Annotated in this window: 39 protein-coding genes and 1 pseudogene; 9 read left to right on the forward strand and 31 right to left on the reverse strand. The window is 61.1% G+C overall.

The window, feature by feature from the left end:
• Nucleotides 1-359: 359 nt before the first annotated feature.
• On the reverse strand, nt 360-1,994 hold the full coding sequence (locus FJ319_04400; GenBank protein MBM3933531.1) for a thiamine pyrophosphate-binding protein: 1,635 nt from the start codon (nt 1,992-1,994) through the stop codon (nt 360-362).
• Nucleotides 1,995-2,110: 116 nt separating this feature from the next.
• Between FJ319_04400 and FJ319_04405 the strand changes: the two genes are divergently transcribed.
• Nucleotides 2,111-2,956: a sugar phosphate isomerase/epimerase gene (locus FJ319_04405; GenBank protein MBM3933532.1), complete on the forward strand. Its 846-nt coding sequence runs from the start codon at nt 2,111-2,113 to the stop codon at nt 2,954-2,956.
• A gap of 4 nt (nt 2,957-2,960) precedes the next feature.
• On the opposite strand, the gene FJ319_04410 is transcribed toward FJ319_04405, so the two are convergent.
• The 4 genes from FJ319_04410 to FJ319_04425 form a co-directional block, all read right to left on the reverse strand.
• The gene (locus FJ319_04410) at nt 2,961-4,484 is read right to left on the reverse strand and encodes a hypothetical protein (protein MBM3933533.1); all 1,524 of its coding nucleotides are present in this window, start codon (nt 4,482-4,484) and stop codon (nt 2,961-2,963) included.
• Between the two features lie 3 nt (nt 4,485-4,487).
• On the reverse strand, nt 4,488-4,856 hold the full coding sequence (locus FJ319_04415; protein MBM3933534.1) for a DUF1801 domain-containing protein: 369 nt from the start codon (nt 4,854-4,856) through the stop codon (nt 4,488-4,490).
• A 553-nt stretch (nt 4,857-5,409) separates the two neighbouring features.
• A complete protein-coding gene (locus FJ319_04420) occupies nt 5,410-6,363 on the reverse strand; it encodes a hypothetical protein (protein ID MBM3933535.1) in 954 nt (317 codons plus the stop codon).
• A 121-nt stretch (nt 6,364-6,484) separates the two neighbouring features.
• Entirely contained in the window at nt 6,485-7,246 is a 762-nt protein-coding gene (locus FJ319_04425; GenBank protein MBM3933536.1) for a hypothetical protein, read from the reverse strand.
• 199 nt (nt 7,247-7,445) lie between these two features.
• On the opposite strand from FJ319_04425, the gene FJ319_04430 reads away from it, so the two are divergent.
• Both FJ319_04430 and FJ319_04435 read left to right on the forward strand, forming a co-directional pair.
• Nucleotides 7,446-7,787, forward strand: coding sequence for an FHA domain-containing protein (locus FJ319_04430; protein ID MBM3933537.1), 342 nt, complete (start codon nt 7,446-7,448; stop codon nt 7,785-7,787).
• A gap of 3 nt (nt 7,788-7,790) precedes the next feature.
• Nucleotides 7,791-11,495 carry an SMC family ATPase gene (locus FJ319_04435; GenBank protein ID MBM3933538.1) on the forward strand — a complete coding sequence of 1,235 codons (3,705 nt, stop codon included), beginning with the start codon at nt 7,791-7,793 and terminating at the stop codon, nt 11,493-11,495.
• Nucleotides 11,496-11,744: 249 nt separating this feature from the next.
• Here FJ319_04435 and FJ319_04440 read toward each other — a convergent pair whose 3' ends face one another.
• From FJ319_04440 to FJ319_04460, 5 genes are all read right to left on the reverse strand, one after another.
• Nucleotides 11,745-12,131 carry a hypothetical protein gene (locus tag FJ319_04440; GenBank protein ID MBM3933539.1) on the reverse strand — a complete coding sequence of 129 codons (387 nt, stop codon included), beginning with the start codon at nt 12,129-12,131 and terminating at the stop codon, nt 11,745-11,747.
• A gap of 38 nt (nt 12,132-12,169) precedes the next feature.
• Entirely contained in the window at nt 12,170-12,997 is an 828-nt protein-coding gene (locus FJ319_04445) for an RHS repeat-associated core domain-containing protein (GenBank protein MBM3933540.1), read from the reverse strand.
• The gene (locus FJ319_04450; GenBank protein MBM3933541.1) at nt 12,849-17,327 is read right to left on the reverse strand and encodes a DNRLRE domain-containing protein; all 4,479 of its coding nucleotides are present in this window, start codon (nt 17,325-17,327) and stop codon (nt 12,849-12,851) included. The genes FJ319_04445 and FJ319_04450 overlap by 149 nt, the downstream gene beginning before the upstream one ends.
• Nucleotides 17,328-17,468: 141 nt before the next feature.
• Nucleotides 17,469-18,035, reverse strand: a complete 567-nt coding sequence (locus FJ319_04455) for a helix-turn-helix transcriptional regulator (protein MBM3933542.1) — start codon at nt 18,033-18,035, stop codon at nt 17,469-17,471.
• A 96-nt stretch (nt 18,036-18,131) separates the two neighbouring features.
• Complete coding sequence (locus tag FJ319_04460; GenBank protein ID MBM3933543.1) at nt 18,132-18,341, reverse strand: hypothetical protein; 210 nt, start codon at nt 18,339-18,341, stop codon at nt 18,132-18,134.
• A gap of 224 nt (nt 18,342-18,565) precedes the next feature.
• Here FJ319_04460 and FJ319_04465 point away from each other — a divergent pair, with 224 nt between their 5' ends.
• A complete protein-coding gene (locus FJ319_04465) occupies nt 18,566-19,477 on the forward strand; it encodes an acetamidase (protein ID MBM3933544.1) in 912 nt (303 codons plus the stop codon).
• Nucleotides 19,478-19,623: 146 nt separating this feature from the next.
• Here the strand turns inward: FJ319_04465 and FJ319_04470 are convergent, their stop codons facing one another.
• The 3 genes from FJ319_04470 to FJ319_04480 form a co-directional block, all read right to left on the reverse strand.
• Complete coding sequence (locus FJ319_04470) at nt 19,624-20,913, reverse strand: aldo/keto reductase (GenBank protein ID MBM3933545.1); 1,290 nt, start codon at nt 20,911-20,913, stop codon at nt 19,624-19,626.
• A 19-nt stretch (nt 20,914-20,932) separates the two neighbouring features.
• Nucleotides 20,933-21,889 carry an aldo/keto reductase gene (locus FJ319_04475; protein MBM3933546.1) on the reverse strand — a complete coding sequence of 319 codons (957 nt, stop codon included), beginning with the start codon at nt 21,887-21,889 and terminating at the stop codon, nt 20,933-20,935.
• Between the two features lie 384 nt (nt 21,890-22,273).
• On the reverse strand, nt 22,274-24,049 hold the full coding sequence (locus FJ319_04480) for an ABC transporter ATP-binding protein (protein ID MBM3933547.1): 1,776 nt from the start codon (nt 24,047-24,049) through the stop codon (nt 22,274-22,276).
• Nucleotides 24,050-24,365: 316 nt separating this feature from the next.
• Between FJ319_04480 and FJ319_04485 the strand changes: the two genes are divergently transcribed.
• Entirely contained in the window at nt 24,366-24,851 is a 486-nt protein-coding gene (locus FJ319_04485) for a universal stress protein (GenBank protein ID MBM3933548.1), read from the forward strand.
• 81 nt (nt 24,852-24,932) lie between these two features.
• Nucleotides 24,933-25,250 (forward strand): hypothetical protein, encoded by a 318-nt coding sequence (locus FJ319_04490; protein ID MBM3933549.1) that lies wholly within the window; start codon nt 24,933-24,935, stop codon nt 25,248-25,250.
• A 367-nt stretch (nt 25,251-25,617) separates the two neighbouring features.
• On the opposite strand, the gene FJ319_04495 is transcribed toward FJ319_04490, so the two are convergent.
• Together FJ319_04495 and FJ319_04500 are read right to left on the reverse strand one after the other, a co-directional pair.
• Nucleotides 25,618-26,745, reverse strand: a complete 1,128-nt coding sequence (locus FJ319_04495) for a Gfo/Idh/MocA family oxidoreductase (protein MBM3933550.1) — start codon at nt 26,743-26,745, stop codon at nt 25,618-25,620.
• A 142-nt stretch (nt 26,746-26,887) separates the two neighbouring features.
• A complete protein-coding gene (locus tag FJ319_04500) occupies nt 26,888-27,283 on the reverse strand; it encodes a hypothetical protein (GenBank protein ID MBM3933551.1) in 396 nt (131 codons plus the stop codon).
• Here FJ319_04500 and FJ319_04505 point away from each other — a divergent pair.
• Nucleotides 27,224-28,270, forward strand: a complete 1,047-nt coding sequence (locus FJ319_04505; protein MBM3933552.1) for a DUF2332 domain-containing protein — start codon at nt 27,224-27,226, stop codon at nt 28,268-28,270. The genes FJ319_04500 and FJ319_04505 overlap by 60 nt on opposite strands.
• Here FJ319_04505 and FJ319_04510 read toward each other — a convergent pair whose 3' ends face one another.
• The 5 genes from FJ319_04510 to FJ319_04530 form a co-directional block, all read right to left on the reverse strand.
• On the reverse strand, nt 28,271-28,669 hold the full coding sequence (locus FJ319_04510; GenBank protein ID MBM3933553.1) for a hypothetical protein: 399 nt from the start codon (nt 28,667-28,669) through the stop codon (nt 28,271-28,273). It abuts the gene before it with no gap.
• A gap of 326 nt (nt 28,670-28,995) precedes the next feature.
• Nucleotides 28,996-30,054: a hypothetical protein gene (locus FJ319_04515; GenBank protein MBM3933554.1), complete on the reverse strand. Its 1,059-nt coding sequence runs from the start codon at nt 30,052-30,054 to the stop codon at nt 28,996-28,998.
• A gap of 297 nt (nt 30,055-30,351) precedes the next feature.
• Nucleotides 30,352-31,485, reverse strand: coding sequence for a DUF1501 domain-containing protein (locus tag FJ319_04520; GenBank protein MBM3933555.1), 1,134 nt, complete (start codon nt 31,483-31,485; stop codon nt 30,352-30,354).
• 19 nt (nt 31,486-31,504) lie between these two features.
• Nucleotides 31,505-32,914, reverse strand: a complete 1,410-nt coding sequence (locus FJ319_04525; protein MBM3933556.1) for a DUF1800 domain-containing protein — start codon at nt 32,912-32,914, stop codon at nt 31,505-31,507.
• 7 nt (nt 32,915-32,921) lie between these two features.
• Nucleotides 32,922-33,833 (reverse strand): sugar phosphate isomerase/epimerase, encoded by a 912-nt coding sequence (locus tag FJ319_04530; protein ID MBM3933557.1) that lies wholly within the window; start codon nt 33,831-33,833, stop codon nt 32,922-32,924.
• A 159-nt stretch (nt 33,834-33,992) separates the two neighbouring features.
• Here FJ319_04530 and FJ319_04535 point away from each other — a divergent pair, with 159 nt between their 5' ends.
• Nucleotides 33,993-34,907: a dihydrodipicolinate synthase family protein gene (locus FJ319_04535; GenBank protein ID MBM3933558.1), complete on the forward strand. Its 915-nt coding sequence runs from the start codon at nt 33,993-33,995 to the stop codon at nt 34,905-34,907.
• Nucleotides 34,908-35,172: 265 nt separating this feature from the next.
• Here FJ319_04535 and FJ319_04540 read toward each other — a convergent pair whose 3' ends face one another.
• From FJ319_04540 to ftsY, 11 genes and pseudogenes are all read right to left on the reverse strand, one after another.
• The gene (locus tag FJ319_04540; protein ID MBM3933559.1) at nt 35,173-35,805 is read right to left on the reverse strand and encodes an SGNH/GDSL hydrolase family protein; all 633 of its coding nucleotides are present in this window, start codon (nt 35,803-35,805) and stop codon (nt 35,173-35,175) included.
• 86 nt (nt 35,806-35,891) lie between these two features.
• Entirely contained in the window at nt 35,892-37,451 is a 1,560-nt protein-coding gene (locus tag FJ319_04545) for a hypothetical protein (protein ID MBM3933560.1), read from the reverse strand.
• Complete coding sequence (locus FJ319_04550; GenBank protein MBM3933561.1) at nt 37,444-38,310, reverse strand: hypothetical protein; 867 nt, start codon at nt 38,308-38,310, stop codon at nt 37,444-37,446. The genes FJ319_04545 and FJ319_04550 overlap by 8 nt, the downstream gene beginning before the upstream one ends.
• Before the next feature lie 199 nt (nt 38,311-38,509).
• On the reverse strand, nt 38,510-39,547 hold the full coding sequence (gene queA, locus FJ319_04555; protein MBM3933562.1) for a tRNA preQ1(34) S-adenosylmethionine ribosyltransferase-isomerase QueA: 1,038 nt from the start codon (nt 39,545-39,547) through the stop codon (nt 38,510-38,512).
• Nucleotides 39,548-39,561: 14 nt separating this feature from the next.
• A complete protein-coding gene (gene folD, locus FJ319_04560; GenBank protein MBM3933563.1) occupies nt 39,562-40,458 on the reverse strand; it encodes a bifunctional methylenetetrahydrofolate dehydrogenase/methenyltetrahydrofolate cyclohydrolase FolD in 897 nt (298 codons plus the stop codon).
• Nucleotides 40,459-40,595: 137 nt separating this feature from the next.
• Nucleotides 40,596-41,462: an HNH endonuclease gene (locus FJ319_04565; GenBank protein MBM3933564.1), complete on the reverse strand. Its 867-nt coding sequence runs from the start codon at nt 41,460-41,462 to the stop codon at nt 40,596-40,598.
• A gap of 130 nt (nt 41,463-41,592) precedes the next feature.
• Nucleotides 41,593-42,671: pseudogene (locus tag FJ319_04570) on the reverse strand (site-specific DNA-methyltransferase).
• Nucleotides 42,672-42,784: 113 nt separating this feature from the next.
• Nucleotides 42,785-45,076: a TIGR03663 family protein gene (locus FJ319_04575; protein MBM3933565.1), complete on the reverse strand. Its 2,292-nt coding sequence runs from the start codon at nt 45,074-45,076 to the stop codon at nt 42,785-42,787.
• Nucleotides 45,077-45,108: 32 nt separating this feature from the next.
• A complete protein-coding gene (locus FJ319_04580) occupies nt 45,109-45,531 on the reverse strand; it encodes a cupin domain-containing protein (protein MBM3933566.1) in 423 nt (140 codons plus the stop codon).
• Between the two features lie 7 nt (nt 45,532-45,538).
• Nucleotides 45,539-48,013: a hypothetical protein gene (locus FJ319_04585; protein MBM3933567.1), complete on the reverse strand. Its 2,475-nt coding sequence runs from the start codon at nt 48,011-48,013 to the stop codon at nt 45,539-45,541.
• 24 nt (nt 48,014-48,037) lie between these two features.
• On the reverse strand, nt 48,038-49,066 hold the full coding sequence (gene ftsY, locus FJ319_04590) for a signal recognition particle-docking protein FtsY (GenBank protein MBM3933568.1): 1,029 nt from the start codon (nt 49,064-49,066) through the stop codon (nt 48,038-48,040).
• A gap of 622 nt (nt 49,067-49,688) precedes the next feature.
• Between ftsY and FJ319_04595 the strand changes: the two genes are divergently transcribed.
• A partial coding sequence (locus FJ319_04595; GenBank protein MBM3933569.1) for a LysR family transcriptional regulator occupies nt 49,689-50,090 on the forward strand: 402 nt, incomplete at its 3' end.

The following is a 50,090-nucleotide window of genomic DNA, read 5'->3' on the forward strand; positions in this document are numbered from 1 at the left end:
TGCCTGACGGCGGATGCCGGGGCTAAAAATTCGCCCGAACATGACATCAATTTGAAGAGGCTCGTCCAAAATCCTCTCCTCCCGAGGTAACGCAAAGGTCTCCTAAGGGAGAGGAGGGAAGCAGCCCTTCCGACCCGTCCCCGGCTTTGTCTCCCCCTTGATGGGGGAGATGTCGCGGCTTTGCGCGACAGAGAGGGTGATTGGGAGGGGTGGCAGGGCGGATTCCCTCTGCTCCCTCTGAGGGAGAAGGTGGCCGAAGGCCGTATGAGGGTGGGCCGTTCCATCCGGGCAACGACCTCTAAGACGCAATCGCCTGAGGCGCCATTGCCCCCTTCATCCTTCATACTTCGCCCTCTCCCCTACCCGTGCGACGGCGCGGCCGGGGCGGCGTCGCGGCGGATGTCTACGTTGAGGAGCGACGGGAGCCCGGAGTCGAAGGCGCGCTCCAGCGCGGGGCGCAGATCGGCGAAGGTTGAGACGCGCTCGCCGTGGCAGCCCATGGCGGTGGCGATCTTGTCGTAGCGCGTGGGCAGCAGCTCGCACTCGTAGAGTCGGCCCTTGCCATAAGAGCGCAGCTGTATCTGGTACTCCGCGCCCCACGCGGCGTCGTTGCCCACGATCGCGACGAACGGCAGGCCGTAGCGCAGAGCAGTGTCCATCTCCAGCGCGTGGAAGCCCGCCGTGCCATCGCCCAGGAAAATGACGATGCGCGACTTCGGGTGCGCCACCCTCGCCGCGATGGCCAGGGGAATCGCGCTGCCGATGGATCCGGCGATGCCGTTGATGACGCGGACCGGGGCGGTCATGCACGCCTGTGCCCACTGCCCGAACTCACCGCCGTCGGAGATGAACACGTCCTGCTCTCCGGTCAGGAACTCCTGCACGGCGTAGCAAAGCTCCGCGGCGTACAGAGGGCCGGTCGGCGGGGAGGCCAGCGCCTTCCACTCGGGCGGCCGGTGGGCCAATGCAGCCTTCGTGTGCTCGGTCCAGGAGCCGTAGTCCCACTCGCGCTCCTTCGCCAGCTTGAGGAGCAGCTCCGTGGACTTTAGCGGGTCGGCGGCGTAGGCCTGCGCGACGCGTGACGCATCCGCAAACTGCCGCTTCGTCTGTTTGATCGACTCCTCTTCGGCGTCGAGCTGGATGAAGCTCGCGTCCGCCGCGAAGGCGGGAGGCTGGCCGAAGCGCATCGTGTAATCGACTTTCTTGCCGACTACGAAGACCGTATCCGCCTTCTGCAGCACGCCGGCCAGGCCGCCCAGGCTGGGGTCGTTCACGCCGCGCGGGCTCTCCATGAACGCGACCGGGATGCGCGTCCTGTGTGACAGCGACTTGACCTCATCGCGCGCCCTGCCGCGCATCATCGCCGGGCCGGCGATCATTATGGGCCGCCGGGCCGTTTCCAGCGCGTCGAGAATTGACGCGGCCTCGCGTTCCTTTAGCGGGCCGGGCGACTGCATGAGGTTGTACGGCAGCGGCCCCGGCTCCTTGATCCCTTCGACAGGCTTCTCAAGGAAGTCGAAAGGCAGCGAGATGTGCACGGGGCCGGGCCGACCGGCGGATGCGATGGCGAAGGCGCGCGTCATGTCTTCGGCGAGGCCGGGGCCGGACTGCGCCGTCCACGACGCCTTGCAAACGTGCGAGGCGATCTCCGCCTGCGCCATCTCCTGGAACGCGCCCTTGCCGAGCTGCGCGAGCGACGCGTGGCCGGTCAGGATGATGCAGGGCGACTCCGCCATCATGGCGCCGTACATGGCTGAGACGGCGTTGGCCATGCCGGGGCCGGCCGTGACCATCGCCACGCCGGGCTGGCCGGTGAGCCTGCCCCACCCATCGGCCATGTGCATGGCGGCGGCCTCGTGCCGGACGTGGACGATGCTGACGCCGGCGTCGATGCAGGCATCGAACAGCGACATGATCTGGTTGCCGGAGAGCGCGAAGATGCGCTCCACGCCCAACGATTTGAGTGTCTTGATGACGACATCCGCGCCGCGCATGACGGGCCTCCGTGTGAGCAGGTTGACAGGGGAGAGGATACACCCGTAACCCTGCGGATGCTAGTCGAAATGGTATAATCTTCGAGCGTCCGGAACGACGCACAATGAGGGGCTAAATGGACATCACCAGCTACGCTACTGTGGGGTTTTATGACCGCGGACTGGAGACCGCGCTGGACGCCATTGCGGCGGCGGGGTTCCGGCAAGTGGAGGTCCTCAGCAACCCGCCGCATATGTCCACGCCGCCGGAGGGCAATGACCTCAGCGAGTTCCTGTCGCGACTTCGTGCGCGCGGGCTGAGCGCCCGAAGCATGCACGCGCCCACCATCAAGACGGTGCTGGCCGCGCCGAACGAGGAGTGGCGCGCGCGGGAGGTGGCGCTGCTGGCGCGGTACCTCCGGCTGGCCGGCGAGCTGGGCGCGAAGGAAATCGTAATCCACCCGAACCCAAACCCGAAGTTCGTCCCCTACCCTGATGACCCTGCTCTGCATGCCGTGATGGTGGCGTGCGCGATGAAGTCGCTTGACGAGCTTGTGCCGGTGGCGGAGAAGGCCGGGGTGTGCATGGCGCTGGAGAATATCCACTACCCCTGCAGGTACCCGTACCGGACCGTGTCGGAGATACGGGAGCTTGTGCAGGACTACCCAGCAAAGCATGTGGGCATCGCGCTCGACACCGGTCACTCTGCGCTGGAGCCGCACAACGTCGCCGATGACGTCCGCATTGCGGGCGACAGGCTGCGGGCTACGCATATCCACGACGTGAAGGGACACGGATACGAGGACGACCACCGCGCGCCCGGGCTGGGTATCCTGGACTGGGCGCCCATCGTCGCCGCCCTGCGGGAGATCAGCTACGCCGGGGCATGGACGTTCGAGGTGATCGAGCCCGTTGCCAGCGAGACTCCTGAGGAGATGGCGCGGGTGACGCGGGAGTGGGCGCGATCGCACGGGCTGTGCTAGACGCTTACTCGAACCAGAATGAGTACAGATCGGCGTCCTCCCGCCAGAAGTGGAGGCGTATGGTTGTCGAGGGGAACGAGGCGGGCGAGTCGGCGCCTTCCCATGTCATAACGTGGTCCAGGCTATCGCCGGCGAAGGCCCGCGACTGCTCGAAGCGGAATCCGGCCGGCCACTCCCCGTCGCGGACGCCGTCCCCTTCGCGGAGGGCGACGCGGATGGCACCGCCGGGCCTGGTGCGCGCGTTGATGTGGAGCCTGCCGCCGGGGCACGCGAGCGGCTTCGTAAGCATGTAGCCGCCCAGGTCGCCGGTGCTCACGGACACGAACCGGTCGCGCTTCAGCGTCGCAAGGCACAGCGTGGGCGGCATATCGCTGCTCGACTTCGCCTGGCCCGGCTTGTGAAGGTACGGGCGGCCGTTGTAGTAGATATAGACTTCGTCGCCCACCTCTGTGATGTGCTGGACGGCCTGCACCATACCCCAGTCGTAGGCGCCCTTCAACGGCTGCGAGTTCGGGATGAAGGTGGGCCGCTCGGGGTGACGCTCCCAGCTCACGCCGTCGCGGCTCCAGGCAAGCTCCACGTCCATCTTGAAGTCCTTGCCGTTGCCGAGGAACTTCTCGTGCTCCACGTGCGACCACAGGTTCCAGAGGAAGCCGAAATAGATGCCGTTGTAGCGTGAGACCGGCATACCGTACAACGCCGGCGCGCTGGCCTCATCCCACCGTACGACGTTGATCGGCTGGGTCCACGAGATAAGGTCTGCGCTCTCGGAGTACGCGATGCGCCTGATCTCCCCCGCGTTCACAGTGGAGCGCCGATAGTGCATGAATACGTCGCGCTCTGGGTTGTATAGGATGTTGTTAAGGGTGTCCGACCGGCCGTAGAACACGGGGTTTTCAGCAGCATCGGTCCAGCGCACGCCATCCTGGCTGTAGGCAATCCGCTGGGTCATGGCGTGCATGTTCTCAGGGTCAGGGAGCGCGCTCTTAACGAGCGACGGCTGGTACAGCATGGCGTACCTGCCACGGTGGCGCATCCGCTCGGGCAGGGCTATCACAGACCCCATCGCATGCTCGAAGCAGACGTTGTTGTCCTTGCTTCCGAAGTGGTCGAAAAGGCCCAGGGACGGCGCGCGCCACTCAACGCCGTTGTCGGACTCGTAATACAGTCCAAGGTGCGCGCCTGGCACGTCATCGTTGCCGGCCTTCTTGATCACTTCTTCATCGACTCCCCGTACCCAGGCGCGGAACAGGCCGCTGTGCGCGTCACGGATCACTGTCCCGTGGTACAGCGGCGACTTCTCGCCGATGCGGATAACGGGATTGGCAGGGTGCTTTACCGGCTGATGAACCGTGCGCCGCGCGCCATTGAGGTCGTCCACGACGCGCCAGTCCATCAGGAGCTGGCGGGCGTGTCCCACATCTACCGGTGAACCCGGGATGATTCTGTAGGAGTGGCGGAATGTCTGGGAGCCCTTGCGGATTGCGGACTCTGTCATCGCGTAACTGAATGTCGGATGCGTGGGCATGGCCTACGTCGCCCCCTTTGCGCCGGCATCGTCGAGCTCCATGGCCTGGTGGATCCAATCGAGAAAGAGCCGGATCTCGATCTCATCCAGGTCGCTCACCTTCACATGGCGCATGTTCTTGCCCGTGCCTTCGATGCGGCCCGAGGAGTCTTCGATGGCGGCGCCGTTCATGAAGCCGAGGGTGGCGTAGCTGTGCGTGGCGGCAAGGTAGAAAACGTTGCCCTTGTTGACGTAGACGGGCTGGCCCCACTTTACCGTCTCTTTGATCTGAGGGTAGGCGTCCAGCAAAAGGTTGCGCAGCGCCTCGGCAATGATGCGCGGGCCGGGGTCCTGCTCGGCCATCCAGCTGTCGACGTTCCTGCTTCGCGGCATGGCGGCGCCTCCGGTACGGGTGACGTGGTGCGGTTAGGAGCGGAGCGAACGGAGGGCCGGACCCCGCCGACCTCTCTCCCCCTGCCCCCTCTCTCCGATTTCAGAGAGAGGGGGTAAATACCTGGGGCTCCGCCCCAGACCCCGGTGCGGGGCAAAGCCCCGCACCCAAGCAAGAGGCTTCGCCAAGTACCCCTCTGAGGCCTTCGCCCTCTGACTCCCATCGGGCCTACGGCCCGAATGGACCTGCCGAGCCTTCGGCTCGGCCTCAATACCCTTTCCCTCCCAGGGAAGGGGCAGGGGTTAGGTGGCTGTTTGTCCCGCCTCTCCCCGATGGAGAGGCGTTTGGGTGCTTTGACCCAAAGGGTGAGGGCTAAGGCTGTTCGGCCCCCTTCTTACCTCTCCCTTGACGAGAGAGGTCGTCCCGATGCCCCATCGGGACGGGTGAGGGTGCTGGCTGCTCCGGCTGTTACCGTACCCCGTACTTCGCTCTGGATCCCGATGAGCCATCGAATCGGGGCTGTCCCCGTACCCCGGCTGAGGGTTGGGTGGGCGCTTACCTCACCCGCACGAGCTTTTGCAGGGAGCGCAGGATGGTCGGCGGGGTCATCAGGCGGCCGATTTCCGAGTAGGCTACCTCTGCAACATATATATCCCCGTGCGAGTCGCAGGCGATGCCGTGCGGGGCGTAGAACCGGCCGGCATCCTCACCGTACGAGTACTCGCCGCAGCGGGCGAGCACCTTGCCCTTGCGGTCCATCACCGTCACGCGCGGGCCCAGGTTGGTGCCCGTAATGTTCGACTTTATGCCGGCGAAGTACTCGCCAACATAGACGACGTCTTCATTGCCGTTGTCCACGCAGACAGCGGCGCACTTGGACATGTTCACCCACTGCTGCTGGAACTTGCCCTTGGAATCGAAGACCTGCACGCGGTGGTTCTCGCGGTCGCCGATGTAGATATAGCCATCGCGGTCGATCGAGATGTTGTGGACGATGTTGAAGCATCCAGGGTCCGTTCCGGACTCGCCCCACGAGGTGACGTACCGGCCATCCGGGGTGTACTGGTGCACCTTGGCGTTGCCGTAGCCGTCGGAAACGTACAGGTTGCCGTTGCGGGGGTCCACGGCGGCGTGGGTGGGCAGACAGAAGGGCTTGCCGCTCATCGCAGGCGCGGGCTTGCCTGGCTCCCCGAGAGTGAAGAGCAGCTTGCCGTCCAGTGTGAACTTGCGCACGGTATGGTCGCCGTTGTCGATGCAGAAGATCGTATCGTCCGGGCCCATCGCCACGCCATGCGGCACCGTGAAGATGCCCTCGCCCCAGGACTTGATGAACTTGCCGTTCCTGTCGTACTTGATGATCGGGTGCCCGCCGCGGTTGAAGACGTAGACGTTGTCGTAGGCGTCCACGGCGACGGCCGTCGCCTCCTTGTAGGTCCAACCCTCGGGCAGATCGCCCCAGTCCTTGCCTGTGATTTCGTACCTGTATTTACCGCTACCGATTATGGCCATTTGTTACCCCTTGGTTAATTGAAATCAGGATTGGACACCCCCCACACCCCGGTCACCCTCTCTGTCAGCCGGAGCCCTGACATCTCCCCCTGAGGGGGAGAATAGACAGGTGGCTTCGCACCTATTTCCACCTTTCCGGGTTCCAGACCTCGAGCATGACCGTCACACCCATGTCCAGGTACTTCTGGCGGTGCTCAGGCTGGTCGTTGCGGTGGCAGACCTTCGTGTCCGAGCCGCGGAGCACCTCCACGGCGTGCTTGACGCAGTCATCTACCGACTTGAACGGGTGCTTCGGATGGCCCTCAATGTCCAGCGTCAGGTCCATGGGGCCGAATGAGATGCAGTCCACGCCGGGCTTGGCGAACTGGCGGGCGTTGGCTACGGCGCTGACGGACTCCACCTGTATCCATAGCACGCCGGTCTCCTCCCAGAACTTGCGGTACTCAACGTGGTCCTTGCGCTTTGCGAGGCCCAGGCGATACCTGCCGCCCCAGCTCCTGACTCCGCGCTGCCTGTAGTAGAAGTTCGCCACAGCTTCGTTGACGGTCTCGTCGGTTTCCACCTGGGGCACCTCAATGCCGGTGGGGCCGAGGTCCAGCAGGTTGCCGACCAGATATGTATGCTTCGTATGTTTGATACGGAAGTGGACGTGCACGCCGAGCTCCGCGCCCATCTCGCAAAAGGCCACCAGATTCTCCTCTGTGAAAGGCGAGTGCTGGCTGTCCACGTGGACGTAAGAGTAGCCGCCCTTCTCCACCACCCTTGCAAGATCGTCCTTTTTCGCGTTCATCGGTGCGGACGTGCCGATCAACACCTCGCCGGCGCGGATGCGCTTCTTGAGGGTGAGGGCGCTCGCTTTCGTGGGTTCCCTGTAGTAGTTCACTGGCGGTTCCTTTCCGTCGGGAGTCTTCGCGGGGATGGCCGGAGTCGCCCACGCTGTCCGACATTATACTGCACGTCGGCTTGCATGGTGCTGGCCCTGTTGACCAGTAAAGGGACTGAAAATATAATCCGTTTTCGACCTGTGGTGTTTTCGTGACGATCTCGCGCACAGGCATGTGCGTTTCGTAGCTGGTGCTCACATGGTTGATCAGGCCCGGGCAGAGCTCTGGGTACAGGGCCGCCCTCAAAATGGGTCCAGAATTGTGCTCTCCAAAGGCGTGACGTGGATCGGCCGCGCCACCACGAACAATATCGTCGTGGAGGACTCCGGCGTGTCCCGCCAGCATGCCGGAATCCGGGAAGACCGGGCGGGCTACTGGATCAAGGACATGGGGAGCACGAACGGCACTTACATCAATGGCCTTCGGGTCCGAGGCGAAGGCCAGCGCCTGCAGGACAACGACCGCATAGAGCTGGGCAGCAACGGCTCGGTTGCCTGGGTTTTCAAGCTGCCGGCGCAAGGCGACTCCAGGAGTGCGTAGACCATGAGTCGCTCCGCCTCGAGAAGCGTCGACAGGCCGTCCAGGCCACCCCGCCGCACCAGAGAGACCCGGCGCTCCGGGGACTCAGAACCCCACTCCGTCAAGCATCGCGACCCCGAAAAGGCACACAACGAACCGCAGCCCGACATGAAGCTATCGCGTGGCTTCGGCAGGGAAGCGTTTCTTGACCACGCAGCTGCCATGGGCGACCATTCTGAACGCGGTACCACGGCCGACAATCTTCAGCGCGCGTACGGGAATCGCTACGTCAACCGGCTTGCCGACCATATCCGGGGCAAGCAAACCGCGCAGAATGCCTCCAGGCCCGCGGCCGCGCCGGCCACGTCAACGATTACCCCGACCCCCGCGCAGGTAACCCAGCCACAGCCTGCTCGTCGTGGTCAGCGATTTCTACGGCGCCCGCTGGAAACGCCCCGGCGCGGAATGGGAAGAGAGCCGCAACCCCATCGACAAGGCCCTGGCCTGGGTGACAACCCTCGCGTAGCCGCCGAAAACTTGTGCGGTGTTGACTGGTGGCAGGATAATTGTTCTAGCCTTTCCCACTCGCCAGGAGCCCTCTTGATCCCTCTCAAGCTCACCGTCCGCAACTTCATGTGCTACCGCGACGGCGCGCCCACGCTCGACCTGCAAGGCATACACGTCGCGTGCCTTTGCGGCCAGAACGGCCACGGCAAGTCCGCATTGCTGGACGCCATAACCTGGGTCCTCTGGGGAAAGGCGCGCGCGGACAAGCAGGAAGAGCTCATCCACCAGGGCCAGGAGGAGATGGCCGTCGACCTGGAGTTCCTTTCCCACGACCAGCGTTACCGCGCCAGCCGCAGGTACGGCCCTGTGGGCCGCGGCAGGCAGAAGGCCACGCTGCTGGATCTGCAGGTCCTGGAGGGCGATGCCGTCCGGCCGATCACAGGCAACACGGTGCGGGAGACGGAAGAGCGTATTCGCGATCTTCTGCACCTGGACTACGATACCTTCGTCAACACCGCCTTCCTCCTCCAGGGCCGCGCCGACATGTTCACCCGCGCCACGCCCAGCCAGCGCAAGGAGACCCTCGCCGAGGTGCTCGGGCTGGGGTACTACCAGAAGCTGGAGGAGCGTGCGAAGGAACGCGCGCGCGACCTGCAGGAAAAGGTCAGGGACATGGACGCCTCCATCGCACTGACAGAGCAGGAAGTCGCCCGCAAGCCACAGGTGGAGGCGGACCTTGCGGCGGTCGCCGCCAACCTGGCGCGCATAGAGCCGGAGGCGGAGGCGCAGAAGCAGAAGGCCGAGCAGGCGCAGCAGTCGGTCGACGCCCTGCGCGTCAAAGTGCACGAGCACGCGGCCGTCGTCCGCCGCCTCGCCGAAGCGCAGCGCGAGGTTGCGGAGCTGGAAAAACAGGCCCGCGCAAACCAGGCGAAAGTCATCGACTTCGAAACCGTGATGAAGCGCGAGCCGGAGGTGCGCGAGGGGCATGCCCTGCTCCAGAAGACCCGCGCGGAGGCCGAGCGGCTTGGCGAGGCGCTATCGAAGAAGAGCAGGCTCGACGGCGAGCGGTCGCGACTGGAGCAGGAGATAGCCGTCCGCAAGGCCGGGCTGTCCGCCGCCGCGGAGCAGCTAAGGAAGCGCATCGCGGACGAGCTCGAGCCCAGGGCGCACAGGCTCCCCCAGCTTGAGGCGGACCTTGCGGCCCTGGAATCAGAGCGCGCACGCCTGGACGCGCTGGAGGGGCAGGTGAACGCCGCCCGAGCGACGGCAGCCGCCATGGCGGCCGACCTGGAGCGGATGGACCGCGCGATGGTGGCGATGACCTCGCTGGACCAGAAGCGCACGGCCCTCGAAAAGGAGATCGCCGTGCAGAAGGAGCGGCTGGCCTACCAGGCCGGCCAGCTTCGGAAGACTGTCGCCGGAGAGCTGGAGCCGCGCGCCAGGCGCATCCCGGAGATCGAGAAGTACATATCGGAGCTCGTCGCCCAGGAGTCCGGCCTTTCAGCCGTGGCGGACTCCATCCGCGCCCGGCGGGCGGAGGCCGAGGACGCCTCGTCGAAGGCGAAGGCACTCCACGCCGCGAACGAGCGCCTGCGGCACGAGATGGCGGAGACCCGCAAAAAGTTCGACATGCTGGACGGCGGCGACCTGAAGTGTCCCCTCTGCAAGACGGACCTCGGGCCGGAGGGCCAGGCCCACCTGCGCCGCGAGTTTGAGGCGCTCGGCCGCGAGAGCAAGCGCCAGTACCAGGCGAATGAGGCGGAGATAAAGGACCACGAAAAACGGCACAAGGAGCTTTCCGAGGCCATCGGAAAGCTGGAGGCGGACCTCGACGGCAGGCGCCGCTTCGTCCAGAGCGCCATAGCCGGCGCGAAGCAGGCGCAGAAGGAGTCCATAGACGCCGCGCACAAGTTCGCCGTGACACAGGCGGACCTGGTCGCTACGGAAGCGACGATTGCGCAGTCCGACTTCGCGCACAAGGAGCGCGCGCGCCTCGCCACCGTGCACCGCGAGATATCGGCGCTCGGCTACGACGCCAACGCCCGCGCGGCGCTCCAGCGCAAGGCAAGGGAGACGGCAGACGCCATCGCCAGGCAGGAGGGAGAGCTGAACGCCGGGAGGCAGCGGGCAGGCATCAGGCTATCGAAGCTGGAGACGGACCTGGATGCGTGCCGCGCGGCCGCGCAGCAGCTTCCCGCCGCCCGCGCGGAGATGGAAGCCACTCAAGCGCGAATTGCTTCCGGGGACTTCGCGCATGAAGAGCGCCGGCAGCTTGGGAAGCTTAACGAGGCAGTCGCGGCGCTCGGGTACGACGCAGAGAAGCACCGGGAGGCCCAGGAGCAGGCAAAGAGGCTGGCGGAGTACGACGACCTCCACCGCAGGCTCTCGGACGCCGTCACGAATCTCAACAACCTCCGGGACGCCCTCGCGGTCATCACCGGCAGCCTCAAGCGCCGCAAGGAAGACGCGGCGCAGGACGAACAGCGCCGTTTGGCCCTGGACGGGGAGCTCAAAGCCCTCCCGGGACTGGAGGCGGAGCTGGCAACCGCCCGCGGCCTCTTCCAGTCGACTGAAAGGAGGCTCCAGGACGCGCGCGTTCAGCACCGCGTGCTGTGCAAGCAGCTTGAGCGCATCGCGGCGCTGGAAGGGCAGCTGAAGGCGAAGCAGAAGGTGCGCAAGGACCTGGTGGACGAGAAGGGGGTCTACGACGAGCTGACGGTCGCGTTCGGCAAGAACGGAATCCAGGCCCTCATCATCGAGACGGCCATACCGCAGCTACAGGACGACGCGAACGAGCTGCTGGGGAGGCTGACGGAGAACCGCATGTTCCTCAAGCTCCAGCTTGCGGAGGGCCGCAAGGAGCGGCGCATCGGCATCGCCTCCGAGGAGCTGGAGATCAAGATATCGGACGAGATCGGCACGCGCAGCTACGAGACCTTCAGCGGCGGCGAGGCGTTCCGCATCAACTTCGCGCTGCGAATAGCGCTCTCAAAGCTCCTCGCGCGCCGTTCGGGCGCTCCCCTGCCCATCCTGTTCATAGACGAGGGGTTCGGCTCGCAGGACCTCGAAGGCCAGGAGCGTCTCAAGGAGGCCATCCAGAGCATCCAGGAGGAGTTCCAGAAGATCATCGTCATCACGCACGTGGAAGACATCAAAGAGGCCTTCCCCGTGCGCATAGAGGTCACCAAGACCCCCATGGGGTCCACGTTCGCCGTGGTGTGAGGTTTGAGGAGACGGACACACTTCAGGTCACAGAAAGTGGTCTTAGATTCGCCTCATGTTTTCTGACCGCCAAGCGGTCGTCATGCCCGATGAACGTTAAGTCCCTGACTGGTCACCGTCCATCACGCAGCCAGCCAATCACCGACTTCGAACGAGGTATGGATGAAACACTACCTGACTCTCTATGAATCCTAGTCTCCGTGTTGTCACTATGAAGCCTATCGATCCCCGTAATTAAAGGAGGAGAATTTATCCCTTACGGACGGCCTTCAGCAGGATTCCCCAAGCGCCACTAGCCCAACAGAAAGCGAAAAACCCCGTAACGTTAGCGACGACAAGAATCCAAACAAAGCCGGTAAGCAGGGACCCGGTAAATCCAAATATAGATGTGCCCAAGGGCATTACCCACATGGCCCACCTTCTTATGTCAGCCGATTCCTTCCTTATCTTTACAATCAGATACTCACCCCACAAAACTATGCCTATCAGGCCTAAGGTGGCCCCGCTAACGGCCATTGCCGGGCCGGTTTCAATGAACACTGGCTCGATTCTTGTGGACTGAACTATCTCTACATAACACAAAACGAGGAAGATTGTGAGAGCAGGCCATGCGTGTCCATTCCGAAAGAATGCCATGAACTTCCCCTGTATTTTTGGCGCTTTCAAAGACCACCTTAATGATGATTCCGCCAGGGTTGGCTGGCAACTTGATAGCCGGCATACCCGGAGGCACCAATCGCTGCTACTCCCGCAACAACTGAAACGCCCCCTGCGAACCATCCCGCGGGACCTCCAACTCCCGCAACTGTGACCCCAGCTCCGATCAATACAGCCCCTACGCCAAATCCGACTGCAACTATCGCTGTAGCGTGAAGGGCAGACTCCGCTTTGTGCGCCGCGTTCTTTGTTAGACAACTCCATCCGCAAAAATGCCCGTAGGGATCGGTCAGGGTGAGAGGATTATTCACGACATATCCATAATCCGAAAGCGAGAACATGCCGCCGTATACCTTCGGTAGCCAACGCGCCTCCCAGTAGTCAGCCCGTGTGAACCTCCCGTACGCGGGATCGTGATACCTCGCCATCATGTGGTACAGCGTCTTGCCGGCACTTCCCTGGTCCCTGTACGTAGATGAGTACTGGTATGGGTTGTACGTATTGAATGGCGTTCCCACATCTTCGCCAAACGGCCGGTAGTCGTAGTAGCCCACGGTGCCGTTGATCTTGATCAGGCCCACTACGTTCATAGAGCCATCATAAAGGTAGTAGTAGATCCCGTCCGCGTTCGAGACAAGGATGCGCCGCCCGTCCGGTGCGCGGACGTACCTGGCCAGCGTCTGATTGCCGCGCTTTTCAAGCGTCATGCCTACTGCGGAATAGTACTGCCGGGTCGTCGTCGAGTTCACCACGCTCACGCGCCAGCCATCGCCATACGTAGACATACGTATGGCTGGTGCCGTCGATTGAGGACGTGACCATCCGGTCCGCGCCGTCATAGCCATAGTAGATGCCGGAGCCTTCGGATTTCAAGTTCCCGTTGTTTTCATAGGTGAAGCTCTTGGTAGTTGTTCCCACCGTCTCGGACAGCATCCAGTTCGCGGCGTTAAACGTATAAGAGTACGTGGCGCCCCCTACCGACATCTGGGTGCGGTTGCCGTTCCCATCGTACGTAAACGTCTGCGTATACGAGTTCGCGCCAACTCTCGAGGAGCTGCTGATTTGATTGAGGTCCGTGTAGGCGTAGGTGGTTGTGACGACATTGATATCCTCAACGAGCCGAGTCATGTTGCCGTTGTCGTCGTACTGGTAGTTGAATTTCTTCAGCGAAACACCGTTCCGCGAATTGTTGACCTGTGTCAAACGACCGCCCTGGTCAACACCGCCGCTTGTATAGCTGAAACTAATGGCGTTGCCACTCGGATAGCCGATGGATCGGAGCCGGCCGCTCAGGTCATAGACAGGCCGAGTATTTCCGCCATCGTACGTGTTGTCAATATCGTTTACGCGTCCGTTGACGTCGTACTGGTAGGTCACGGTCTCCCCGTCGGCGTTGCGAAGGGTCAGCATATTTCCGATGCTGTCGTATGTGTACTGAGTGTACAGCCCATCCGGCTCCGTGATCTTCTTGATGATGTTCGTAGCGAAGTACTCGTAGGTGGTAGTCGCGAACGCACCGTTACGAATGTCCACCATCTGAGTCCGGTTATCGTTCTTATCGTACTTGTACGTCACGGCAAAGGCGCTGCCGGTGGCGCACATATACGTCGTCGTCGCCAGTCGGGACAGGTAGTCGTACTCAAAGCACGTCTGTTGGCCCTTTGCATCGGTACGGGATGTCATCAGGCTCCGCTCATTGTCATAGGCCATCTGAACGCGCGCTTTGGTGCTGCTTGCATTTATTGGCGTGTATATGTCCGTTAGCAACCCGTACCCGTTATAAGCGTATTCGTACGTCATGCCGGTGGGGTTTGACGAAGCCAGTGCAATGGCATTCGGGTCTTTGACCGTTAGCTGCTGACCCCAGAAATCGTACGTGTAGTTCCAGGTGCCCCCCAGCTCGTCAACCTTCTGGGTCAATTCCTGTTTTGAGTTGTACGTAGACTCGGTAGACGTACTGCTGCCCTCAAACTTCGGCGACCACTGCTCGACTACCCTGTTCTGATGGTTGTAGCGGTACTCCGTTACATTACCGAGGCGGTCTGTTACCGCAACCAGGTTATTGGGGTTGCCGCTCGGGTTTGAATCCTCATCTCCGCCATACGAGAATGTCGTCGTAGCATTGCTTGCGTCCACCTGCTGGACAATGAGATTAGCGTCCCATGTCGCCGACATCCCTACGGCCTCAACGCGGGCCACGTCGAACCATACCGAGCCGGTGGCATTGTAGAGATTTAGCTTAATGGTGAGCGACAGCTTGTCGGCAGAGGACGGCATCTTCACAGACGGTGTGCTCACTTCAAACCAATCGTTGGTGCCGGTATATGCCGGACTATCGAACTGCTGCCACGACGCCAGGTTGTTGTCGTAGTACTCCATGCGCATGAATGCGCCGACCGCACCCGAGACGCTGCTTGTCTTTAGCCAGACTTTTCCGGTGTATACCTCGCCAGTGACTGCCCTGAACCGCTCGCTTGTGTTATCTCCTTCATACAGCTCCAGGGACCACCGGAGATCGGTGGAGGTAGCGTTAGTATTAAGCTTCGCAGAAGCGTCTCCAGCGTACTTCACGGAAGTATCCCGTGTATGGCTCCCACCGGGGCTGTTTCCTGACCAGGCCTGGATGATCGTCGCAACGCTCGTCTTCTCGAAGCTGCCATTATATGCGTTTCCGTACCTTAGGACCCCCGGATTGTCCTGGTTCGGCCCTACAAGGTCCCAAACCACCATGCCGTACTCAGCATTCTCAATGTAAACGCGATCCGTAGAGGTAGCATAATTGTCATGGTAATCGAATCTCGTTACATTGCCGCGTGTGTCTGTAACGGTCTTGACCCGCTTGTCCGAGAAGCCAGTATGATAGGCGATTGTGGTCGTCGCGTTCTTGGGGTCAGTGACGGTAGTGAGCACGGCGTACGGGCTGCCGGCGCTATATGCCTGATATCCGAAGTAAGTTGTCCTCGCGTCGCCTGTGCCAGCTGCCTCCTCAACACTCGAAAGGAAGGCGTACCCTGTGGAGGTAGCGTAATTCAGGATGGTGTCGATACCATCGGGATCCTCGATCGCAGTCAGTACTTTGCTTCCTGAGCAGTGGCCGCTCGTCCACGTGAAATTCACGGAACGCGCGGTAGTTGAGGAGTCGCTGATCGAGGAGACATACCCGCCTCCGTCGTAATTGTAAGTAAGTTTGTTGGCGGTGTGAAAGCCGTCGTAGGTGCTCAGCAGCCTCTGGAAAGCAGGGCTGCCGTCTCCAAATGTGGAGCTGCCGCTGAATTCGTGTACGAGACCTATGTCGCTTGTGAGAAGCCACTTACCTGTGTTCGTGTTTTCCACAAGTGTCCAACGAAGTCCAGAGGCCGATTGATACTTGTAGGTCCCATCCCCTTGAGCGGTACGATTCTCGAAGAGATGAATCGCGCCGTCCGGTCCGTTGATGGTTGCACTTGTGGGCGTAACGCTCAAGCGTGGTGGCGATATCTGCCAGTTCGAGCCCATGCTCGCAGAGTCGCAACTCTGATTGGCCTTACTGTTGTAAAAGAGGGCTACATCGAAGCCAATGCCCCTTCCGGGTATCGAGATCAGGTTCTTTTGGGCTACGACGTTGTGCTTGCTGGTAAGAGTTGTGTAAAGCGTTGTCTTTGCGCCGAGACTCCAGGACTGCGACGCGTAGTAGCTCTCAAGTCCGAGGCCGTTGGAGGTGTTGTTATCGGAATCGACAGAGTAGGTGATTTCAAGTTTCGGCTGGTAGTCTGAAGTGGTGTCGCTCGATTGGAACATCCTGCCCAAATTAGTGGAAGGGCTCTCGTTTGAGACCTTGATCATAGCCCCATAGTTCGGTCTCACACCGGAAACCCAGTCTGCGGCAAGACCTGTGATGTCGAAATCGTACCACCCCTGCCAAGAAGGATAATCACTAAAGAAAGATGCGCTTGAAGTGGCGTAGAAGTCGCCGCCGGTAGACGTCCAATTCGTCGATCCGTCCCTCGTCTGCCAGGTAGCCCCAGCCTCCGTCCAGGGATTGGTTACGGCATGAACATTTAGTGTGACGTCGTCGTTGACAAACCAATCAAATGCATAAAGGGAAAGATCCGCCGAGTCAATTGTTGCGCTGGCGGGAATATGAGAAAGGTCGAACTGAACCAGCGCGCGGCTATAATATCCGGCATAAGAGAATACAGTTAGGTAGTCTCCGTGATAGTTTACGGTCGGCGTATCGCTCTCGAAGGATGTATCCTTCGCCGAGGTGGCATCGGGTTGCATTGTAATCGTAGGGTCGATCACTAAAGGATAAACACGGCTAGAGTCGGCCAACCACTCTGCGTTGGGGGTTATGATCAGGTAACCATCTTTGATCTCCATCGACACGTCGCTCGAACGGTTAGGGTGCCCAACATCATTGTTTCCGCTGTCGTACATGAACGCCTTTGGCATGTACATGACTTGCTTGTCGCCCGAATACAATCCGATGGTGCCGTCTTCATTTTCCCGGACATCAAGGCCAGCCGTACCAACGGTAAATGTGAAGCTGGCGTCCTTAACGGGCTGCTTTAGAACAATCTCTTCCTTTACCCCGTCCGAGTTGACAGTGAGGACCAAGTCTACACCGGGATAGACTTCGGGATAGGTGATCTTGTTTCCTTCGACCACTGGCTCAACTTCCGCCGCGCCCTCGAGTCCGAAGGAAATTGCCTGGTCGCCCAGAGCAACTTTGACCCCGTCGGCGGACGACACGTCACCGAACATGGCTGTGAAACTATTTGCCGTCTTCTCAAATGCATAGCCTTCAGCAAGAGAAGGCCTCAGAGTGTTGTCGATGTCCCTCCATACTCCCGGAGACTCTTCGTAGTGGACCGGGCTGGAGTACACAGTGTCCGTGTAGGTTCCATCCACGTTCAGGACGGTCTTTGATTTGGAAGTGCGTTTCTGAAGGATTTCGCGGGAGGCTTGAGGCGACTTCAATTGGTCCCCCGCCGTTGTGATTGGGGCATTGTCAGGCGAGGGAGGAAATGACCTTTCCTCATCGTCGGCCAGCTCTGGCAGGATGGGATCGGCGGTAAAGGCGTCCACAGGGGAGGAGGTTTGCGCCTGGGCCGTCCCCATTGGTAAGCCGGCAAAGAGTATCGCTAGGATCAGCAGGGGGGATATGAGCCTTGTGATAAGTCCCAGGTCTTTCATTACCTTCCTCACTTTGCCGGCGCTGACGTACTAGCATCTCCCATTCCGATTAGTCGTTTAGGACTAACCTAGAAGGAAACCACATATTAGTCTTTTACGCCGTTTCAGTGGGTAGGGGTATCACTCTCGGGGTGAACTAGTCTAAGTAGAATTGCGGATATTTTCATGCCATGTGGTCTCGTCTGGTGTGTTAGGCAGCGAGTTTTGAGATGGCCAGCCACCCCTGCGCCCTGTTACACCTTTCTTCAGGCGGACCTTCTTCACGTGCGTCTTGACAGTATCGACAGAGATATGAAGTTCCTCAGCAATCTGCTGGTTCGTATAGCCCTCGCCCATGTAGTAGAGCACCTCAGCCTCGCGGCGCGTGAGAAACTCTGGAAGCATGGGCACCTCCTTTCGATTTGGAGAAAAGGGCGATCGGGTGATCGGGCTAGGCAAACCAACTACTTGGCCTTTATCACAAATAAGACGAGGCTCGCAATCAGAAGTGATAGTAAGAATACGTAGGTAATTATGCGAACGTGTTACAGTTTTTGGTTCGCCATCTCGTACTATGTAAATTATTAGACGTTGCGCGAAGCGCGTTGAGTTGCCCGATACGGCGCTGAGTGTTAGCACTTGCGAGGTCGCCTTACGAGGAGGCGTATCGAGGGGTAAGAACATAAGGCCGGCTTGCCAACAAGGTAGAAAAACACTAGGGCGGGTCATAGACCCGCCCTAGTGTTTTTCTCGTCAGTTTCTGCCGCCGACTAGGCACATTCCGTCGTCTGGTCGTCCCGCAGCCCGGATCATGCCGTCGATAGCCTAGCTGCGCGCGCCCGCCAGCTCCAGATCTCCGGCCCGGCCTTTCTCAAAGTCCATCCCATCCGGCGCTGAGGCCTCGATACGGCCACCCTGACCTTCCGGCAATTCGGCAGCAAGGACGCGGCTTGCTACGTGGTAGATCTCGCGGAGAGCGGAGGCGGCGCCGGCGGCGACCAGCAAGGCGATCATGACCGGGACAACAATTTCCATTTTTGCCTCCTTGCCGTCTCGGGCCGCGCGCCTGTTTATGTAAACGGTACAGGGACATTATGGTTAGGGATGTGTTATCTGAGTGTTACGTAGACCGACCTTCGTCCTTCCCCGGCGCGCATTCCCCTGCTATCATTCGCTCCGTTTCCAATTCCCAAAATGTGCGTTCACGTCTGCGTAATCTGCTCCGGTAGGACCCGGGGCGGACAACCAAGGAGGCTCCCATGAAGCGCGCCAACACCGATGTGCTGTACTTCGAGACCGGGCCGGACAACGCGCCCACGATGTGGGTGGATCCCGGCGAGGAGTTCGAGATTCAAACGCAGCTCAACCGCGGGCCGTGGCTGGACGGCCATCCCCAGGAGGCGGAGCTCCGCAAGAAGCTGCGCTCCGGCAACCCCTCCAGCGGCGCGATCTACGTCAACGGCGCGCAGCCGGGCCAGCGGCTTATCGTGCACATCGGGCAGATCGACGTGGACCCCGTGGGCTTCACGAAGTTCCACGGCCATAACGACGCCTTCTTTGGGTGGCTCGGCAACGAGCAGATCGGCGCGCACGAGAAGGTTGTCCAGATCAAGGACGGCTTTATCCACTGGAGCGACACGCTCAAGTTGCCACTCGCGCCGATGCTCGGCGTCGTGGGCACCGCGCCGGAGCGAACGCGGTGGACGAACGGCTGGGCCGGCAAGTGGGGCGGCAACTTCGATATCCAGGAGGTCACCACCGGCGCGTCCGTTCACCTGCCCGTCTACGTTCCGGGCGCGCTCCTGCACGTGGGCGACATGCACGCGCGCCAGGGCGACGGCGAGATCTGCAGCGCGGGCGGCATCGAGGCGGGCGGCCGCGTGCGGATGCGCGTAGAGCTTGCGCCGCTGCCGAAGGTGATGGGCTGGCCGCGCATCACGAACGAGACGCACATCATGACGACGGCGCAGGCACGCCCCGCGGAGGACGCGTTCAGGATTGCGCTGGCGGAGATGATCCTGTGGCTAGAGGACGAGTATGGCATCCCACGCGGCGAGGCGTACATGCTCCTGGGCCAGGTGCTGGAGGCGCGCGTGACGCAGTTCGTCAACCCCACGTACTCGTACGTGCTGAAGGTCAATCGGAAGTGGCTGCCGAAGGGCAGGCTGTAGTCAGCAGTCGGCAGTCGGCAGTCAGCCAGAGTGGTTCGTACCTCTCCCTTGAGGGAGAGGCCTTCGCGGCTCTGCGCGAAGGGTGAGGGTGTCGGCTGTTTGCTTGGCCGACTGCTGACTGCCGACTGCTGACTGCCCCCACCACCCTATCCCCAGAGCGTCATTTCTTCCCGCACTTTGGGCTTCAGCTTCATGTTGAACGCGGCGATGGCCTGGTCTATGTGGGCCGCCTCGCGGGCGCCCACCAGGGTTGAGGTGACCAGCGGGCTGGACATTACCCACGCAATGGCAAGCTGGGACATGGATACGCCCAGCACGGAGGCCTTTACACGCAGCTTTTCCAGGATGCGGAAGTTCTGGTCCGTGAAGTAGATGTCCGCGTGCGCGGGCGCAACGTCGTAGCGCGTGCCCTTGGGGATGTCCTTGCGGTCCGGCGTGTACTTGCCCGTGAGGAACCCCGCGCCGAGCGGGCTGTACGGGGTCACGGCGATGCCCTCGGCCTTGCAGAAGGGGAACATCTCCAGGTCGCACTCGTGGCGCGTAACGTAACCCAGCTTGTCTGTAACCGCCAGGCTGTACGGCGGCTGGACGATCTCGAACTTCGCGTAGCCGCCCTTCTTGCTCGCCTCCACCGCCTCCTTGAGCTGCTTCGTGTTGAAGTTGCTCGCGCCGATGATCTTGATCCTGCCGGCCCGCACCTCGCTCGTGAGCGCGTCCAGCGTCTCGGCTATCGGCACGTCCGGGAATGGCGTGTGCAGCTTGAAGATGTCGATGTAGTCGGTCTGGAGCCTGTCCAGGCTCTGCTGGACTATCTTCTTGACGGCCTCCGGCTTGCCGCTGGAGCCGAGCTTGGTGCAGATCTGCACCTTCTTCCTGTCGCCCATCTGGCGCACCCAGTTGCCGATGATAACCTCGCCCGGCATCGTGCGGCCGTAACCCTCTGCCGTGTCGATGAACCGCACGCCCTTCGAGAAGGCGTAGTCGAGCACGCGGTGGGAGGCGTCCTGGTCTATCTCCCGGCCGAAGGGCGCGGTGCCCAGGCCGATGACGGATACCTTGAGACCCGTCCTGCCGATGGCCCTGGTGGGCGCCTTCTTGTCCTTTTTGTCCATCTGCTTCTCCTCGGTGATTGCTGGCCTACAGTATACCTGCAGCCCCCACTGTTTGCCGCTCCCACTTACCCGCCTCTCATGTATCGCTGTCCCAATGTAGAGACGTCCGCCGCGGCGGACGTCTCCGGCGTTGCGAAAACCCGTCACACCTGACCGCCACGCCAGCCTCCCTCGTAGAGACGCCCCGCTGGGGCGTCTCGGCGGTTGGGGAGACCCGTCACACATGAACGCCACGGACGGTCCTCCGTTGGCAGGCAATGCGGCGGTGATTACCCATGAGACTCCCCAGCGGGGCGTCTCTACGATGGGCCCGCCAATTCCCATCTGTGATTTTCGTCCTTCCTCACGTTCCCCACGCGGACATCTCCGCGCGCAACGCCGGCGCCAGGCGCATCTGCTGCGCGGCGAACGCGTTGTCGATCATCGCGGTATTGTCCGCGCCTATGATGACGGTCGCGATGTTCCGGTTGCTCATGACCCACGCCATCGCGAGGCGGACCATTGGGACCTTCATCGCCTCCGCCTTCTCGCGCAAGCTGTCGAGAATACGGAAGTTCTGCTCCGTGAAGTAGACGCCCGTGTGGCCCTTGAACAGGTCGAAGCGCGAGCCCCTGGGGATGGCCCCCCTGTCCATGGAGGCGTACGCCCCCGCGAAAAAGCCCGAGCCGAGGGGCGCGTACGTCGTGATCGCAATTTCCTCCCGGCGGCACAGGGGGAACATCTCCTGCTCCGCTTCGAAACGCGAAAGGTGCTCCTGCCGGTCAGCGATAGCCAGATTGTAGGCCACCTGCACCGCCTCGAACCGCGCGAACCCGCCTGCCGCGCTCGCCGCCAGCGCCTCGCGGAGCTGGGCCGTGTTGTAGTTGCTGCAGCCGATCGACGACGCGCGGCCCGCCTTCACCTGCCAGGTAAGCGCACCGAGCGTCTCCGATATCGGCACCTTCGGGAACGGCAGGTGCATCTTCACGCAGTCCACGCGCTCGATGCCCATGCGTTCCAGGCTCTGGAGCATGATGCGCTCGATGGTCGCCGCGTCCCCGCCTGCGATGATCTTGGTGTTAATGAACACGCGGTCGCGCACTCCCCTGCTCCTGAGCCACCGCCCGAGCATCACCTCGGCCGCTACACGGGTCGGCCCCTCATACCCCTGGGCGGTGTCGAAGTAGGTGATGCCCTTCTCGAAGGCGTAGTCCATGACTCTGAACGACGTGTCCTCATCCACCTCGCGGCCGAATAGCGCCGTCCCAAGCCCAATGGAGGAGATAAGCCGGCCTGTGCGGCCGAAAGGTCGGTAGTCCATGGTGCGACCTGCGTGGAAAGAAATGTGGTGCGTAGGCTAGAGGAGATGGGGGAGTCCAGTCAACCGGATGGGCGACCCGCCCCGGTCATATTTCGAGGCGTTCATTCGCAGAGCCTCAGGCCCCCTTGTCATCCTTTGTCCGCCGCGGCGGACGAAGGATCGTTCGGGCGAGGTATCTTACTAATTGCCGCCCTCAGCCTTACTTATTGCTACCCTGAGCGCCAGCGAAGGGTCCAAGGCCCTAGCCTGGGACAACGACCATTGTGCTTGGCACGGTCTTTAGACCCTTCGCTGCCGCTCAGGGTGGCAGGGGAATGCTCGGGCAGGGAAGGTGCCGTAGGGTAGCTCAGTCAGCGCGGTATGCGGCCCGGCGGCGGCCCAACCTCACCCGCCACCCGCCGCCGCCGTGGGGGCGGCGGGGGCGTCCGCGCCGTCCTGGTGCGTGAGCTGCATATCGTAAATCTTGCGGTAAAACCCACCCTTTTCCAGAAGCTCCTCGTGCGTGCCGCGCTCCACTATCTCGCCCCTGTCCAGCACCAGGACCAGGTCCGCCTTCCGCACGGTGGACAGGCGGTGCGCGATGACAAAGGTGGTGCGGCCCTTGATGACCTCCGCCAGCGCCTGCTGTATCTGGAACTCGGTCCCCATATCCACGCTGGAGGTGGAATCGTCCAGGATCAGGACCGGCGGGTCCACGAGCAGCGTGCGCGCGATCGCCAGGCGCTGGCGCTGGCCGCCGGAGAGGCGCACGCCGCGCTCCCCTACCCACGTGTTGTAACCCTGCGGCTGCGTCTGGATGAAGTCGTGCAGCTGCGCGATCTTCGCAGCGCGGATAACGTCCTCAAGGCTCGCGCCCTCAGCACCGTAGGCGATGTTGTCTTTCACCGATGCGCCGAAGACAAAGACGTCCTGCATCACGATGCCCACGTTTTGCCGCAGCGATTTCAGTGTCAGGTCGCGGATGTCCTGGCCGTCGATTGTGATCCTGCCGGAGGTCACGTCATAAAACCTGGGGATGAGCTGGACTATCGTGCTCTTGCCGGACCCCGGCGCGCCCATTATCGCCACAAGCTGGCCAGGCGCGGCCTCAAAGTCGACTCCCTTGATCGCGGAGGCGTTCTCGTTGTAGCTGAAAGAGACCCCGTCGAAGCGAACGTGGCCGCTCACTTTGTCCAGCGACTTCGCCCCCGGCCGCTCCGTCACCGGCGACTCGGCATCCAGCACGTCGAAGATGCGCTGGCCGGCAGAGCCCGCGCGCGACCATGTGTTTACAAGGAAGCCCGTCATGCGCACGGGCATGGCGAGCATCGTCATGTACAGGATGAATGTCGCGATGTCTCCCGGGGAGAGGCGGCCGGCCACAATCTCGCGGCCGCCGACCCACAGGATTATGCCGGTGGCGGCGGTGAAGATGAAAGTGATGAGGGAGCCCTGTGAGGCAAATAGCCGGCTGGCGCTGTAGGCGAGGTCAGCGACCGCCCCGGCGCGCTCCTTGAAACGGGAGTTGGCGTATTCCTGCGCGCCGAAAACCTTCACCACGCGCACGCCGGCGAGGTTCTCCTGCAGCACGGTGGTCATGTTACCGGTCTCCGTCTGCACCGCCGTCCACGTGCCGCGCAGGCGTTTGGACATGCTGATCGCCCGCCAGATGATGAACGGCACGAATGCGAGGCACACGAGGCCGAGTCGCACGTTTGTCGTGAGCATTACGAACGCAACGCCGCCGAACATCATGAACATGGATAGCCCGCGGATCATACCCATGCTGATGAACATGCGAACGGCGTCCACGTCCGCGGTCGCCTTGGACATGAGGTTGCCGGTCTGCTGCCTGTCGTGGAAGCCGAAGCTCAGGGACTGGAGCTTGCGGAAAAAGTCGTTGCGGATGTCGAACGCGCTGCGCTGGGAGACCGCCTCGGCCAGGTAGTTCTGCGCGTATCCGAAGATGCCCCGGAAGGCCCCCGCCAGCATGATGAACGCCGCCAGTCGGAGTAGCTCGCCGCGGGTGCCGGCCACCAGGGAAGTGTCGATAGCCCGGCCCAGGAGCGCAGGGATGTACATCCCGGAGATCGTCGCGGCGGCCATGGCCGCATATGCGCCCAGCAAGAAGCCGCGCTGGCGCCATCCATAGCCGATGAGCCGCATGTGCACGCTCTTCATCGTCTCTCCTTCACAACCCGGCCCGTGCGGGCCGCCTACGGATTCTTCTAACCCGGCGAACTATCTACTGATTTTGAACGAACGCACTCGGCAGTGTCAACGACAAATAGTTCGTGCTTGCGACGAGGGGCGTCAATTGTGATTTCCTGAACGATATTGACAATGCCATTTCAATAGAAGTATCGTCGCACTGATAGACGCTTTTCGTAAGAATCCGTCGGCTGACGCGCATCGTAGGAATCTATACAGGGCCGAAGGTCGGACAGCGTCCCAGGCAACAAGTGGAGGTGGCGGGGAAGTAGAAGGGAGACGCACGATGTTTAAGAAGGTGCTCATTCCGCTGGACGGCACGGCCGAGGCTGAGGGCGTCTACGGCGCGGTACAGGACGATCTGGACCGCGACTGCGAGGTAGTCCTGCTCCATGTCGTCCGCCCGGAGGTGGTCCAGACTGCGGAGGGCGCGGCGTTCAAGGGCAGCACCAGCCACGTTGAGCAGGAGCGCCGCCGCATGAACCTTCACCTTCGTGGCGCGGTTCTGCGGATGCACGGCGACCCTGAGAAGTGGCGCTGCGTGGTGAGCATCGCAGAGTCCATCCCCGGGGGCATCATGGAGGCGGCCCGCGCAGAGGGCGCTGACCTCATCGCAATGTACGCGCCCGCGCGCACGGGACTTGGGAAGCTGCTGGGCGGCAACGGCACGGCGCGTGAAGTCCAGCGCAACGCCCCCTGCGAGGTACGGATCATCGGCGCCGCAGACCTCGCCGCAGCCGCAGTCAGCCGCCGCGTCCACAGCACGCCGTAGGCAGGCGGACCCGTTCGGCCTAAGAGTACAGTTACCCCTGCTGTTTGTGACATGCGACCCAGGAACGCGGGAGTTAAACGAATGAAGCTCGAACTGCGCGAAGACGAACAAGTCATTCGCCGAGCACCTGCGAAGGGCCGGACCTATCGCGGTCTCTGGTGCAACGGGCACATTTACCTGACTAATCATCGCTTGATCTGCCATCCTGGCTGGAACGGCGCTCTGCTGAGCGGTCAGAAGGCAGAAATAGTTGAATTGAAGGATGTGCTCTCCACTGAAGAGGTAGAGTCAAAGCGAATATTGGCGGTGGAGACAACGACTGGAGAGTTGTCCTTTCATGTGGGGACCTCCAGTCCAATATCCGGGGTGTACGTTAACTCGAATGTCGCGGTGAAGTAATGGAAGGCCGCGATAGATGCGGCCACAAACCATTTTGCCGGCACCGAGAGGCCGGTTTCGGGGTTTAACAGACCTGTGACGCAAACCATACGGAGGCTCGACAGACACCGGAGACTCGCAATCATAGGAGTATGCCTATTAACGTGTTTGTTGATCGCCCTCCCACTGTACGCGACGTTCATGCTTCCCGGCGCCGATGCATTTCTGTGGCCAATGATCCCCATCGCGATTGCCTTCGGTGCAACAACGGTTTTCGCGCTACGGCGGACATGATAATCAACTTCCGCTCATGATCAAAGCCGCAGTTGAATCCGTCCCAAAACCTTGAAGACCCGCCAGTGGAACGTATCGGGGAGCACCCTATCCCCTACCCCTTCTTCTGCGCCTCACCGATCTGCTCCGCGTACCACTCCTTGCCGTAAAGCTCCTTCTTGTTCATCCAGCGGTACTTCTCAGGGAGCATCCGGTAGTTGCGGGAAACGAGGGGCAGCCTGACCGGCGAGTGGTTACGGCGGGCGGACTCCCGCATCGCAATGCTGATCTCCAGCGATTTGCGGTGGATGTAGCCCGGGCAGCGCGGCTCAACGCCCTTCTCGACGGCATCCACTATCGACTGCACGCAGCCCATGAGGCGGTCGCCCGGGTACTCCCAGCCCTCGGCGTCGCGGCCGCCCTCGGCGTGCGAGCGCATCGGCTTGAACTTGATCGTATCGTCGCGCTTCAGGTTCGAGAGCACCGTCTTGTCCGAGCCGTCGGCCTTCTTGTAGAAGGCGTGGTTGCGCTTGTCGGTCACGAAGGTGCCGTTTGTGCCCAGTACGCTCAGGCCGCGCATCGCAATTGGGCTTGCGTGGACGAAGCACTCGATGCCGTTCTTGAAGCGGATGTAGCCGCCGATCCCCTGGTAGTCGTCGTCGCCCTCGCCGAAGGGGTCGCCGTTCGTCCAGCCCGTCACCCACTCCACATCGGCATCGCCCGCGAACATCTGTATAACGCTGATCCCCTGCACGCCGCCCTGCATCGTCTTCTCGTAGAGGTTGATCGTCTTCACCTCGCCGATCTCGCCGGAGTCGATCAGCCGCTTTGCCTCCCATAGCTGGGAGATGCACCGGTCGACGTTGCCCCCCTGCCACGGGATGCCGCGGGAGGCGCAGGCGGCCACCATACGGTCAGCATCGGAAAGCAGCGCAGCGATCGGCTTCTCGGAGACTATGCCCTTCGCGCCGGAAAGCTCCGCTGCTTTAATGACCTCAGTGGGGTTAATTGAGACGGGGAGGACGCAATCGACGATATCCAGCTTCTCGTTGCGGTACATCTCTTCTGAGCTGCTATAGCCGCGGGCGTTGAAGCGCTTGCAGGCGAGCTCCAGGTTTTCGGGGTCGGGATCGGCGATCGCGACGACCTCTGTGGACGGGTGGAGGGTGAAGCCGCGCGCATGCTGTGTGCCCTGCCTGCCGCAGCCGACCATGCCGACCTTGTACTGCGCGTTCCTGGTCATTAGTCCGCCTCCTCACAGCTCGTTTGTTAAGCGCTGAAGCGTGTGGGTAATATTATCGAACGGATGGGATGGGGTCTAGTGGCTAGGGGCTGGGGACTGGAAGACAGCCGGGGCGAGGGTTGACGGCGTTGGCGTGGCGCGATTATGGTAGGGACATGACTGGCGCGGAGTGCAACAAAATATGATGGCGTTGTTTCCGGCCGCCATAGTGGGCGGCGCGATACTGTGGAGCCGCGGGCGCGGCGCTCCATACCGCCTGCTCGCGCTCGCCGCCGCCGTCGCCTCGTTCGCCATGGCCTTCACCCCGCTCACCGCATTCACCACGTCCTGGCACATCCTCTTCGCCCTCTGCCTCGTCGCGCTGGCCGCATGGAACCTTGCCACCGGCGGCGCCAATCGCCCTGCCAGGCGACCGCGATATCTCTCCCAGCCCAGGTGCCCGAAGTAGCGATGTCTCTCGCGTAGCGGTGCATAAGACATGACGGCTACCACCTACACGATTGAATCCGCCGCCGCGCGGTTCGCGCGCGCGGCCCAAACGGAGTACCGCGGCGAGTCGGCCTTGTATGAAAGGCTGGCGCTCGGGGTGAAGGACGATCCTGAATTGCTGGCGATAGCAGCGCATGCGCGCTTCGGGCAGCCGGTAAGTAATCTCTTCTTTGCGGCAGTCCGGTACCTGCTGTTCGAGGAACCCAGCCACCCGCTCGAGCATCACTTTCCCGGCAAGACGCAGGGGAAGGCACTGGCCGGCGATCCCTATCCCAGCTTACGGTCCTTCTGCCTGGAGCACGCCGACGCGATTCGCAACATTGTCTCAACCCGGCAGGTGCAGACGAACGAGGTTGGGCGTTGCTCGGTGCTGCTGCCGGCGCTGGGCGTAGTGACCAAGGCAGGCGGAGACCTGCCGCTGGCAATGGTGGACGTCGGGGCGAGCGCGGGGCTGAACTTGCTGTGGGACAGCTACTCCTACGACTACGGCGACGGCGTCGTGCACGGAAACGCAAATTCTCCTGTGTCGGTCAGATGCGAAGTCAAAGGTACCGCCAGGCCGCCGGTGCCGATGACGTTTCCCGCAGTCGCATGCCGCGTTGGAATAGACCTGGCCCCGGTGGACGTGCGCGACTCGGACGCGGTGCGTTGGCTGAGGGCGCTCGTGTGGCCGGAGATGAATGCCCGTTTAGAAACTCTCGAACATGCCATAGAGCTTGCGCAGAGTGAACCGCCTGATGTGCGCCGAGGTGACGCGCTGGAGGTCCTGCCCGCCGTCCTGTCGGAAATGCCTGTGGCGGCGACGATAGTGGTGTACCATTCGCACACCCTGAACCAGTGGGGCGAGGACGCTCGCAAGCGGCTCTTCACAATGCTGGTGGAGGCATCAACACTGAGGCCGGTGTACCGAGTGGCGATGGAGTGGACGGGGCAATGGCCGGAGATGAAGCTGTTGACGTACAGGGATGGTGTGGAAACGGTGACTAAACTGGCGAACTACCAGCCGCACGGCAAGTGGATAGAGTGGACGGTGTAATCAACGGCGTGCAGTCGATCTCCTTTTCGGAGCTTCTCGGCCTGCATTGACCTTCGCCGAGTCTCGGTCCGAAGGTGGTTGCGGCACCTGCTGCTTGAGCAGTTCGTTGTCAAGAAGTTCGATCATTCCGGGAATGATTGGATTATCCAGACACTTCTGAATGAACATTTTGGCGAGAGCAACAGGATCGGTCCCGCGCTCCTTGGCTTTAGCTTTCAACAATCGCCAATAATGAGCATCCATCTCAATGGCTACACCCGCGCCCGGGGCAAGCTTGATCTCCGCGCTATCAACCTCTTCCCATCCAGGGGTATTTTCGCCCATGTAGTGCTTCGACCAATATTCCGCAGCTTCATCCCGCGTCATTGGTTTCGTGCTTTCAATACCTGCCTTCTTCATTTCTTCCTCCCCTACTTGCTGGCCCGACGGCGCTCGGCCAGCACTGCCGGCCTGGCAGTTACCGGGTACCAGGCATTGCCCTCTCGCTCAAGCACTACAAAAAGATACCGACCGCCGTAAGTCTGGCAGATGAATGTTATGCGGTTGCCGCTTCACTCTGACCGATGAATGTTCTCAATGCCTTCCTCAACCTCTTCCCACGTTATCCCATGCCTTGAAATGTGTGCTACCGCGACCTCGGTCCATCTCAAATGATAGGCATCCATCCGTACCTGCCCGCGTACCGGTACGCCCTAATCCTAGCACATCCAATGGAGGATAATTCCCTACAGGTTTATCCTCGGTTGGGTGTAGTTCCAGTGCTTGGTGTATACGTGGAGACGGTTGCGCTGGTCTGAGACGATGATGCGCCCTTTATCGTCCGCCTGGACGGCCAGAGGGCGGCCGAAGCGCGCCATGGGCGTGAGGTCGCCCGCGCGGTAGTAGCCCTTGATCGTCTCCGGATCGCGGTAGACGATTACCTCGGCGGCCTTGGAGAACGTTGAGGCGTCCCCGTAGAGCGCGCCGATGATGTCGCCGTTCTTTTCGTAGATCTGGACGCGGCGGTTGCCCCAGTCGGTTACATATACGTCGCCATCGGCGTCGACTGCCACGTCGGACGGATGGTTGAGGTCGCCGCCGTCCTCTGCGGTGGAGCCGAAGGTGGCGATGTGCTTGCCGTCCGCCGTGAACTTCTGCACGCGGTTGTTGCCCCAGTCAGCAACGTAGACATCCCCGGCCCTGTCGATTGTTAGGCCCCAGGGCTTTTTGAGCTGTCCCGGACCCGTCCCCTCGCTGCCGAAAGACCGGATGTACTTGCCGTCGCTGGAGAACTTCTGGACGCGGTGGTTCCGTGAATCGACGACGTACAGGTCGTTGTTGGCGTCGAAGTTGATGCCGACCGGTGCGTTTAGCTCTCCAGGCGCGCCGCCGGCTATGCCCCACTCCCCAATGTGCTCGCCCCCGGGGATATAGTCCGGGAATGGGACAAACCTCTCTGGGGCGAAGATGAGTACCTTATTCAGGAACTCGTCCGCGACGTAGACCTTGTCATCCTTCGAATACGCGATGCCGGACGGCCACACGAAGGAGTTGCGGCCGAAGTCGCCGTAATGGAACTGGTCGATGCCTACCTTCCCCACACGCCGCGACAGGTCCACGCCGGTGTCCGGGAAGGTCTCGTGGTCGTAGCCACGGCTCAGGACGTATAGGGTCTCATTCGGCGCGAGCGTGAAGTCGCAGGGGAAGATGTACCCTCCGGTATTGCCGTTGTGCTCGACGGTTGTGCGGCCGATGGCGTGGGAGAAGACCCACGTGCGGCCGGCGATGGCTGTGAGACTGAGCATGGTTGGGTTCCTTGGCACGATGCGAAACAGATAGCTTGAAGAACGGCGACGCGCGCAGGGGCGGCCTCCGATCCACCTAACCCCCTGGCCCCCTTCCCTGAGAGGGAAGGGGGAATAGCGGCGGGGCTTCGCCCCGTACCCCACCAAGGGCTATGCCCTCAGACTCCCGTTCAGGCGGCATAGCCGCCTGACTCAGAACCCCTTCCCTCCCAGGGAAGGGGCAGGGGTTAGGTGGCTGTCCGGCTGTTCCCATATCCCGGCGCGGGGTTTCGGGAGGCAAGGGTTAGGTGGCTGCTCTTACTTCGTGATAAAGCCGGGCTTGCTGAACTGGCCGTTTACTATTGGCGCCGCGTCCAGGCTGAACCAGTCCTCCAGCAGCGTGGTGTAGACGCTGCGGAAGTCCATGTTCGGCGCAAGGTCGCCCTCGCGAAGCTTCTCGAGCTGGATCTCAGGATAGTCGTTGTATATGCCGCCCTTGACCCTCGGGCCCATGACGAACGACGCACCGGCCGCGCCGTGGTCCGTGCCGGAGCCGTTCTCCTTCACGCGGCGGCCGAACTCAGAGAAGACGAACAGGACGACGTTCTCGTCCGCGTTGTTCTGCCGCAGGTCGTCCCAGAAGTCGGCGATAGCGGTCGAGACCTCGTTCAGGAGCTTCGGATGGTTCGGACCCTGGCTGGCGTGGGTGTCGAAGCCGCCGAACTCCGTATAGAAGACCCTCGTGCCAAGGTTGGCCTGATGGATCATGGAGATATCGCGCATCTTCTTGGACAGCGCCTTGTTCGCGTACTCCACGCTGGAGTTGTACATGTCCGGCGCTGCCTTCAGCATGTCCGCGCCCTTCAGGGCGTCCAGGCCGGTCTGGCTGAGGTACTCCATGACCGGGCCGTATCCGACCGCCGGGGCGTACATGGCGGCGAAGCGCTGGAGGAGCTTTTCGCGCTGCTCCTTCACCTCGATGCTGGTCAGCAGGCCGTAGCTCTTGAGGTCCGCGACGGACGCGACCGATACGCCGGGCGCGACGAGCGCGCGGGGCAGACCGGAGCCGACGTTCACCGCGGTCACCGGGTTCTCGCCCTTCGGGTCCAGCTCGCGAATCGCACGGCCGAGCCAGCCCTCGGTGCCCACCTTGTCCGGCTCCGATGTGTGCCAGATGTCCATCGCCCTGAAGTGTGAGCGCGTGGAGTTTTCGAAGCCTACGCCGTTTATGACGGCCAGCTCCCCCTTGTCGAAGATCTCCTTGAACGCCCTGAGCTCGGGGTTGAGGCCGATCTCATCGTTCAGCTTCAGGACCTTCTCTTCAGGCACCTTCAGGATCGGCCGGTTGTCGTAGTAGTGCGGGTCGGCGTAGGGCACGACCGTGTTCATGTAGTCGTTGCCGCCGCTGAGCTGCAGCACAACCAGGACGGGAGGCTTTGCCGTTGTTGTCATTGCGATATCACTCCTTGGGCTATTCGAACTGGAACTCTCTGGTGCCGGCGATCAACGCCAGTACCTCGGCAGCGCGCTGCGACGACTTTGCATACTCTGCTTGTGTGGTCCATTTCAGCGGGCCGCCGGGGGCGACGTGCCCGATGAGCTCATGCCTCGTCTGCGCTTTCACTGTCAGCGGACCGACGAGGTCCAGGCAGTGGTCGACGAGGGCCTCCGGCGACATTAGCTTGCCGTTGGAGGCGGCGATACGGCCGATTAACTCCTTCACCCCAGGCAGCTCCGGGTTGCCAAGGCGCGCGGCGGCGAAGTTCACGCGCTGCATGAGGGAGCCGCTGTTGATCCACTCCAGGCCGGTGTGCCACCCCTCCACGCTAGGGGGGTCCAGCACCTTCTGGCCCATGTTTGTCGTCAGCTCTCCCAGCATGCCCCACCTCGGGTCAGGGCCGGCCATGTCGCCTGTCAGGCGAAGCGTGGAGATAACCAGCTCGATTGGGCTCTTAACCCTCTTGTACGTCGCCTGCTTGAAGAAATCGGCATTGAACATCGCCCGCAGTACGGGCTTTAGCTCGTAATTGGAGTCCCTGAGCTTGTCTGAAAGAAACTCTATCGCCGCCGGATCGCGGGGAGGCTCGATCGACCACGCGGGGACTTGCGGCTCGTCGGCCACGAAAAAGTTGTAGAGGTGACGTGCTATGAACGTATGGCAGCCCTGCTGCTGGACAATAATGTCCACGATGTCCTCACCGTTGAACTTGCCCGTGTGCCCAAGGAACGTCTTGTCGCCGAAGTCGTGGTCCTGTGGCCTGTATTCGAACTTCCAGTTGAACGGGCCCCAGGGGTGGATCGGAATCTTGTGGGAAAATGTCCAACCGGTAAAGGCGCGGGAGACCTCGAAAACATCTTTCTCCGTGTAGTTGCCGATGCCCATTGAAAAGAGCTCGAGAAGCTCCCTACCCCAGTTTTCGTTCGGCTGGCGCTTGTGGTTCTCGTTGTTGTCCAGCCAAAAGATCATCGCGGGGTCCTGGGCCAGCCGGACGAGCAGGTCGCGCAGGTTGCCCATGCCATGGTCCCGGAACATTTGTATCTGTGCGAGCAGGTCGTACGTGGCCTCAACCTTTGCGTGGCCGGTCGCGAAAACGTGGTGCCAGAACAGCGCCATCTTCTCTTCGAGCGGACGACTGGAGACGGCCATGCGGTAGAGCCAGTTCATCTGGCCTTGCTGAAGATACGCGGTGAACTCGGCGAGCGGGTGGTAGCGGTACAGCTCGTACTCGTCGAACTCGGGCTGGCTCTCCGGATGCAGGAGCTGCTCAACGGCGGCCTCGTACCCGTTCTTCGCAAGGGCCTCGACTTCGGCGCGAGTGGCCCCGAAGCCGGCGCGGCGCATCAGGTGAGATATCAGCGCAATATCTTGCTGGTCCGTCATCTTGCCCTTACACCTTTACCGTTTCAGGAAGCTTCCAGCCCGTCTTCGCCAGGTGGGCGACCCCATCCCTGAACTCTTTATCTATATCCTCGAATGTTGAATCGCGGTATTCGAACTCGAGGGACACATCTCCCTTGTAGCCGACCGTGTCCAGCGCCTGGCCGAACTTCGCGAAGTCTGCGGTGCCCTTGCCCGGCGTGAGCTCCAGCTCCTGGTTGCCGTCCGCCGTGTCCGGCCCGGTGGCGTCCCTCAGGTGGACGTGCCAGAGGCGGCTGCCGAGCGCCTTGAAGAAGACCTCCGGCTCATAGTTGATGATGCCCCAGTGGCTGCTGTCTACAAGCACGCCAACGTTGTCCGTGCTGAGCCGCTCCAGCACCCACTCGACATGGTGAGGCCGGTTGATGATGCTGTAAAGGTGGGGGGCCTCCATCAGCATGCGGATGCCCATCTTCTTCGCAATATCCCCTACCCTGTCGAAGGCCCTGACGGCGTTCGCGAGCTGGAACTCCTGGTCGGGACGCTCGTTGCGCCACCCAAACGGCATCGTCATCATCGGGATCCCGGCCTCAACCAGGTGCGGCAGCTTCCGCGACCAGTCCGCGACGAACCTGTCAATGTCTTCCGGAACGTACGCCCAGTAGATGCCGTGGGAGAAGTTGAGGTTTATCGGCGTCAGTCCGGTGGCCTTCAGCATGCCGACGAGCTCAGGCGGCGTAGGGCTTCCGAAGTTGAAATGGAAGCTATACGAGCCGAAGCTGGCGATCTCCATTCTCTTGAACCCCAGCGCCTTCATCCTGGGGAGGATCTCGTAAAGCGTATAGTGCGCCCAGCCAAGAGAGGAAACGGCGGTTACCTTTGCCACAGCCAGTCCTTGAACAGCAACAGTCCGCCTATTTTCATAGTCGGTCTCCTGAATCATACAAAAAAAAGGACGGCAATGACAATAATGTCTCGGCCCCGAAAGAAAACGAATAGAAACAAAGGAGTGAAATCGGCGTCCTGTACGCACTGCCGCGGCGCTGGTACAATTCCGCGCGACAAGCTACGGCAAATCCGATTCGGCGCAAGGAGAGACTGAATGGTCCAGAAGCGATACCCCCAGGGGATGCTCGGCGCGTGCAACACCCCATGGAACGAAAAATACCAGCTTGATGAGAAGGTCTTCGAGCGACATCTCAAGGCGACCCTGGCGCTGGGGTACAAGGACCTGTACGTCATGGGCACGGCTGGCGAGGGCTACGCGGTGAACGACGCCCAGTTCCGCAACATTGTGGACGTGTTTGTTTCCGTGGCCAAGAAGCCCGGCGTCAATCCCCAGGTTGGCGTGATCAGCCTGTCGATGAGCGCGATTATCGACCGCATAAAGTACGGCTACGACAAGGGCGTGCGGCTATTCCAGCTTTCGCTGCCGTCCTGGGGCATTGTCTCCGATACCGAGATGATGACCTTCTTCAAGACCGTGTGCGGCACATACCCGGACGCGAAGTTTCTCCACTACAACCTCATTCGCACCAAGCGCGTCCTGACCGGCGACGACTACCGCAAGATCGCCGACGCGGTGCCTAACCTGGTCGCCACCAAGAATAGCTCATACGATATGAACGCGATCAGGGACATGATGGTGAAGGCGCCTGAGATCCAGCACTTTTTCGTCCAGAACGCCTTCGCCTACGGGGCGACGCTGGGAGAGTGCTCACTCCTGTGCAGCCTTGGCGGCGTGTTCCCCAACCTGACTAAGGAGCTGTTCGATACCGCTCGGACAGGCAACGTAAAGCGATCGTTTGAAATCAACAACCGGATGATAGAGGTCGCCAAGGGGCTTCTCGGCCACCTGAAGAGCCCGTACGTGGACGGCGCGTACGACAAGTCGCTCGAGGCGCTGGCCAACCCCGAGTTCCCGCGGCGGCTCCTGCCCCCGTACGAGACCATTTCCGAAGCTGACTTCGCTGTTATGAAGAAGTACTACGAAGAGCAGTGCCGGGACATTTCCTGACGAGCGCCTGACTTGAACACCGGGGCCGCCCCTCATGCGCCTTGCGGCATATGAGGGGCGGCCCTGTGATTTCGAGCTCACGCCCCGGCAGTCCTGCGCATGCTATATTGGACTTACGCGGCTATTGAGCCGCAGTGTGGAAGCGGTGAGGTGGGCCATGCGATTTGTAATTGGCTTCGTCCTGGGCGCTTTGATCGTGATCTTCCTGTTGATATCCGGCATCTGCAACGTCTTCAGCTAGCCGGTCAACGACTGGCCTTGACCATCACTTCTTGAGGCACTCGGCAACGGCCTTGCCCAGCATTTTGTACCCTTCCTCGTTGAAGTGGACGCCATCCTTCACCAGGAGCCTGTCTCGGCCCGAGCGCATCACGAGGCGGTAGAGGTCGTTCACCTCCACCCCGTGCTTGCGCGCCAGTTCGACGGCGACAAGGTTGTAGTTCTCCACGTCCTCTTCGTAGCGGTCGAACCCCTTCTCCTCGTGGTGCCAGTGGTAATTGACCGGCGTGGTAGTCGCCCAGACCAGCCTCACACCCGGCTTCTTCTGCTTGATTGTGGCGATGATCTTGTCCAGGTTCTTGCGATAGGCCTCAACCGGCACCGCGTTCTCTGCGGCACCGCGCGACGCGCCGAATTGGCGCTTAATATCGTGCAGCCCGGCGTTCAGATGGACAATGTCGACCTCCTGGGCGAGCACCCACTCTTCGAGGTTTGCCAGGACGTTCTGCGATGTCTCCCCGTTCTTCTCCGGCCCCCAGACGGTGGCAAAGCCGGCGAGCTGCCGCTCCACGTATGTCTGGTAGCCCATGCGGATAGAGTCGCCGATGAGAATTACCGATTTCATTGTCGTAACTCCGGAGTAGCTTTGCCGGGGAGGGCCCCAAGCGACTCCTAGCATACTACACCAGCGGGACTGCAAAACGAGGGGGCCAGGCGTTTGAATGCCGCCTGGCCCCTTCAGTTCACGAGTCAGCCGCTATTGGATCAGCACCGGTTCGACGACATGGAAGAGCATTCAAGGAAGCTGACGCTCCTGTAATTCTTCGAGCGGTTTCCCGGATGGTTCATGTTGTCAGCGCCGTCCTCGAAGTACCACAGGAACGAGTCGTAACTGAAGTAGTCAAGTCCGTGGCGGGCCGGAACGTTCCTCAGGTTGTTCCGCTTCAGCACAATCCCCTGCGGATTGCCGGAGTAGGCCACTGTCCCGAGGTGGAAATTGTTTCTCAGGTTAATCCTGTAGAGCTCCTTTCCTATGTCGATCCGCTTGGGATCGAGCATAGAGTACATCTTCCCCTCCCTGTACAGCTTCTGCATCTGCATTAGAAAGCCGTCTGGATCTGCGGGGTACCGGCCGGCGGGCGCCGGCGGCAAATAGGCATTGGCGGAGCACCCCGGGCAGCGGACCGGCGGCATGCCGACCGGCGCCATACCCTCCACCCCGTTAGTCTCGTCGTAACGGCCCATCTCGATCATGAGGCCAACCGGCCTGTAGGGCAGGAATTGAGTCCAGAACCACATGTTAGTCATGAGGGCCATGTTGCGCATGTTGAAGTAGAGCTCGCCCCTGTGGAAAGCAAGCGTGCCGGTGGCCACCTCCTTGATCGTCATCTTGAGGCCGATGTCTTTGAAGTTGCTCTGCATCATCATGATGACCGGCGCGAATGCTTCCCTGTACTCGAAGAAGAGTTCCAGGTCACCCTTACCATCGACCCGATTAACATACCCATTGCCGTCCGTATCCACCAGTCCGAGGTTGGCCAGGAGCTGCTTCGCCTTGGTCACATCCCGCACCGCGTCGTACTGCTGCAAGTCATCCCCGGGGTAGTACGCCGAAGCCGGGTGCGGCACCCAGGCCTGCGGCGTTCCGATGCCGAGGAATGCTACCTCGTTCATCTGGTTGCGGTCCAGGGAAAGCGACATCGCCTGCCGGAACTCTTTCGTTCGTATCCAGCGCCCAATCTCCGTATCGATGTTGTACTCAGGATTAATCTGCAGGCCCGCATCGTTGCCGCTCGTGTCCGGCCACTGGCCTATGCTGTAGTCGCCCTTGTCCATATTGGCAATGTAAAGCGGCAGCTCCTGTACGATGAAGCCGTCCGTATAGGGGCCGTCGGTCTCGCCCGACATTGCACGGAAGACCGCGATATCGCGGTTGGCCATGTGGTACCACGTCCAGCCGTCCATGTACGGGAGCTGCTGACCAGCCGGGTCCACGCCGTGGAAATAGGGGTTGGCACAGAGGCGTTGCGAGTCGTCGTTACCGCCGTCGCAGGTGTAGAAGGCGGATAGGACCGGGACGTTGGCGTCGTAGCGGACTGCGTACTTGGAGTTCCAGAGCTGCACCCACGTAATGTTGCCGCGCTCCGCCATCAGCTTCTTGAGCGCTTCGGGGTCAGCGTACTTCGGGTGGAACTTGCTTGAGAAGTGGAACGGCTCGAAGAGGCAGGATGCCATGCCCGTGCAGCCGGAGCCGACGCGCAGGCGGCCGGAGTCCATAAACGTGAAGTTTCGGGGAGTCGAAGCTGAGAGTGAAGGTTCAGTCATCGACCTTCGTAAACTTCACCGCGTTGCCGGTGATCGGGTCCTGCATCGTGCCGGGGACGGCGGGGTTCAGTTCCTTGTTGTAGTGGACATCGGGGCTCCATATCCACTCAACGTCCTTCATCGTGAACGGCACACCGTCCGACCACTTTAGTCCCCTGCGTAGGGTGATCGTATATACGCGGCCGTCAGGACTGACGACTGCCGACTTGCACGCGAGGGGGTAGAAGTTCACACCGTCGGCGTCGTATTGCATGCACGTGCCGTTGCCGGCGAGAGCCTCGAACTTCAGGTAGCGGCTGACCACGGCTCCGGAGGTGATTCGCCCTTCTCCGCCGTAGGCGCCGATTTCGTCAGGCGGCGCGAAGACGTATACGTCATCCGGAACAGGCAGGCGCTGCTCCAGGGGAGGGAGCTTGCCCTGCCGGACCAGCGCGGCGAACTTGGGGTTCTCCGAGAATTTCGTGGGCCTGGGGCTGTACTCGTCCCTGTAAGCCCACGATGCGCCCAGCGGCTGCGGGGCGGCCTTGTAATAGGAAGCGACGTTTACCTGGACGCCGCCGGCCTGGGCGCCGCCGGGGCGCGGCTGGTAGACGGACGCGGGGACGGACGCTGCGGACGGGGCCGATGGCGACGAAGGTTGCGCCGCCGGTTGTGGGGCCGCCGCTGGAGCGGGAGCCTGCGGCTGCTGCGGCTGCGTGGACGGCGCGGAGGCCGCGCCCCCGACGGCCGTCGCCGCAGGCACCGCGGGCGCAGGAGCGGCTGGCTCCTCGGCCGTTCCGCCCGCACATGCAAGGACCGATAACGTTGCCCCAAACCCCACCGCCGCCCACAAGAGCCGTTTCAACCCAGGTTGCGCCATTCTGATCCTCCTGCGTGCGATTTGTGTTGCAAAGGTAACTACGGAAGGGACGCCATTCCGGTTTGCGTATCCCGACCAGCATGAATGTACAATGAAATCGGAAGCTGCGATAGAGGCGAAATTTCAGCGCGGCACTATGTTATTCGCACCGTCGAACTGTGTCATTCGTGTTTATACTTAGAAGGCGGGAAGATTAGGGCTAGAGGATGACCATCGCGTCGCCGAAGGAGTAGAAGCGGTAGCGCTCGCTGATGGCGACGGCATACGCCTGGAGGATGGTGTCGCGGGAGGCGAAGGCGCTCACGAGCATGAGCAGCGTGGACTTTGGAAGGTGGAAGTTGGTGATGAGGGCGTCCGGCACGAGGAATTTGTAGCCCGGCGCAATGAAGATGTTGGCCCAGCCTGAGCCGCCGGAAACGATGCCCTCGCGGCCGGTCGCCGCGTGCACTCCCGCGGCGTATTCCAGCAGGCGCACGGCGGTGGTGCCCACCGTGACCACTCGCCTGCCCTCCCGCTTCGCGCGCTTGATCGCCTCGGCCGCCTCCGGCGTGATCTCGTAGTACTCCGAGTGCATCTTGTGGTCGTCCGTGTCCTCAACCTGGATGGGCCGGAAGGTGTCCCAGCCAACATGGAGGGTTACGAATGCGGTCTCAGCGCCCATGGCGCGGATGCGCTCCAGCAGCGCCGGCGTGAAGTGCAGGCCCGCCGTGGGCGCGGCCACGCTGCCGCGAGCCCGCGAGTAGACGGTCTGGTAGCGCTCGAAGTCCTGGAGCGGGGCGTGGATATAGGGCGGCAGCGGGATGATGCCGAGCGCATCGATCGCGCTCTCGTCCCCCAGCCGGATGACCCGCGAGCCGTCGTCGTTTACGGTCAGCACCTGGCCCGGGACCGTCCGTCCGTTGCCTGTAAGCTCGAACCGGTCGCCGGACCGCATCTTGCGCCCGGGCTTGACCAGCGACTGCCACACCCCTTCCATGATCCGCCGCAGCAGCAGCAGCTCAATAGGCGTTCCTGTGTCCGTCCGCTTGCCGTACATGCGCGCGGGGAAGACCCGGCTGTCGTTGAACACAAGCAGGTCGCCCGGGCGCAGGTACTCGGGCAGGTCGAAGAAGCGGCGATGCGCTATGGCGCCGTCCGCCCGTGAAACCACCATGAGGCGCGAATGGTCGCGCGGCTCGATGGGTGTCTGGGCGATTAGCTCTTCGGGGAGGTGGTAGTCGAAATCGGTGATCTTCATGCAGACGGCAGGCGCTAGCGCTCCCCTTCCACCTGCAGCCTCACGGCAGTGAGCGTGTTCTTGAGGAGCATCGCGATTGTCATCGGACCCACGCCGCCCGGCACCGGCGTGATCGCCGCCGCCTTCTTCGCGACGCCGTCGAAGTCGACGTCTCCGACGAGCCTGTAGCCTCGCTTGCGCTCCGGCGCGGCGATCTCATTGATGCCGACGTCGATTACGACGACGCCTTCCTTGACCATATCCGCCGTTATGAAGCGCGGCTTGCCGATGGCGGCGATCAGGATGTCCGCCTGCCGGGTGATCTCGACCAGGTTCGAAGTGCGGGAGTGGCATACGGTGACCGTGGCGTTCGCGCCCCTGCGCTTCTGCATTAGGAGAAGGCTCACGGGCTTGCCGACGATGTCGCTGCGGCCGACGACGACGACGTGCCTGCCGTCGCAGGGGTAGCCGGAGCGGACCAGGAGCTCCTCGCAGCCCGCCGGAGTGGCAGGGACATACCGCTGGCGCCCCTCCACCAGGAGCCCCATGTTCACAGGGTGGAGGCCGTCCACGTCCTTCATCGGCTCAATGGCGTCGATGGCGGCGTACTCGTCCAGCCCTTCCGGCAGCGGGAGTTGCACGAGGATGCCGTGCACGCTCCTGTCCTCGCTCAGTCGGCGGACCGTGGCGATAAGCTCCTGCTGGCTGGTGCTCGCGGGGAGATGAACGTCGCGCGCCTGCATGCCCACGCTCGAAGCCCCTTCCTGCTTGCGCCGCACGTAGACAACGGACGCGGGGTTGTCCCCCACCAGCACCACGGCGAGCGTGGGCGTAATGCTGTGCCTGGCCTTGAATGCGGACACATCGGCCGAGACCTGGGCGGAAATTGCCGCAGCTACTTCCTTGCCGTCTATGAGCTTGGCTTGGGACAGGATGGCGCACCTCCACGGAGAACATAAACCAACGCAAGGTCCTGTCTTCTCAGAAAGGACGTAAACGTCAAAAACTACTCCTGCAATTTACGGTTGGCGTCAAAGCCCACCGGCCGGGCTGTTCTGTTCAACCCCGCCTAAATCGTTACACGACGAAGCGCATTGCCCTTAGAAATAAGCTTGAGACTTGGCCATTGATTCTTATCCGCAGGCAAATGAATTTTCCCCAATGGCATCTGAAAGTCGGCCAGCCCGCCGTCTAAGCCCAAACCCCTGAGATCGCTGACAATCTTACTATTGATGCGCATCGAAGATTTGTCGTCCAGAAAAATCAATCCTCTGTCAAACGCCTTATGATAATTAGGGGACAACACGAGCCCATTCTGCACTGCGTCGATGCTGTCGGCACCCTCAGAAACAGGCAGAATGTGCGCGGCCTCCACGATCCTAAGCTGAAGCCTGGTAACGGCACACCGATTTCCATAAGCAGTCCAGACCGTATGCCGACAATTGGCCGCTCTTGTATACGTTGCAACTTGCCGAACCACTCTCTTCCGCTCTTCGGCCACCGGTTCGAGTTCCTTAAGCTTTGGCTGGTGCTGCTCGGCGACTCTTTCAAGCAGTTTCAGGGCCTGGGCATCGCCACCGGCCTTGTGAAGTTCCTGACTATGAAATGCATAAAAGAGCAGATGGTCGGGACGAATGCCCTCTGCAATCTCATCATTACCCTTTCTATCAAAGGCGAGACCGTCTTCGAGCGCTCGGCGTACTACTCCTATATCAATCTGAACGGAAGATGAGCCCGGAGTGAATGTCGAGTGCTTTGTTAGATCAAATCCAGCAAATACTCCAGTGTTTGGTTCATAACCTAGCAAAAGCGTATGCTGTGGTGACAAGTTAAGCGGCGATGATACCGAAGTCATTTGAATTCGGTATTCATTTGGCAGACTAGGCCGACCTCCGAATGTAAGTCTCCACGCATATACCCAAACCTCCGCTTGCATATCCAGATTCCTTATCAGAAATCTGCGTGGATTGTTTCTCCTGCTAGCAAGAACAAGACAGGTCGAGCTGGATTCCGCGAGTCAGTTGATAAAGGCGTTCGTTACGTTTTCAGCGGGAGTCGCGGGCATGTTAATCTATATCCACTAGCGGAATTTGCCGGTTGGCCCTATTGGAAGGCTTTGCAGGGCGGGATTCGCCCCCGTCAGATGGAAGTGGGTTATCAATTATCCCATTCCATAGCAGATCCGGTCGAGGGATTGTGTAGGTAGTCTGGGCCATGCTGGGCTTTTGGTTAAAAAGAGGCACGGGGCCATCGAAGAATCGACCGCGTGCACCTGCAAGATAGTTCCTCTCGATTTCTCCAATTATCCATCGTCTCTCCAGCCTCTCAGCCACTTCGCCAGTCACGCAGCTACCACCGAAAGGATCCAAGACTATATCGGTGACATCGGTCAGAAATCTTATGAAGCATCCCGGTATGGTGGCAGGAAATCGGGCCGGGTGGGGAGTGAGTCCGTTGGTCTCACAATACTTTAAGTATCTGGAGTTGCTTTCAGTATTAGCAACCGCGATTAGGTTTGGAGATATGGCGGCACCATTGTTCTTATTAAACTTAGCGCTGATCTCATGACCGCTTGGACGACGCTTCGCCTTATATCCATTGGCCAATAGCCTGTTCATGCTATCGCTATATGGGGTCAAAAGCCTTCGGTTGCTAGCGTTGGGCCAAGGAGTAGGAGAAAGCCAAAAAATAGTCTTGACCGCGTCCTTGACTCTGATACGCCGAATGTTCACCCACTTAGCCGGTGTTGGTAACCTTGAAGGGTTCCACCAGTAAAATTCCTGGGCAAGATGAAAACCGAACTCCTTACACAACATTATGACCAGTTCATATTGATAGAGGCTCTTTGTTGGCAGGCCAGACTTCCAAGCGCCACCTATGTCAATTACTAGGGAGCCTCGGGGTTTCAATACTCGAATAAATTCCCTTGCAAATGGGCGGAACCAATTCACATATTCGTCAGCGTCAGCGTTACCGTATTCCTTTTTTCTACAAGCCCAAATGGAGGACTGGTGACTATCAAATCTATAGTTTCGTTTGGGATCACTTCGCGCAGCAGAACCACGGAGTCGGCCCAGTAGGCGGTGCCATATTCCGTGGTGAACATAATTTCCGGCTTTTCCGGCCTTGAAGACTTCTGTTGCATGATATCCAAATACCGTTGGTGGAAAGTGCTGATGAAACCCGGAGCATTCGGATTATCCATTACAGCACAATAATTGTCTACAAGTTAGAACATTTGTCAAGTTTGATGGGTTGTCACTTCAGTTCGGGTCCGTAGAGGTGGCGCAACTCGGGGCGGATGTAGAAGTAGGCATCCTCGCTGCCCAGCGGCGTGCTGAGCTTGCGGCTCATGAAGTAGTCCATCGCAACGCGCCAGGGCTCGCGGTCCGGAATGGACTTGATGAATTTGGCAATCGACATGCCTCGGTAGTTCTCCGGGAACCACCAGCGGTGCTTCAGCCTCTCGCCTGCCGTGAACCTGTCGCCGAAGTTATTGCCCACCGCGTAGTTGTTCGAAGAGTGGACCAGCACCACCGCGGAGTCCGGCGGGTCTATGCTGGACTTGCCGGAGTAGTTGATGAACTCCAGCCGGTTGCGGCCGCGGAGGTACCAGTGCCAAGGCCATGCGAAGCCGCTGTTGATATCGACGGTCACGAGATTTGCCGTCGCGGCGCCGTTCGCCTCGTCGATCGCCGGCAGTGCGCGCGCCAGCTTCACAAGGTCCGGCGAGGACTGCGTGTAGACCATCATGTCTATCGGCGTGTCCCCGTTCAGGTACGCAACGCGAATGGAGGCCCGGATTGTGAGCACCATCAGGACGATCGTGAGCGGAATCAGCGCGTAGCCGGCCGCGTTGCGGTACCCCACCCTGTTCGCCATGACGATGAAAAGCGCCACAGCCGTGCCCAGGACGAGCGCGGAAGCCCCCGCCACAGCCGCTGCGGGCAAGTCCGTGCCGTCCATCCCCGCGAACGCGAGCCGCCAGCCGGCGTACAAACCCGCGGGCACAGCGGCGCCGATCACCACCGCCCCCGCGACGCCCAGCCTGCTCCACTGGATGCGCAGCAGGACATCGCCCAGGAACTTGCCTGAAAGTACGATGAACGGCAGCGCCAGGTGCATTTCCAGCCATGGCATCTTCTCGCTGGCAGCCGTGTAGAGAACGAACGACATGACGACCCAGTAGACCAGGAAGATACCGAACCGGTCGCGCTTCTTGAGGTAGTAGATGCCCGCTATGACGGACAGTATCGCCGGGAGGAACTCGTATACCGAGGTCATGACAATGTAGTAGTACCAGGGCTGGTTGCCCCGCGCCTCGCCCTGTTGCACGATCCAGTAGCCAAGGCCCTGCCACATGCCCGAGCCGATGCCGACCAGGTTGGTGAAGTAAGTAGTGAGGATGATCGCCCAGATCACCCAGAAGATTACCGCCGCTTTCCACCACACGCTCCGGTTCCACTTGAGTCCGAAGTAGATGCCGGCAGCCAGGTATGCGACGCAGATAATCGCAGCGATGACCATGCCGCCTCGCACCGGCGCGCCGATGGGGGCAGTGCCGTCCACAGGGGCAGCCAGGGTGATGCCCGTCCACTCCAACAAAGGAGAGTGCTGGAAGACCGCGATTGCGGCAGACCAAAGGGGTAGTGTTACGGTGATGTAGATAACGAGCAACGTCGTGGCCCGTGATGGGGCTCTGAACTGCAGGCCATCCCTTATCGATACCCAGGAGCGTCCCACAAGTCGCGTGATGGCAGCGGGGGGCGTCGGATGGTCGGCCACAATGCCGCTCGTGATCGACGGCCAGTTCTTCGCAGCTATAACGATCGCGTAATACAGTCCGAACATCGCCGCGATCATGTACGCGCTTTCCTTCATTCCGAAAGCCAGCGCCAGGAACGCCGCGGTCCAGTACAGGTAACGGTTCTTGCCCTCGTCGAAGTACCTCCACATGGCGATGACGAGCCCGATTGTGAACAGCACCATCAGTGTGTCTTCGCGGGCGAACCGGTTGTAGTAGAGGATCGAGGGCGAGACCATCAGCATGAACGAAACGATCGCGGCGCCGAGGTTCCCAAGCCGCGCGCGAAAGAAGAACGGCATACCCACTGTAATTGTGCCCAGGGTCGCGTACATCACCCTGCCGGTGAAGTCGGTGTCTCCGAATATCCTGAACACAACGGAGTTAAGGATCATCTGGAGCGGGGCATGCATCATTGGGTTGTGGCGGAAGACGCTAGTCTCGGCAAGCTCCCACGAGTAATAGACGTGGAGGCTCTCGTCGTGGTGCATCGCTCGCGCGTCCAGGTCCCAGAAGCGCAGTACGGCGGCGGCGGCCATGATCGCCACGTAGAAGGCGATTATCCACCAGCGCGGCATCGTGCGGCGGAAGCCCAGCGGCTCCCGCTCTCGCAAGTAAACCACAGCCGTGTCCACCAGCGATTCCGAGTGACCGTTGGACGCGACGCCGTTTGCCGAAGGCCCGGTCCCGGCTTCGTTTACCTGCCCTTCCTGGGCCGGATCCTGTGTCTGTTTCGTTTCAGCCATTAGCTCCCGGACCCTCTCCGCCTGATCGCCTGCTACCCTTCATATAACGGTCCGTCCGCCGTTCCGGTAACCTCCGTGTCAACCGGCCAGTGGTCGGGCACACGGTAAGCCTCATCCTGGCCGGGCCAGGGAGGCATTGTGGCAATAACAAACCGCAGCGGCGCGCTGCCTGTATTCCTGAACTGAAAGTGCGCGCCGGTTGGAATTGTCAGGCATGAACCCGGGACAACATCGACCACCCTTTCGTCATCGCCTAGCCTGCGCCAGACCTGGCCGAACCCTTCAAGGAAGAACCAGATCTCTTCAATAGTCCGGTGGGCCACGGCCTTGCTGGCGCTGCCCTGGGGAAGCGAGCAATGGACCATGCTGGCACGGCCGGTCTGGAGGAGCAACCTTATCTCCGAGCCGTCCGGCGCGAGCGCATCGTACCGCGACGGGAGCTGGGTCAGGTCCATCCGAGCCTCATCGGGGCCGGAATACCGTCACGCCGCCCTGACTGAACACGGCGTCCATGAACCTCGCGAACTTTACCATCCCCTCAGCGCCGTACATCTGCGTTTCCCGAAAGCCCACATATACATAGTCTACACTGTACTTGGAAAGAAGCGTCCGGGCCTCCTCCGTGTCCTGTGTCCGGTAGATGATCTCTATATCTTGCTCCCTGCCGTCGTAAGGGGCGGATGAGCCCCGCCACTGCGATTCGTGGCCCTTCCACCCGAGCACGGTGGGTATGCCGGTGCTGGCGGATACGCGCCCGTGAGGAGTGTAGTCGTCCCCCACGGCCTCCAGTATCACGGCGCCGCGCGGGGCGTTTTTGCGCAGGTATTCAATGGCATTGTACTCTGGCTCCTCGAATCGCTGAATGTAGGCCAGGCCGTCGAGAGTTGCGTCGTTCGCCCATTCGCCCTTGGACGCGGCGGCGGCAGGGGTGTAGTAGAGCGACATCGCAAGCAGCCCGGCGAACGCCGCGCCCCAGAGCACGGTGGCGAGCGTCTTCGCCCCTGAACGTCCCGCCCGAACCGGTGCAGCAGGGGGCGTTGAACCGTTGTCTCCACCGGAATCGCCCGCAGTCGCAGGGTTGGGAGCAGCCACGGCAACCACGGGCCTCTCATACTCCAGGGCCGGCGCTTCGCCCTCGTACACCTTCGTGACCATCGACAGCCAGTAATAGGCTGCGAAGCCTGCCGCGACCGACAGGATTATCCACGACTGGTAGTAGAACTTGAAAACGGTGTTCATGCGCTCCAGCGCGCCGCCGAACGAGTCGTTCACGTACAACATCTCCGGCCCCATGATAAGGAGCAGGCCGAGCGCCGACAGCGCGAGGGCGAATATCCTCCCAGCAGGAGGCTTCGGAAGCCTCGCCACCCAGGTGGCGGTGTAGACCGCAATCGAGATGAGCATCGCGAACGGCAGAATGTGGATAAGCCGTACGATGATGCCGGTCATATGGCTCCCCTCCTTGTCCAGGTAGAGGACCGACCAGATGACGTATGGCACGAAGCTGATAGCTAGCGCCACGACGGTAACGCGGGCCCAGTCTTCCCGCACCGTCGTGTTCCAGAATGTGCCGATTATGAAAGGGATAACGGCCGCGAGGAATAGTCCCCATACCAGGAAGAGGTGAAGCGGGCGGCTGGCGTCGTTCCCTACCGCGCCGAAGCCGGACACCTGGCTGGAGAATTTCAGCAGGTACGGCACAAGCAGCACCACCGCCACGGCCAGTGCGACCAGCGCCACAGGTAGCGCATCTCGCACGATCGCCCGGACGCTGGCCCCATGCTCTGAAATGACCTTGAGCCCGGCCATGCCCGCCAGCAGCGCCCAGAAGACCGGCAGGTCCCACATGTTGGTGAAGCCCAGACCGGCAAGCATGAAGCCCAGCACGAGGATGGAGACTGCGGAGCCGCGGTCCAGCGGCCACACCCGAGGCATGGGGGCGCGGAAGAAGTTCCACGCCGCCGCGACAAACATCAATACGAATGGAACCGACATCACGTGGGGGTGGAGGTCGCCCAGGATGTAGCTGAAAGCGGGGAACTCGTGGATTGTGTAGTCGGTAAGCTGGTTGCCCGCGTCAAAGCTCGCGATGACGCGGGTGGCGCGCCACCACCACCAGTTCTCAGTCGGCCACCAGCTGTCGCCCTGAGGTGTGGGCGCGCCTCGGATGCCTTCGATGCGCAGCCAGTCCCAGAATCCTGCCCCGCCCATGCCGTTCGCGCGCATAAACTCCAGCACGCCCTCCAGGTTACCCGCCACAACAAGGATCACCACCGCGGTAATGCCCGCCATGAAGGCAAAGCGGAGCTTCGCGCCTTCGGATGTTACCAGCCCGCAAACCAGGCCGAAGGCCGCCGTCGCGGCCATGGCTGGAACGAGGGTGAGGGAGAGGTTGTAGGCCACCGAGGGCAGGATGCCGGTCAGATTGGTGAGCGTGGCCATCATCCAGTAGCCGAAGTAGTAGTAGCTTATTGTGCTGCCGGAGAGCCATGGGTCCTCCGGCTGTCCCCAGAACGAGCGCACGGAGGCGTTCAGGAAAGCGAAGTCCATCGGCTGCTCGGTATGGGTTATCGCAGCGGCGTGCGCCCTGTAGAGGGTCCACCCCGCAAAGACAGCGAGGAACACGATTTCGGACGCAATGACGATCTTGCCCTGCCGGGAGAAGAACTCCTTCATTGCGGCCGCGTTCCGGTACGCCAGCACGCCGGAGGCCGCGATAATGGCGCCGAGCAGCAGGGCTACCGACCACTGTGTGCTCGGTAGAACGTGGACGAAGCTAAGCAGCCATGAGGGATACGCGAGCAGCAGCAGGCCGAAGGGCTTGGCGATGCTGTAGCCCCGGTCCCTTAGAAAAGGGAAAACCCTGAAGCAAATGGGGAATGCGGCCAGCCCCACGAGCTCGATGGCGACCAGCCAGAGTATGATATCCAGGATCACAGGTGGCCCTCTCTAGACCCTCATTCAGGCAGATGAAGCGTGCCGGCGCGGTCCGAACATCGCCTCCACAAACTCCCGCGGGTCAAAGGCGGCAATGTCGTCCGGCTGCTCGCCGGTGCCGATGTACAGGACCGGCACCTTGAGGTCGTTGGCAACCGCCAGCACGATGCCGCCTTTGGCGGTGCCGTCCAGCTTGGAAAGGAATACGCCTTCGCATCTGACAGCGTCCGTGAACGCCTTCACCTGCAACAGCCCATTCTGACCGGTCGTCGCGTCAAGCGCCAGGACCACCCGGATGGACTCCTCGTCTCCCTGCCTCGCCAGGACGCGCTGGATCTTCTTGATCTCCTCCATGAGATTGACCTTCGTGTGGAGGCGCCCGGCAGTGTCTATTATGAGAACGTCGACGCCCCGGCTTTTGGCAGCCTGCATGGCATCGAAAGCGACGGCGCCCGGGTCCGCCCCGGGCGTGTGGGCGATAACATCCACTCCGAGCCTCTTGCCCCATGCCTGGAGCTGGTCGATCGCCGCTGCGCGGTAAGTGTCCGCCGCGCCGAGGAGCACCTTTTTGCCGCTCTCCTTGTACAGGTTGGTGAGCTTGGCGATGCTTGTCGTCTTCCCTACACCGTTCACGCCGACCATCAAGATGATCAGCGGCGTCTCGCGGACCTCCAGCGCTCTGGATGGGTTGCCCACCTCGAGCATGTAGACCATTTCGTCCTTGAGGATCTCGAAAGCCTCTCCCGGATCGTCCACCTTCTCGTACTTGACCCTCTCCTTGAGCGTGTCCACCAGGTACTGGGTAGCGTTTACGCCGACATCGGAGGTGATGAGTATCTCCTCCATCTGGTCCCAGATAGAGTCGTCCAGCTTTTCCCCGCTGAAGAGGGTGGCCATCTTGCCGAAGACACCCTTCTTCGTCTTTTCGACTGCCAGTTCGGTCCTGGCCTTATCTTCTTTGTCCTTGCGCTTCAAAAAGCCAAACAAAGGGACACCTGGTCTTCTGATAGGGGTTAAGAGCAATGGCGGAAAGGAACGTGAATCCGCGCTCATTGTAGAGGTTAGCATGAGTCCATAGGGCTCACAAGACTTCAACAAAGCCGGGGCGACAGCTTTAAGGCCTGGGCCGGTTGCAAAGTAAACAAAAAGAGGCCCCGAATTGATCGGGGCCTCTTTTGAGCGAAGGACCCCCGATGGTGTGGTCGGTCCACCAGGGGTCCATTTAGGCCGGTGATAACAGGGGTTCTGACCTTCAACGCGGTAACCGGCGCCCGCGCTGGGCCTCCAAAGGAGTGAAGCTCGACTGTCAGGTTGTTCGCTTGTTATCAGGACCAGTCATTACCTGACTGCTAACTGCCAACTGCTGACTTAATTGTCGTAGGTCTTCGCGATGGACATGTAGTCCTTGCGGGCCTGGTCGCGCGTCGGCGCGCCGGCGCCATCGAACCGCTGCAGCGACTCGAGATAGCTCTCGAAAGGCCACGTGGTGGCGGTCTTGCGGATTGCGTTGATAATCTTCTGAATCATTTCTATTCCTCCCCGATGCGGCTCATCTCTTGGGATTAGGCGGCCGTCATCGCTATCACAAGGACTATTCTGCACCCACTCTATTATTTTGTGAATACATATGCGGTAATATTTAGTATCATGTTTCATAATACTGCGGCGGTGTCAAATGGAGATAAAAGAGCTTAGAAGCTTCTGTGCCGCGGCCCGGCTACACAGTATTTCCCGGGCGGCAGAGAAGCTGGACCTGGGCCAACCGACGGTAACGATGCACATCAAGCGGCTCGAGGATGAAATGGGCGGGCCGTTATTCGACCGCGTGCGCCGGCCCATCCAGCTCACACCGGCGGGGACGGCCCTCCTGGAGCTGGCAACGCCGCTGGTGGAGGGCATCGACGCGCTCATGGTGAAGGCGCACGTAAAGGAGGAGGAGTACCCCGTCAGGGTTGCCTCAACACACGTTATGATCGGTCACGCGCTTCTGCGAGCCGTGCGCGTATTCCTGAAGCGGTATCCACATGCGCACCTGCGGATACGGTCCGGGACGATGCATGAGGTGCTCAATATGGTG

It is taken from the genome of SAR202 cluster bacterium, from assembly GCA_016872355.1.
Classification (GTDB): domain Bacteria; phylum Chloroflexota; class Dehalococcoidia; order Lucifugimonadales; family VGZY01; genus VGZY01.

Coding starts and splice junctions, on each gene's coding strand:
- FJ319_04480 (MBM3933547.1), bottom strand. CDS start 24,049: ATGAAGAGCGTGCACATGCGGCTCATCGGCTATGGATGGCGCCAGCGC.
- FJ319_04550 (MBM3933561.1), bottom strand. CDS start 38,310: ATGGCGCAACCTGGGTTGAAACGGCTCTTGTGGGCGGCGGTGGGGTTT.
- FJ319_04580 (MBM3933566.1), bottom strand. CDS start 45,531: ATGGACCTGACCCAGCTCCCGTCGCGGTACGATGCGCTCGCGCCGGAC.
- FJ319_04435 (MBM3933538.1), top strand. CDS start 7,791: ATGAGTCGCTCCGCCTCGAGAAGCGTCGACAGGCCGTCCAGGCCACCC.
- FJ319_04450 (MBM3933541.1), bottom strand. CDS start 17,327: ATGAAAGACCTGGGACTTATCACAAGGCTCATATCCCCCCTGCTGATC.
- FJ319_04530 (MBM3933557.1), bottom strand. CDS start 33,833: ATGATTCAGGAGACCGACTATGAAAATAGGCGGACTGTTGCTGTTCAA.
- FJ319_04415 (MBM3933534.1), bottom strand. CDS start 4,856: ATGCCGCGAAGCAGGAACGTCGACAGCTGGATGGCCGAGCAGGACCCC.
- FJ319_04465 (MBM3933544.1), top strand. CDS start 18,566: ATGAAGCGCGCCAACACCGATGTGCTGTACTTCGAGACCGGGCCGGAC.
- FJ319_04490 (MBM3933549.1), top strand. CDS start 24,933: ATGAAGCTCGAACTGCGCGAAGACGAACAAGTCATTCGCCGAGCACCT.
- queA (MBM3933562.1), bottom strand. CDS start 39,547: ATGAAGATCACCGATTTCGACTACCACCTCCCCGAAGAGCTAATCGCC.
- FJ319_04575 (MBM3933565.1), bottom strand. CDS start 45,076: ATGGCTGAAACGAAACAGACACAGGATCCGGCCCAGGAAGGGCAGGTA.
- FJ319_04445 (MBM3933540.1), bottom strand. CDS start 12,997: ATGGCTATGACGGCGCGGACCGGATGGTCACGTCCTCAATCGACGGCA.
- FJ319_04565 (MBM3933564.1), bottom strand. CDS start 41,462: ATGCAAGCGGAGGTTTGGGTATATGCGTGGAGACTTACATTCGGAGGT.
- FJ319_04400 (MBM3933531.1), bottom strand. CDS start 1,994: ATGCGCGGCGCGGATGTCGTCATCAAGACACTCAAATCGTTGGGCGTG.
- FJ319_04460 (MBM3933543.1), bottom strand. CDS start 18,341: ATGGAAATTGTTGTCCCGGTCATGATCGCCTTGCTGGTCGCCGCCGGC.
- FJ319_04440 (MBM3933539.1), bottom strand. CDS start 12,131: ATGGCATTCTTTCGGAATGGACACGCATGGCCTGCTCTCACAATCTTC.
- FJ319_04420 (MBM3933535.1), bottom strand. CDS start 6,363: ATGGCCATAATCGGTAGCGGTAAATACAGGTACGAAATCACAGGCAAG.
- FJ319_04535 (MBM3933558.1), top strand. CDS start 33,993: ATGGTCCAGAAGCGATACCCCCAGGGGATGCTCGGCGCGTGCAACACC.
- FJ319_04470 (MBM3933545.1), bottom strand. CDS start 20,913: ATGGGAATTGGCGGGCCCATCGTAGAGACGCCCCGCTGGGGAGTCTCA.
- FJ319_04455 (MBM3933542.1), bottom strand. CDS start 18,035: ATGACCCGCCCTAGTGTTTTTCTACCTTGTTGGCAAGCCGGCCTTATG.
- FJ319_04520 (MBM3933555.1), bottom strand. CDS start 31,485: ATGACAACAACGGCAAAGCCTCCCGTCCTGGTTGTGCTGCAGCTCAGC.
- FJ319_04485 (MBM3933548.1), top strand. CDS start 24,366: ATGTTTAAGAAGGTGCTCATTCCGCTGGACGGCACGGCCGAGGCTGAG.
- FJ319_04430 (MBM3933537.1), top strand. CDS start 7,446: ATGGTTGATCAGGCCCGGGCAGAGCTCTGGGTACAGGGCCGCCCTCAA.
- ftsY (MBM3933568.1), bottom strand. CDS start 49,066: ATGAGCGCGGATTCACGTTCCTTTCCGCCATTGCTCTTAACCCCTATC.
- FJ319_04545 (MBM3933560.1), bottom strand. CDS start 37,451: ATGACTGAACCTTCACTCTCAGCTTCGACTCCCCGAAACTTCACGTTT.
- FJ319_04510 (MBM3933553.1), bottom strand. CDS start 28,669: ATGAAGAAGGCAGGTATTGAAAGCACGAAACCAATGACGCGGGATGAA.
- FJ319_04475 (MBM3933546.1), bottom strand. CDS start 21,889: ATGGACTACCGACCTTTCGGCCGCACAGGCCGGCTTATCTCCTCCATT.
- FJ319_04505 (MBM3933552.1), top strand. CDS start 27,224: ATGACGGCTACCACCTACACGATTGAATCCGCCGCCGCGCGGTTCGCG.
- FJ319_04405 (MBM3933532.1), top strand. CDS start 2,111: ATGGACATCACCAGCTACGCTACTGTGGGGTTTTATGACCGCGGACTG.
- FJ319_04410 (MBM3933533.1), bottom strand. CDS start 4,484: ATGCCCACGCATCCGACATTCAGTTACGCGATGACAGAGTCCGCAATC.
- FJ319_04540 (MBM3933559.1), bottom strand. CDS start 35,805: ATGCTAGGAGTCGCTTGGGGCCCTCCCCGGCAAAGCTACTCCGGAGTT.
- FJ319_04525 (MBM3933556.1), bottom strand. CDS start 32,914: ATGACGGACCAGCAAGATATTGCGCTGATATCTCACCTGATGCGCCGC.
- FJ319_04495 (MBM3933550.1), bottom strand. CDS start 26,745: ATGACCAGGAACGCGCAGTACAAGGTCGGCATGGTCGGCTGCGGCAGG.
- FJ319_04515 (MBM3933554.1), bottom strand. CDS start 30,054: ATGCTCAGTCTCACAGCCATCGCCGGCCGCACGTGGGTCTTCTCCCAC.